Source organism: Streptomyces sp. XY431 (assembly GCF_001279805.1).
Classification (GTDB): Bacteria; Actinomycetota; Actinomycetes; order Streptomycetales; family Streptomycetaceae; genus Kitasatospora; species Kitasatospora purpeofusca.
On record NZ_LGDO01000482.1, the window covers coordinates 1 to 47,166 of the forward strand.

The 47,166-nt window shown below is 73.4% G+C and carries 42 protein-coding genes and 1 tRNA gene; 25 read left to right on the plus strand and 18 right to left on the minus strand.

The window, feature by feature from the left end; all coding sequences use genetic code 11:
* Window positions 1–182: 182 nt before the first annotated feature.
* Window positions 183–1,010 (plus strand): GntR family transcriptional regulator, encoded by an 828-nt coding sequence (locus ADK60_RS31230; RefSeq protein ID WP_052709022.1) that lies wholly within the window; start codon window positions 183–185, stop codon window positions 1,008–1,010.
* A 10-nt stretch (window positions 1,011–1,020) separates the two neighbouring features.
* Here ADK60_RS31230 and ADK60_RS31235 read toward each other — a convergent pair whose 3' ends face one another.
* Entirely contained in the window at window positions 1,021–1,668 is a 648-nt protein-coding gene (locus ADK60_RS31235; protein WP_053650377.1) for a TetR family transcriptional regulator, read from the minus strand.
* A gap of 281 nt (window positions 1,669–1,949) precedes the next feature.
* Between ADK60_RS31235 and ADK60_RS31240 the strand changes: the two genes are divergently transcribed.
* The 7 genes from ADK60_RS31240 (at window position 1,950) to ADK60_RS31270 (ending at window position 9,366) form a co-directional block, all read left to right on the plus strand.
* A complete protein-coding gene (locus ADK60_RS31240) occupies window positions 1,950–3,518 on the plus strand; it encodes an ABC transporter substrate-binding protein (protein ID WP_053650378.1) in 1,569 nt (522 codons plus the stop codon).
* Window positions 3,515–4,528 (plus strand): ABC transporter permease, encoded by a 1,014-nt coding sequence (locus tag ADK60_RS31245; protein ID WP_053650379.1) that lies wholly within the window; start codon window positions 3,515–3,517, stop codon window positions 4,526–4,528. Before ADK60_RS31240 ends, ADK60_RS31245 begins: the two co-directional genes overlap by 4 nt.
* Window positions 4,515–5,378 (plus strand): ABC transporter permease, encoded by an 864-nt coding sequence (locus ADK60_RS31250; protein WP_053650380.1) that lies wholly within the window; start codon window positions 4,515–4,517, stop codon window positions 5,376–5,378. The genes ADK60_RS31245 and ADK60_RS31250 overlap by 14 nt, the downstream gene beginning before the upstream one ends.
* Window positions 5,375–6,427, plus strand: coding sequence for an ABC transporter ATP-binding protein (locus tag ADK60_RS31255; protein ID WP_053650381.1), 1,053 nt, complete (start codon window positions 5,375–5,377; stop codon window positions 6,425–6,427). Before ADK60_RS31250 ends, ADK60_RS31255 begins: the two co-directional genes overlap by 4 nt.
* Window positions 6,424–7,458, plus strand: coding sequence for an ABC transporter ATP-binding protein (locus ADK60_RS31260; RefSeq protein ID WP_063783313.1), 1,035 nt, complete (start codon window positions 6,424–6,426; stop codon window positions 7,456–7,458). The genes ADK60_RS31255 and ADK60_RS31260 overlap by 4 nt, the downstream gene beginning before the upstream one ends.
* A 135-nt stretch (window positions 7,459–7,593) precedes the next feature.
* Complete coding sequence (locus tag ADK60_RS31265) at window positions 7,594–8,724, plus strand: PucR family transcriptional regulator (RefSeq protein WP_079008835.1); 1,131 nt, start codon at window positions 7,594–7,596, stop codon at window positions 8,722–8,724.
* 228 nt (window positions 8,725–8,952) lie between these two features.
* On the plus strand, window positions 8,953–9,366 hold the full coding sequence (locus ADK60_RS31270; RefSeq protein WP_159400668.1) for a hypothetical protein: 414 nt from the start codon (window positions 8,953–8,955) through the stop codon (window positions 9,364–9,366).
* A gap of 27 nt (window positions 9,367–9,393) precedes the next feature.
* Here the strand turns inward: ADK60_RS31270 and ADK60_RS31275 are convergent, their stop codons facing one another.
* Both ADK60_RS31275 and ADK60_RS31280 read right to left on the minus strand, forming a co-directional pair.
* Window positions 9,394–11,037 carry a 4Fe-4S binding protein gene (locus ADK60_RS31275; RefSeq protein ID WP_053650383.1) on the minus strand — a complete coding sequence of 548 codons (1,644 nt, stop codon included), beginning with the start codon at window positions 11,035–11,037 and terminating at the stop codon, window positions 9,394–9,396.
* A 74-nt stretch (window positions 11,038–11,111) separates the two neighbouring features.
* Window positions 11,112–12,050 carry an AurF N-oxygenase family protein gene (locus tag ADK60_RS31280; protein ID WP_053650384.1) on the minus strand — a complete coding sequence of 313 codons (939 nt, stop codon included), beginning with the start codon at window positions 12,048–12,050 and terminating at the stop codon, window positions 11,112–11,114.
* A gap of 253 nt (window positions 12,051–12,303) precedes the next feature.
* On the opposite strand from ADK60_RS31280, the gene ADK60_RS31285 reads away from it, so the two are divergent.
* Complete coding sequence (locus ADK60_RS31285) at window positions 12,304–14,883, plus strand: SpoIIE family protein phosphatase (protein WP_053650385.1); 2,580 nt, start codon at window positions 12,304–12,306, stop codon at window positions 14,881–14,883.
* A gap of 161 nt (window positions 14,884–15,044) precedes the next feature.
* A complete protein-coding gene (locus tag ADK60_RS31290) occupies window positions 15,045–15,281 on the plus strand; it encodes a chaplin (RefSeq protein ID WP_053650386.1) in 237 nt (78 codons plus the stop codon).
* Between the two features lie 78 nt (window positions 15,282–15,359).
* Here the strand turns inward: ADK60_RS31290 and ADK60_RS31295 are convergent, their stop codons facing one another.
* Window positions 15,360–16,709, minus strand: coding sequence for a glycoside hydrolase family 18 protein (locus ADK60_RS31295; protein WP_045939714.1), 1,350 nt, complete (start codon window positions 16,707–16,709; stop codon window positions 15,360–15,362).
* 270 nt (window positions 16,710–16,979) lie between these two features.
* Between ADK60_RS31295 and ADK60_RS31300 the strand changes: the two genes are divergently transcribed.
* From ADK60_RS31300 to ADK60_RS31325, 6 genes are all read left to right on the plus strand, one after another.
* Window positions 16,980–17,453, plus strand: a complete 474-nt coding sequence (locus tag ADK60_RS31300; protein ID WP_053650387.1) for a carboxymuconolactone decarboxylase family protein — start codon at window positions 16,980–16,982, stop codon at window positions 17,451–17,453.
* 98 nt (window positions 17,454–17,551) lie between these two features.
* Entirely contained in the window at window positions 17,552–18,472 is a 921-nt protein-coding gene (locus ADK60_RS31305) for an RNA polymerase sigma-70 factor (RefSeq protein ID WP_053650388.1), read from the plus strand.
* 270 nt (window positions 18,473–18,742) lie between these two features.
* Entirely contained in the window at window positions 18,743–19,150 is a 408-nt protein-coding gene (locus ADK60_RS31310; RefSeq protein WP_053650389.1) for a hypothetical protein, read from the plus strand.
* 135 nt (window positions 19,151–19,285) lie between these two features.
* A complete protein-coding gene (locus ADK60_RS31315) occupies window positions 19,286–19,846 on the plus strand; it encodes a hypothetical protein (RefSeq protein WP_053650390.1) in 561 nt (186 codons plus the stop codon).
* A 400-nt stretch (window positions 19,847–20,246) separates the two neighbouring features.
* The gene (locus ADK60_RS44025; protein ID WP_234371373.1) at window positions 20,247–20,954 is read left to right on the plus strand and encodes a hypothetical protein; all 708 of its coding nucleotides are present in this window, start codon (window positions 20,247–20,249) and stop codon (window positions 20,952–20,954) included.
* Window positions 20,955–21,110: 156 nt separating this feature from the next.
* Window positions 21,111–21,665, plus strand: a complete 555-nt coding sequence (locus ADK60_RS31325) for a hypothetical protein (RefSeq protein ID WP_159400669.1) — start codon at window positions 21,111–21,113, stop codon at window positions 21,663–21,665.
* Between the two features lie 155 nt (window positions 21,666–21,820).
* Here ADK60_RS31325 and ADK60_RS31330 read toward each other — a convergent pair.
* From ADK60_RS31330 to ADK60_RS47145, 4 genes are all read right to left on the minus strand, one after another.
* Window positions 21,821–21,904 (minus strand) — tRNA-Leu (locus tag ADK60_RS31330).
* A 43-nt stretch (window positions 21,905–21,947) separates the two neighbouring features.
* Entirely contained in the window at window positions 21,948–22,175 is a 228-nt protein-coding gene (locus tag ADK60_RS31335; protein ID WP_053650392.1) for a DUF397 domain-containing protein, read from the minus strand.
* 45 nt (window positions 22,176–22,220) lie between these two features.
* A complete protein-coding gene (locus tag ADK60_RS48230; protein WP_107094763.1) occupies window positions 22,221–22,361 on the minus strand; it encodes a DUF397 domain-containing protein in 141 nt (46 codons plus the stop codon).
* On the minus strand, window positions 22,318–23,274 hold the full coding sequence (locus ADK60_RS47145) for a helix-turn-helix domain-containing protein (RefSeq protein WP_063783319.1): 957 nt from the start codon (window positions 23,272–23,274) through the stop codon (window positions 22,318–22,320). The genes ADK60_RS48230 and ADK60_RS47145 overlap by 44 nt, the downstream gene beginning before the upstream one ends.
* Window positions 23,275–23,444: 170 nt before the next feature.
* On the opposite strand from ADK60_RS47145, the gene ADK60_RS41260 reads away from it, so the two are divergent.
* Window positions 23,445–23,918 (plus strand): ATP-binding protein, encoded by a 474-nt coding sequence (locus tag ADK60_RS41260; RefSeq protein ID WP_063783314.1) that lies wholly within the window; start codon window positions 23,445–23,447, stop codon window positions 23,916–23,918.
* A gap of 3 nt (window positions 23,919–23,921) precedes the next feature.
* Here the strand turns inward: ADK60_RS41260 and ADK60_RS31350 are convergent, their stop codons facing one another.
* The 3 genes from ADK60_RS31350 to ADK60_RS31360 form a co-directional block, all read right to left on the minus strand.
* A complete protein-coding gene (locus ADK60_RS31350) occupies window positions 23,922–24,422 on the minus strand; it encodes a cupin domain-containing protein (protein WP_045939719.1) in 501 nt (166 codons plus the stop codon).
* Between the two features lie 200 nt (window positions 24,423–24,622).
* Window positions 24,623–25,993 carry a glutamate--tRNA ligase gene (gene gltX, locus ADK60_RS31355; RefSeq protein ID WP_053650394.1) on the minus strand — a complete coding sequence of 457 codons (1,371 nt, stop codon included), beginning with the start codon at window positions 25,991–25,993 and terminating at the stop codon, window positions 24,623–24,625.
* 127 nt (window positions 25,994–26,120) lie between these two features.
* Complete coding sequence (locus tag ADK60_RS31360) at window positions 26,121–27,236, minus strand: FAD-dependent monooxygenase (RefSeq protein ID WP_053650395.1); 1,116 nt, start codon at window positions 27,234–27,236, stop codon at window positions 26,121–26,123.
* A 228-nt stretch (window positions 27,237–27,464) separates the two neighbouring features.
* Here ADK60_RS31360 and ADK60_RS31365 point away from each other — a divergent pair, with 228 nt between their 5' ends.
* Entirely contained in the window at window positions 27,465–28,427 is a 963-nt protein-coding gene (locus tag ADK60_RS31365) for a TetR/AcrR family transcriptional regulator C-terminal domain-containing protein (RefSeq protein ID WP_053650396.1), read from the plus strand.
* Here the strand turns inward: ADK60_RS31365 and ADK60_RS31370 are convergent.
* The 3 genes from ADK60_RS31370 to ADK60_RS31380 all read right to left on the minus strand — a co-directional run bounded on the left by ADK60_RS31370 (window position 28,424) and on the right by ADK60_RS31380 (window position 33,184).
* Window positions 28,424–29,011, minus strand: a complete 588-nt coding sequence (locus ADK60_RS31370) for an SLATT domain-containing protein (protein WP_053650397.1) — start codon at window positions 29,009–29,011, stop codon at window positions 28,424–28,426. The two genes, ADK60_RS31365 and ADK60_RS31370, sit on opposite strands and share 4 nt — an antisense overlap.
* 50 nt (window positions 29,012–29,061) lie before the next feature.
* A complete protein-coding gene (locus ADK60_RS31375; RefSeq protein WP_159400671.1) occupies window positions 29,062–32,139 on the minus strand; it encodes an HD domain-containing protein in 3,078 nt (1,025 codons plus the stop codon).
* A gap of 79 nt (window positions 32,140–32,218) precedes the next feature.
* Window positions 32,219–33,184: a GlxA family transcriptional regulator gene (locus ADK60_RS31380; RefSeq protein WP_053650399.1), complete on the minus strand. Its 966-nt coding sequence runs from the start codon at window positions 33,182–33,184 to the stop codon at window positions 32,219–32,221.
* Window positions 33,185–33,255: 71 nt separating this feature from the next.
* Between ADK60_RS31380 and ADK60_RS31385 the strand changes: the two genes are divergently transcribed.
* Entirely contained in the window at window positions 33,256–33,879 is a 624-nt protein-coding gene (locus ADK60_RS31385) for a cysteine hydrolase family protein (protein WP_053650400.1), read from the plus strand.
* Here the strand turns inward: ADK60_RS31385 and ADK60_RS31390 are convergent.
* Window positions 33,866–34,705: an SDR family oxidoreductase gene (locus ADK60_RS31390; RefSeq protein WP_053650401.1), complete on the minus strand. Its 840-nt coding sequence runs from the start codon at window positions 34,703–34,705 to the stop codon at window positions 33,866–33,868. The genes ADK60_RS31385 and ADK60_RS31390 overlap by 14 nt on opposite strands.
* Window positions 34,706–34,879: 174 nt before the next feature.
* Between ADK60_RS31390 and ADK60_RS31395 the strand changes: the two genes are divergently transcribed.
* A complete protein-coding gene (locus ADK60_RS31395) occupies window positions 34,880–35,794 on the plus strand; it encodes a sigma-70 family RNA polymerase sigma factor (RefSeq protein WP_053650408.1) in 915 nt (304 codons plus the stop codon).
* Between the two features lie 83 nt (window positions 35,795–35,877).
* On the opposite strand, the gene ADK60_RS31400 is transcribed toward ADK60_RS31395, so the two are convergent.
* The 3 genes from ADK60_RS31400 to ADK60_RS31410 all read right to left on the minus strand — a co-directional run bounded on the left by ADK60_RS31400 (window position 35,878) and on the right by ADK60_RS31410 (window position 38,692).
* A complete protein-coding gene (locus ADK60_RS31400; protein WP_053650402.1) occupies window positions 35,878–37,434 on the minus strand; it encodes a trypsin-like serine peptidase in 1,557 nt (518 codons plus the stop codon).
* 109 nt (window positions 37,435–37,543) lie between these two features.
* The gene (locus tag ADK60_RS31405) at window positions 37,544–38,068 is read right to left on the minus strand and encodes a DinB family protein (protein WP_078896368.1); all 525 of its coding nucleotides are present in this window, start codon (window positions 38,066–38,068) and stop codon (window positions 37,544–37,546) included.
* 45 nt (window positions 38,069–38,113) lie between these two features.
* Window positions 38,114–38,692, minus strand: coding sequence for a nucleosidase (locus ADK60_RS31410; protein ID WP_045939246.1), 579 nt, complete (start codon window positions 38,690–38,692; stop codon window positions 38,114–38,116).
* A 406-nt stretch (window positions 38,693–39,098) separates the two neighbouring features.
* On the opposite strand from ADK60_RS31410, the gene ADK60_RS31415 reads away from it, so the two are divergent.
* From ADK60_RS31415 to ADK60_RS31435, 5 genes are all read left to right on the plus strand, one after another.
* Window positions 39,099–40,460 carry a GlnX family signal transduction membrane protein gene (locus ADK60_RS31415; RefSeq protein WP_063783315.1) on the plus strand — a complete coding sequence of 454 codons (1,362 nt, stop codon included), beginning with the start codon at window positions 39,099–39,101 and terminating at the stop codon, window positions 40,458–40,460.
* A gap of 15 nt (window positions 40,461–40,475) precedes the next feature.
* Window positions 40,476–41,501: a glutamate ABC transporter substrate-binding protein gene (locus ADK60_RS31420; RefSeq protein ID WP_053650404.1), complete on the plus strand. Its 1,026-nt coding sequence runs from the start codon at window positions 40,476–40,478 to the stop codon at window positions 41,499–41,501.
* Between the two features lie 157 nt (window positions 41,502–41,658).
* Window positions 41,659–43,158 (plus strand): hypothetical protein, encoded by a 1,500-nt coding sequence (locus tag ADK60_RS31425; RefSeq protein ID WP_234371372.1) that lies wholly within the window; start codon window positions 41,659–41,661, stop codon window positions 43,156–43,158.
* Between the two features lie 5 nt (window positions 43,159–43,163).
* Window positions 43,164–45,857, plus strand: a complete 2,694-nt coding sequence (locus ADK60_RS31430; protein ID WP_053650405.1) for a serine/threonine-protein kinase — start codon at window positions 43,164–43,166, stop codon at window positions 45,855–45,857.
* A 3-nt stretch (window positions 45,858–45,860) separates the two neighbouring features.
* Window positions 45,861–47,166: PP2C family protein-serine/threonine phosphatase (locus ADK60_RS31435; protein ID WP_063783316.1), on the plus strand; the 1,306-nt coding region annotated here is incomplete at its 3' end.

Genomic DNA, 47,166 nt, shown 5'->3' on the forward strand with positions numbered 1-47,166 from the left:
CTCTCGGTGGGGGCGGTCTGGGGGAACAGGACGGGCAGAGGAAGGGGGAACGTCATGGTGGGCGAGACATCTAGACGTCTAGATGTCTACCTGGCGGATCGGGGCCGGGGCAAGCGGCGCCGGGGTGAACTTCCGGACAACCCCGGACGGAAGCCGCCCTCCGGCTCCGTAGGATCGGGCGCGTGGCAACGCACCGAAGCGACACCCCGCTGTACCGCCGGCTGGCCCGGCAGCTCCAGGAGCGCATCGACGCCGGGACGTACCCGGCGGGCTCCCGGCTGCCCAGCGAGCCGGAGCTGAGCGCCGACTTCGGCGTCAACCGGCTGACCGTCCGGCAGGCGGTGGCGGAGCTGGAGCGGGCCGCGGTGCTGGAGATCCGCCGGGGCGTGGGGACCTTCGTCCGCCCGCCGGCGGTACGGGTCTCGATCACCGTCGACCCCCGCAGCCAGCGGTTCGACCTCGGCAGCGTCCACCGCGCCCTGCCGCTGGACACCCCCCTGCCGGAGGGGGCGGCGGGCACCGTCGAGGGCGACGGCGAGTCCGTGGTGGCGGCGCCGGCCGTCGGCGGCTCGGCCGAGGACGACGAGGCGGCCCGGCAACTTGGCCGCAGCACCGGGGAGTTGTCCCGGGTGGACACGGTGATCCGGATCGGCGGCCGGCCCCGGGTGGCGAACAGCTACTGGGTGCCGACCCGGCCGCTGCCGGCCGAACTGCTGCGGCCGGGACGACCGGGGAACATGGTGCTCGCCCTGGCCGGGGCGGCCGGGGTGGAGCTGGAGTACGACTGGCGGGCGTTCGGCGCGATCGGCGCGGACCTCGCGGACGCCGAGCTGCTCGGGGTGCCGCCGGGCACCCCGCTGCTGGTCCGCGAGGGCGTCAGCTGCACGCCGGACGGCACGCCCGCGCTGTACCTGCGGCGGCGGATCGACGGCAGCAGCGCGCGGTTCGTGCTGCACTACCGCGAGCCCGGCGGAACGGACGGCGCGGGCGGGTCCGGGCCCGCCCGGTAGCGGGGCGCGCTCACCCCGCGGGCCCGGCCGAGGACGGGGCTTCCGGCTCCGGCCCCGCGAGCGGCCCGAGCAGCTGCCGGAACGCCACCGCCCAGTCCGCCAACGGCCGCCCCTCCTCGCCGTTGACCACGTGCCGCCGGGTCATCCCCGCCAGCAGCGCCGCCAGCGCCTGCGGCCGCAGGTCGGCGGCCACGTCCACACCCAGCCGGTCGGCCGCGATCGCCGCCGCCCGCTGCGAGAACGTGTCGATCATGATCAGCGCGAAGTCGTGCACACTGCGGATCCCGATGAACCGGCGCCGCAGCGCCCGGCGCCGCACGGTGTGCTCGGCCGATTCCTCCAACTGACCGTCGGTGGTGGCCCCGGCGTGCTCGAAGGCCTCCCAGATCCCGAGTCCGGGCGGCGCGGCGGCGAAGGCGTCCAGGACCGCGAGCCCGAAGTCCATGCCGAAGAGCAGGGCCTCCTTGCACTCGTAGTACCGGAAGAAGGTGCGGTGGGCGACGTCCGCACGCCGGCAGATCTGGTCCACCGTGGTGCTCTCGAAGCCCTGCTCCTCGAAGAGGTCGAGCCCCGCCGTACGGATCGCCTGCCGGGTCCGCGCGCGCTTGCGGTCGCGCAGTCCGGGCTCCGCCGCGGTGTCCGTCCGCTGCCCCTGCATCCTGCTCGCTCCTCGTCAACTGGTCTGCCGCTAGCGGCCGTAGTCGTACGGAATCACGCCCGGAGCGGCCGCTCAAGCCGAGCGCGAAGTCGTCGTCAGCTCGTCATGTGAAGTTTGCAGAACTGCCAATTGGCAGTTGTGCCACTTCCAAAAGCTGGGCTCCGGCGGCGACCGCTCCGGTCGGGACCGCCCACCTTCCCCTCACTTCCCCCCTCGCTTTCCCCTTCGCTCTCCCCTTCGCCCGGCCCCTCCCCCGCCCCCACCGAACCCCACGAGGAACCATGAAGCGGCACACGCACGTTCTGGCATCCGCGGTCTGCACGGCGGCCCTCGCCCTCACCGCCGTCGCCTGCTCCGCCTCCGACGACACCCTCTCCGGCGGCAGCGCGACCGGCTCCACGCCCAAGGACGACGGCCCCGCCGTCGACGGCGGCACCCTGCGCATCGGCCTCGACCGGCCGTTCACCAAGCTCGACCCGGCCGACAGCGGGCTCACCTCGATGCCGATGATGATCCTGGCCAACGCGCTCTACGACCCGCTGATGGCCAACGCCGACAACGGCGCCGTCCAGCCCCACCTGGCCAAGTCCTTCACCCCGAACGCCGACGCCACCGCCTGGACGCTGGAGCTGCCCGAGGGCGTCACCTTCAGCGACGGCAAGCCGCTGGACGCGCAGGCCGTCGTCGACCACGTCAACCGGCTCGCCAAGCCCGAGGCCAAGTGCGGCTGCGCCGTCGACGCCGCCACCATCGGCGCCATGACGGTGAACTCCCCGACCTCGGTCGGCTTCGCCCTCAAGGCCCCGAACGCCGCCTTCCCCAACCTGTTCACCCGCTCCCTCGGCTACATCTCCGAGGCGCCCGCCGGAGCCGACACCCCCGCCGTCGGCTCCGGCCCGTACACGGTGGAGAGCGTGCAGCCCGGCGTCTCCGCCACCCTGGTGCGCAACCCCGCCTACCGGGGCCCCAAGGGCCACGCCGACAAGCTCGTCTACAAGGTGCTGCCGGACACCGACAGCCGCTACCAGTCGCTGCGCTCCGGCGACGCCGACCTCGTCTGGACCGAGACCCCCGCGCAGTACAAGCAGGCCGCCGGCGACGGGCTGCGCGCCGCGACCGGCCCCGGCTCGACCTCCACCGTGCTGTTCAACACCAAGGCCGCCCCCTTCGACGACCCGAAGGTCCGCAAGGCGCTCCAGTACGCCGTGGACCGCGCCGCCGTCGAGCGGGTCGTCCACCTCGACCAGGGCAAGGTCGCGGACGGCCCGATCGGCTCCACCTCGCCCTACCGGGGCACCACCGGCACCGGCTACCCCGCGCACGACGCCGCCCGGGCCAAGGCCCTGCTCGCCGAGGCCGGCCACGCCGACCTCGCCTTCGACTACCTGGTCGACAGCCGGCCCGAGGCCCAGCAGCGGGCCACCGTGCTCCAGCAGATGTTCGCCGAGGCGGGCGTCCGGATGACCATCAAGCCGCTGGACCAGGCGGGCCTCGGCACCGCGATGTACCAGCGCCAGTTCCAGGTGATGGACTTCGTCACGAGCATGTTCGGCGACACCGACACCGCCCTGACCGGCCTCTTCCTGCCCGACTCCCCCTACAACTTCACCGGCTGGAACAACCCGAAGGCCGCACAGGCGATCACCGCCGGGCACGGCACCGTCGACCCGGCCCAGCGGGCCCGCGCCTACCAGGAGGCCGCGCAGGAGATCGTCGCCGACGCCCCGGTGCTCTTCCTGACCGAGAACCCGGTCGGCTTCCTGGCCTCCGCCAAGCTCGGCGGACTGCCCGACGTCTCCAAGCGGACCGTGGTCAGCGTCTCCCCCGCCGTGCTGTGGGTGAAGAAGTGACGCCTGCCCACGCACCTGCCCCGACCACACCGGCACCCGCCCTGGCGCCCGCTCTCCGGACCGCCGGGCGCGTCGCCGGGCGGTCCGGACGGGCCGCCTCGGTCCTGCTGCTGGTCACCCTCTCGGCCCTCGCCCTGCCCCACCTGATGCCCGGCTCCCCCGCCCTCGCCGCACTCGGCCCCACCGCCACGCCCGAACAGGTCGCCGCGTACGAGGCCCGGCTCGGCCTCGACGACAACGTGCTCGCCGCCGCCTGGCGCTGGCTCGGCGACGCCCTGCACGGCGACCTCGGCCACTCGCTGTCCACCGGCGCCGCCGTCACCGCCGAACTCTCCGACCGGATCCCGGTCACCCTCGAACTCTTCGTCGCCGCCCAGCTGGTGGCACTCGGCCTGGCCCTGCCGGTGGCCCTGTACTCGGCCTGGCGGCCGGGCGGCGCGGTCGACCGGATCGCCACCGCCGGCGCGTTCGTCTGGCTCGCCGTGCCCGGCTTCGTGCTCGGCCTGGTGCTGATCTGGCTCGCCGCCGTCCAACTGCGGATCCTGCCCGCCACCGGCTGGACGCCGTTCACCGAGGACCCGCTGGACAACCTGCGCCACCTGGTACTGCCCGCGCTCACCCTCGGCCTCACCGAGGCGGCCGTGTTCACCCGCACCCTGCGCGGCCAGCTGATCGACACCCTCGACCAGACCTACGTGGCCGCCGCCCGCAGCCGCGGCATGGGCACGGTGCGGCTGCTGCTGCGGCGCGCGCTGCGGCCCTCCTCGCTGCCGCTGGTCACCCTGGTCGGGATCGGCATCGGGATGTCGCTCGGCGGCTCCGTGCTGGTCGAGTCGCTGTTCGCGGTGCCGGGCGTCGGCACCCTGGCGGCCACCGCGATCGCCGGGCGCGACTTCCCGGTGGTGCAGGCCGTGGTGGTGGTCAGCGCCGTCGGCGTGGTGGCGGCCACCGTCGCCGTGGACCTGCTGTACCGCACCATCGACCCGAGGATCGCCGATGAGCGTCGCTGAGACCGCCCCCAACGCTCTGCCCGCCGCGGTCCGCCGCCGGACCGCCGTCCGCCGCCCGGCCCCCGGGGTGCTGGCCGCCGGGGCCTGGCTGGCGCTGGTCGCGCTCGCCGCCCTGCTGCTCCCGCTGCTGCCCGGGTTCGACCCGCTGCACGGCGACTTCGCCCACCCCGCCGCCGCCCCCGGCCCCGGCCACTGGCTGGGCACCGACGCCGCCGGGCGGGACGTCCTGCAACGGACCGTGGCCGGCGCCCGCGCCTCCTTCGCCGTCGCCGGGCTGACCATCACCGTCGGCCTGCTCGGCGGCGGGGCGCTCGGCCTGGCGGCGGGCTGGTTCCGGGGCCCGGTGGACAAGGTGATCGGCTTCGCCACCGACCTGCTGATGTCGGTGCCCTCGCTGATCCTGGTGATGATCACGGTCGCGCTGCGCGGCCCGAGCCTGACCGTGATCGGCAGCCTGATCGGCCTGTTCACCGTGCCGCACTTCACCCGGGTGGTGCGCGCCGTCGTCCTGTCGCTCAGCGAGCGCGGCTTCGTCCAGGCCGCCCGGATGATCGGCACCGCGCCGCTGCGCATCCTGCGCCGCGAGGTGGTCCCGCACGTCGCGCCGGTCGCGCTCACCTTCGCGTTCACCGCCACCACGGTCGCGATCGTCGCCGAGGGCTCGCTCAGCTTCCTCGGCTTCGGCCTGCGCCCGCCGGAGCCGTCCTGGGGCGGCATCATCGCCGAGGGCCGGACCACCCTCGGCAGCGCGCCGTGGATCTCGCTCGCCCCCGCGGCCGTACTCTGCCTGACCGTCCTCGCCCTCAACTACCTGGGCGAGCAGCTGCGTTCGAAGGGAGGCCGGGGATGACCGGCCCGGTCCTGGAAGTCCGCTCGCTGGACACCGCCCTGCACACCCCCGACGGCCGGACCCTGCACGTCCTGCACGGCATCGACCTCAGCATCGACGCCGGGGAGTGCCTCGGCGTGGTCGGCGAGTCCGGCTCCGGCAAGTCCGTGCTGGCCCGCACCGTGCTCGGCGTCCACCCCCGCACCACCCGGGCCACCGCCACCGGGCGGATCCTGCTCAACGGCGAGGACCTGCTCACCGCCGCCCCGCGCCGGCGCGCCGAACTCCTCGGCACCGGCGTGGCCATGGTCCACCAGGACCCGATGACCTCGCTCAACCCGGTGGTCCGGATCGCCGACCAGGTCACCGAGTCGCTCACCAACCGGCGCCGGATGCGGCGCCGGGACCGGCTGCGCACCGCCGCCGAACTGCTCGCCGCCGTCGACGTGCCCGACCCGGCCCGGCGCGCCCGCGCCTACCCGCACGAGCTGTCCGGCGGGCTGCGGCAGCGGGTCGGCATCGCCGCCGCCCTGGCCGGCTCCCCCGCCCTGCTGCTCGCCGACGAGCCCACCACCGCGCTCGACGTCACCGTCCAGCGCACCGTCCTCGACCTGCTCGACCGGCACCGCGGGACCCGCGGCCTCGCCACCCTGCTCATCACCCACGACATCGGCCTGCTGTACGGCCGGGCCCGGCGGATCGCCGTCATGTACGGCGGGCGGATCGTCGAGACGGGGCCCACCGAGGCCGTCACCGAGGCACCCGCCCACCCGTACACCGCCGCGCTGCTGCGCTCGGTACCGAGGGTCACCGGGCCGCTGCGCCGCGTCCTGCCCGCCGTGGCCGGCTCGCCGCCGGACCTCTCCCGACCGGCCGTCGGCTGCCCGTTCGCGCCGCGCTGCGAGCGCGCCGAGGCGGTCTGCTCGACGGAGGCGCCCCCGCTCCACCGGGCCGGCGACGGCCACACGGCCGCCTGCCACTTCCCGCTCGCACCGTCGGCCGTGTCCGCTTCGGCGGCCGGGTCCGGGTCCGGGTCCGTGTCCGTGCCGAAGGCCCAGGAGACCGTATGACCCCCCTCGTCCCCACCCCCGAACCCTCCCCCGTCGTGCTGCGGGCCACCGGGCTCTCGGTGGTCCACCGCACCCGCTCCGGCCCGCTGCACGCCGTCAGCGAGGTCGACCTGACCCTGCGCGAACGCCGCACCCTCGCCCTGGTCGGCGAGTCCGGCTCCGGCAAGAGCAGCATCGCCAAGGCCCTGCTCCGGCTGCCCCCGCCCACCGCCGGCACCGTCACCGTGGACGGCACCGACCTGGCCGCCCTCGCCCCCCGCGCGCTGCGGGCCCTGCGGCCCCGGCTGCAGATGGTGTTCCAGGACCCGGTCTCCTCGCTCAACCCGCGCCGCACCGTCCGCGACCTCGTCGCCGAACCGCTCGACGCCCACCCGGACCCGGCGGTGGACCGCGCCGCCGCGGTCGAACGCCAGCTGGAGGCGGTCGGGCTGCCGCTCGCCCTGTTCGGCGACCGCCGGCCCGCCCAGCTCTCCGGCGGCCAGGCGCAGCGGGTCGCCATCGCCCGGGCGCTGGCGGCCGAGCCCCGGGTCCTGATCGCCGACGAGGCCGTCTCCGCGCTCGACGTCTCGGCCCAGGCCACCGTGCTCAACCTGCTGCGCCGGCTCACCGAGGAACGGGGTCTGGCAAGCCTGTTCATCTCGCACGACCTCGGCGTGGTCCGCGCGGTCAGTGACGACGTCGCGGTGCTCCAGCTCGGCCGGCTCTGCGAGCAGGGCCCCACCGAGGAGGTGCTCGCCGCCCCCGCCCACCCCTACACGGCCGCGCTGCTCGCCGCCGTCCCCGAACCGGGGCGGCCGCTCGGCGACACCGGGCTGCTCCCCGCCGACCCGCCCTCGCCGCTCGACCCGCCGTCCGGCTGCCGGTTCCGCACCCGCTGCCCGTTCGCCGACGAGCGGTGCGCGCGGGAGGTGCCGGAGCTGCGCGAGGTGGCGCCGGGGCGGACCGTCGCCTGCCACCGGCCGCTGCTGCCGGTCGCCGGGACTGGCTCCTCCGCCCACGACGGAGAGGCTGCCGGACTGCTGACCCGATAACATGCCCGGGCTGGGTGGCCGGCCGACCGGCCCGCGGCCCGGCGGTCCGGCCGACCGGCGGAGAGGCCGATCGGCCGACCGGTCGGCCCGCCGGACGGCCGCACCACACCCACGGGCCGGGGCGGACACGACACCATGACGGCGGCCAACGGAACCGGCACCCCCGGCACCCCCGACATCCCCGGCAAGCTCGCCGGCCACTGCCTGTCCCTGTTCACCGAGGTCTCCCGCACCGGCCGCCTGCTCCGCCGCGCCGAACTGGAGCGGCTGCGCGACCTCGGCGAGCGCGCCGCCGAAGCCGGCCACGGACTGCGCGACCTCGTCGGCGTCTGCCTCGGCGCCACCCGCGCGTCCTGGCAGACCTTCCCCGGCCTCACCGCCGTCACCGCCGCCGAACTCCGGCGCACCGGCGACGCCGTGCTCGCCGCCACCCAGGCCGCGCTGGGCGCCGTCGCCGAGGGCCACGAACGCGCCCAGCGGATGGCCGTCCGCCAGGAGGAGGCCAACCGGCGGGAACTCGTCAACGACCTGCTGCACGGCCGCACCGACCTCGGCCGGCTCGCCGAACGCGCCGAACGCTTCGGCCTGCGGCTCGCCGCCGGCTACACCGTCGCCGTGGCCGTCGGCGCCGAGCCCTACCTGGAGGGCGCGCCCACGCCGCACCGGGTCCTGCGCGAACTGACCGGCCGCTACGACGACCGCACCCTGCTGCTGGCCGTCCGCGACGGGCGGCTGGTCTGCATCGCCTCCGACGGCGAACAGGCCGTCCTCACCGCCTTCACCGACCTCGCCCTGCGCCCCGGCCCCGGCTACCCGCCGGCCCTGCGGGTGGCCACCGGCCGCCGCTACGGCGGCACCGGCGGCATCGTCCGCAGCTACGAGGAGGCGCTCGCCACGCTGGAGTACGCGGAGCGGCTCGGCCTGCCCGCGGCCCGGCTGCGGGCCGAGGAACTGCTGGTCTTCCCGGTGCTGATGCGGGACCGGGAAGCCATGGCCGACCTGGTGCGGACCGTGCTCGGTCCGCTCACGGCCGCGCGCGGCGGCGCCCGTCCGCTGCTGGAGACCATCACCGTCCAGGCCGAGGCCGGGTACGTGAACGCGGAGACCGCCCGGCGGCTCGGACTGAGCGTGCGCGCCCTCGGCTACCGGCTGGAACGCATCCGCGACCTCACCGGCTACGACCCGGCGGAGGCCCTGCACCGGTACACCCTGGAGACCGCCGTGATGGGCGCACGACTGCTCGACTGGCCGGACCAGCCGTTGTGACTCCTTCCGTTCGGACGTTTCGCACGGCCCCGCGTTGCTTGCGTTTTCCGGATATTTTCAGGGTGTCAAAGCAGCGTCAAGATTGCCGGATCCTGGCAGTGTGCGGACGCCTGCACGCCTGACAGGATCACTGCGGCGCACGGGGGATCCGGCGCTGCAGGAAGAGTCTGGGGGGCGGGGCGGTTGCGGGGGAACTTCAGAGCCGCGCCTGGCTTCCCGACTCTGGTGGTGACCGCTGAGTACTGGATGCTGGCCCTGCTCAGCGGCCTTGGCGCCGACGTCGTGTCCGGGGGACACGACGTCGGCCACGCCACCAGGACCCGGAACGGGGGGTGCGGCGCCGATCCCCATGTCGACGCCGTGCCCGGGGTTCTTCCCGACGAGCTCCCCGGCGACCTGCTCGCTTCCGAACCCTTCCCCCTGGTCGGCCGCTCCTGCTTCGTCCTCCCGGGCGACGCCACCGCCACCGGCGGCTGGGCGGAAGTGACCACGGACGACGGCTCGCCGCTCCTCATCGCGGTCCGCACCCCGCCCGGCGACCCCACCGTCCCGGCCGGCCGCACCGCCCTCCTCCACGCCCACGACCCGGCCACCGACAGCTACCTGATCACGCCGCTGGACCTGAGCAGCCTCTTCAGCTGACGGGCAGTTCGGCGGCCCTTCCCCCCGTCAGCGGCGGGCCGCTGCCAGGAGGGCGGGGACGGTGGGGAGTTTGACGCGGGGGCGGCCGGTGGCTTCGCCGTGGGCGCGTTCGGCGCGGTCGATGGCGCGGAGCTGGCGCAGGCCGAGAGCGTCGGGGCGGCGGGTGCGGACCAGGCGGTCGAAGGTCCTGCGGTCGCCGGCCGGGTGGGGCAGGGTGCCCGCGACGGCGTCGTCCAGGAGGGCGTGCACGGTTTCCTCGGCGCAGGCGCGGTTGGCGCCGATGCCGCCGGAGGGGCCGCGCTTGGCCCAGCCGACGAGGTAGGTGCCGGGCAGCGGTCGGCCGGTCGCCGGGTCGAGGACGCGGCCGCCCCGGTGCGGGACGCTCGCGGTGGCCTCGTCGAAGGGCAGGCCGGGGAGCGGGACGCCGCGGTGGCCGATGGAGCGGACCACCAGGGCGGTGCGCAGGGGTTCGTCGTCGCCGGTCAGCCGGACGGCCTCGACCCGTTCGCCGCCCAGGAGTTCGACGGGCGCGGCGTGGAAGCGGAGTACGATCCGGCGGCCCGGCCGGGGCGGGGCGGCGCCGTCCAGGCGTTCCAGCGGGAGGCCGGCCAGCAGAGCCGCGGCGGAGCCCTCGGGTGCGGCGGCGAGGGCCGCGCGGACCTCGGGCCGGTCGTCCACGACGACCTCGACGCCCGGGAGCCGGGTGAGGGCGAGGAACTCCGGGGTGGTCCAGGCGGCGTGCTCGGGCCCGCGCCGGGCGGTCAGGACGACCTCGCGGAGCGGGCTGCGGCGCAGGGCGGCGAGGGCGTGGTCGGCGATGTCGGTGGCGGCGAGCCGGTCGGGGTCGGTGAGCAGGATCCGGGCGATGTCGATCGCGACATTGCCGTTGCCGATCACCACGGCCCGTTCGGCGCCGGGGCCGGTGCCGGCACCGAGGGCGACCGCGTCGCCCGGCACGGTGGGTTCGGCGTTGTACCAGCGGACGAAGGTGGTGGCGGGCAGGCTGCCGGGGAGGTCCTCGCCGGGCACGTCGAGCCGGCGGTCGGCGGCGGCCCCGACCGCGTACACCACCGCGTGGTGGTGGGCGGCGAGTTCGGCGTGGTCGAGGTCGGTGCCGACCTCGACGTTGAGGTGGACCCGCAGCCGGGGGTCGTGGAAGACGGAGGCGAAGCTCTCGGCGATCCGTTTGGTCGACTGGTGGTCGGGGGCGACCCCGTGCCGCAGCAGTCCGCCGGCCACGGGCAGCCGGTCGAGCATGGTGACCTCGGCGCCGGTGGTGCGCAGCAGGGCCTGCGCGGTGTAGCTCGCGGACGGCCCGGTGCCGACGACGGCGACCCGCAGCGGGCCGGTCCCGAGGTCGAGGCCGGTGGGCAGGCTGCGCGGGAAGACGGGCGCACCCCAGGCGTGGTCGGTGGGGTGGTCGCGGTACCAGTCGCGGTTGAGGTCTCCGTAGACGGCGTCGGGGCCCGCCAGCCGGTCGACCGGGAAGATCGCGTCGACCGGGCAGGCGTCGGCGCAGGCGCCGCAGTCGATGCAGGCGGCCGGGTCGATGTAGAGCAGGTCGGTGCGGCCGAAGTCGGGCTCGTCGGGGGTGGGGTGGATGCAGTTGACCGGGCAGACGGACACGCAGGAGGCGTCGTTGCAGCAGGTCCGGGTGATCGCGTAGGCCATGGCGGGGGTGGGGTTCCTCGCTGGGTGGGTTCGGCGTGCGGGGTACGGGGCGCGGGGTACGGGGCGTGCGGCGCTCAGAGCATGTGGATGCGGCGGTAGAGCTTGGTGGACGGGCCGGTGAGCAGGCCGTTCTCGGCGAGGAAGGCCATCAGGTGGCGGCTGCTGGTGCGCATCATGGCGCGGCGGTGTTCGCTGGCGCGGACCTCGGCGAGGGCCCGGGCGACGTCCAGGCCGGCGGCCTTGTACACGGACGGGTGAACCATGCTGGTGACGATGACGTAGGCGCCGGCGGCGATGCCGAAGGCGGCGTTGCGGCGGCGGAGGGTGCCGGCCCCGCGCAGCCGTTCGCGGATCTCCTGGCGGGCGAACTTCATGTGCCGGGACTCCTCGACCACATGGATCCGGGACGTCCCGCGGACGATGTCGAGGACGTTCTCGCCGCGCATCCAGTCGCGCTGCATGACGTCCAGCACCTCTTCGGCGACCAGGATGCCGCCGTAGGCGAGTTCGCCCCGGGCGAGGGCCTTGTAGGCGCGCCCGGCCTGGGCGACCAACTGGTTCGGCTTGTACTGGGGGACGCCCATCTTCTCGCAGGCCCGGGCGAACATGATCGAGTGGCGGCACTCGTCGGCGATCTCGGTGAGCGCGAAGCGGAACTCGGCGCTGGCCGGGTCCTTGAGGTACTGGTCGCGCAGCACCATCTGCTGAAGGATCATCTCGAACCAGATGCCGGTGGTCATGATCGAGCCGACCTCGTGGCGGGTGAGCACGACCCGCTGCTCCTCGGTCATCCCGGACCAGAGCGCGGTGCCGTAGAGGGTGCTCCACTCCGGGTTGAGCCCGTAGTGCCCGGGCTCCAGCGGGGCGTCCCAGTCGATCTCGGTGGCCGGGTCGTAGGAGAGGGTCGCGGCGGAGTCGAGCAGCCGCTTGGACACGTCGTCGTCGGCGGCGGTGTGGGTCCGTCCGTGGCCGCCTGGGGTGAGGGTGGGGGTGCGTTCCGCCGAGTGAGCCATGGCTGCCTCCGTCAGGTGCGTGGCCTGCGCGGGGACTCGCCACCGCGGCGTGCGTCCGCGCTTATTGACGGAGATTACAATAAGAGCGGACGCCCGAGAACCCCCCGTGCGCCGCCTCCTGTGCGACACCTCCTGTGCGACGGGGGCCGCCACCGGGGACCGGCGGGAACGGGCGGGAACTGGCGGGCTCGGCGGGCCGGAGGATGATGGAGAGATCGCGGCAGTGACCCCGCGCCGGAGAGGAGCGGACCGGATGAGCACGGCGGACGCCCTGCACCGCGGCCGATCCCCCTTCGTCGACAACGCCGTCGGAGCCCTGCTCGACGCCGACGGCCGCATCGTCCGCTGGACCCCCGAGGCGGCCCGGCTCCTGGGCCTCGACGCCCGGCAGGTCCACGGCCGGCCGGCGCGCGAACTGCTCGCCGACCCCGCGGGGTGGCCGGCGATGTCCGAGCTCACCGAGCGGCAGCGGGCCGAGGGCTGGTCCGGCGAGGCGGTGCTCCGCTCCGACCGGGGCGAACCGCTCGCGGTCGCCTTCCAGGTCCTGCCCCTGGACGCCCCGGCAGCCCCCGAGACCCCCGAGGCCCCGGACGACCCCGGCGCGGCCCGCTACCTGGTGCTCGCCGCCCCCGCCCCGCAGATCGCCCGCTGGCGCCAGGACCAGGCGTTCACCAGCGAGCTGTTCCTCCAGGACCGGGTCGGCCTGGCCGTCTTCGACGAGCGGCTGCGCCTCGTCCGCACCAACACCCATCTGCTCCCCTACAGCGGCCTCCCGCCGGACCTGCGCGGCCGCCGCCTCGGCGACTTCCTCCAGCCGCAGGACGCGGCCGCCGTCGAACGCGGACTGCGCGACGTGCTGCGCACCGGCCGGCCGGTGATCGGCGCGGAGGAGATCGTCCGCACCATCGAGGACCCGTCCGGCGGCGCGGTGATGGCCATCTCGGCGTTCCGGCTGCAGGCCCCGGACGGGCAGGTGATCGGGGTCACCGCGCTGTTCACCGACGTCACCGAACTGCACCGCTCGGGCGAACGGCTCGCCCTGCTGCACCGGGCCACGGCCGCCGTCGGCGGCTCGCTGTCGGTCGGCGGGACGGCGGAGGAGCTGGCCGCCGTCCTCGCGCCGCCCGCCGCCACCCCGACCGGCCCGGGCATCGCGCCCGCGCCCGTCCTGGGTCTCGCCGACCTCGCGGTGGTGGACGTCGCCGAGGCCGTGTTCACCGGCGCGGAGCCCGCTCCCGGGCGGGACGGCCGGGTACTGCTGCGCCGCGCCGCCGTCGCCGTGTCGGCCCCGCCCGGCGAGCCGGCGCAGGGGCCCGGCGGCCCGGTCGCCCCGCCACCGCCCCCGCCGGTCGGGGCGGCCGTCCACGCGCACCCCGACGAGCAGAGCGTGCACACCGACTTCCCCGCCTCGATGGCCGTCCCGCTCCGGGCCGGCGGCAGGCTGCTCGGCCGGGTGGCCGTCCACCGCGCCCCCAACCGGCCGCCGTACCTGCCGGCCGATCTGGAGCTGCTGCGCGAGATCGCCGACCGGGCGGCGCTCGCCCTGGACAACGCCCGCCGCTACGCCCGCGAGCACCGGGCCGCCGTCGGCCTCCAGCGCAGCCTGCTGCCGCCCTCGCAGGCCGAGACCACGGCCGCCTCCACCGCCAGCGTCTACCTGCCCACGGACACGGCGAGCGGGATCGGCGGCGACTGGTTCGACGTGATCCCGCTGTCCTCCGCCCGGGTGGCGCTGGTCGCGGGCGACGTGGTCGGGCACGGCCTCGCCGCCAGCGCCACCATGGGGCGGCTGCGGACGGCGGTGCGGACGCTGGCCGACCTCGACCTGGAGCCGGACGAACTGCTCGTCCACCTGGACGACCTGGTGGCCCAGCTGATGGTGGAGGCGGAGCGCCCGGACGAGGACCAAGACGAGAACGACGAGGACGGGGAGGCGGACGGCCCCGGCGCCGCCTCCCGGCCCCCGGTGGGCCACGGCCTGTGGCTGGACGGGACCGGGGACGGCACGGACGAGCAGCAGACCGTGCCGTTCGGCGCCACCTGCGTCTACGCGGTGTACGACCCGGTGTCGCGGCGCTGCGCGATGGCCTCCGCCGGGCATCCGCCGCCCGCCGTCGCGGCGCCGGACGGCCGGGTGACCTATGTGCCGCTCCGGCCCGGACCGCCGCTCGGTGTGACCGGCCTGCCGTTCGAGGTGACCGAGGTCGAGCTGGAGCCCGGCAGCCTGCTCGCGCTCTACACCGACGGACTGCTGCTGGGGTACGCGGACGACCTGGAGGAGGGCATGCACGCGCTGTCGCACCGGCTGGCCGCCGCGGCCTCCCCTCCGGAGGGTGCCGTCACCCCGGCCGGGGCCTCGCTGCGGCAGCTCGGCCGGGACCTGGTCGCCGACCTGCCGGCCCACCGCCTCACCGACGACGTCACCCTGCTGCTGGCCCGCACCCGCGCGGTACCGGCGGCGGACACCGCCGGCTGGACCCTGGAGGCGGACCCGTCGGCGGTCGCCGGGATCCGCGAGGCCGCCACCGCGCAGCTGCGGCAGTGGGGGCTGGAGGAGCTGGAGTTCACCACCGAGCTGGTGCTCAGCGAGCTGGTCACCAATGCCATCCGGTACGCGGGCGGCCCGGTCGGCGTCCGGCTGATCCGGGCCGAGCGCCTCACCTGCGAGGTGTCCGACCCCAGCGCCACCCAGCCCCGGATGCGCCGGGCCCGCCTCACCGACGAGGGCGGCCGGGGCCTCTACCTGGTCGCCCAGCTCACCACCCGCTGGGGCAGCCGCTACACCCGCCGGGGCAAGACCATCTGGGCCGAGCAGGAGCTCCCGCCGGGCTGACGCCGGGACCGGCCCGGCGCGGGCGACCGACGCCCGGGACCCGCCCGGCGCCACCGGCCGGCGCCGGGACACGCCCGCGTTCCGACCAATCCGGGGGGATCGCGGCTCTCCACCGGTGTGATTGGTGCTCTGATCTGCTGACTCATCCACCAAGGAGAGACATGCGTACTCGCACCGCCCTCGCCGCCGGCGTCCTGGCCGTGGCCGCCCTGCTGGCCGGCGCCGGCACCGCTTCCGCCGACTCCGTCGCCGAGGGTCTGGCCTTCGGTTCCCCGGGCGTGCTTTCCGGCAACCAGATCCAGATCCCGGTCCACATCCCGATCAACATCTGCGGCAACTCGATCGGCGTCATCAGCGCGCTGAGCCCGGCGTTCGGCAACACCTGCGTCAACGCCTGATCCACCGGCCGCACGCAGCACGACGCGGGCCCGTCCCTCCGGGGGACGGGCCCGCGTCCGTGTGCGCCGGGGGCGCGACTACCGGCGGCTCAGGCCCTTGTCGATCGCGGTGATCAGCTCGCCGTTCGGGGTGTCCCCGTCCAGCGACCAGATCATGGCCCCGCCGAGGCCCTCGCGGCGCACGTACTCGGCCTTGGTGCGCAGCACGGTGGCGTCGTCGTACGTCCAGAGCGTGGTGCCGTCGAACAGCCAGGCGTGGCCGTTGCGCTGACCCCGGTACAGCTTGTAGGTGCCGGAGTCGGCGAGCTTCTTCAGCGCCTTGTAGTCCTCGGTCCCGGCCGTCCAGGTCGCCGGGGCGGGCCCGGCGGCCGGCTGGCCGAGGCCGTTGCCGCCGCCCGTGACGCCCGTCCAGCCCTGGCCGTAGAAGGGCAGGCCGGTGACCAGCTTGCGGGCCGGGGCGCCGCGCCGCAGCCAGGCGTCGACGGTCCCGTCCAGGCTGAAGTCGTTGCGCGAGTACAGCGCCGACTGCTGGGCGGTGGTCTTCTCGCCGGAGACGTGGAAGTCGTAGCCCTGGAGGTTGACGAAGTCGAAGTCCCGGATGATCTTCGAGACCTCGAAGCCCGCGTCGATCTTGGCGGGCGCGGTGGGCACGTAGGCGCTCAGCTCGAAGTGCTTGCGGCCCTTCAGCGTCCGGGCGTAGGCGTCCACCTGGGTGCGGAACTCGTGGACCAGCTTGGTGAAGTTCTGCTTGTCCTCCGGGCGGATCCCGTTGCCGGGGGCGCCCTCGGAGCCCGGCCACTCCCAGTCGAGGTCGATGCCGTCGAAGATCCCGGCCGCGGCACCCGCGCCGCCCCGGGCGCCGTCCTTGGGGAGGTTGCCCTTGAGGTAGAGGTCGATGCAGGAGGAGACCAGCGCCTTGCGGCCCGCCTCGGTGCGGACGGCGTCCGAGAAGTACGCCGAACCGCTCCAACCGCCGAGCGAGATCATGACCTTGAGGTCGGGGTGCTTGGCCTTGAGCTCGCGCAGCTGGTTGAAGTTGCCCGCCAGGGCCTGCCCGTCGGTGTCGGCGGTGCCGTTCACCGCCTCCTCCGCGCCGACCGGGCGGACGTAGTCGGCCCACCCGTCGGAACCCGGGCCGCCGATCTGGCAGGTGCCGGCCGAACCGACGTTGCCGAAGGCGTAGTTGATGTGGCTCAGCTTGCCGGCGGTGCCGCTGGTCTCCAGGTCCTTGACGTGGAAGTTGCGGGCGTAGATGCCCCACTGGATGAAGTACCCGACCCGCTTGTAGGCGGCCCCGCCGTGGCGCGCGGAATCGGCCGCCCCGTCGAGGTCGGCGGCCGCGGCCGCCGGGGCGAGCGGGGCCAGCAGCGCCAGGACGGCGACGGTGGCGGCGCCGAAGGTCGAACGGGTGGAGAGTCGGTGACGCATGGTCGAGATCACCCCTAGTGCGGTGAGCCGCACGATCGTGGGAACGGTGGACGGCGCAGGGAGTCCGCAAGGGTGTGCCCGTACCGGGCGGCGACGACTCTCCACGCCAAGGTCTATACCTGTCAACGGACTTCGCAAAGGTTTTGCAAAACGGGCGGGAGCGGGCGAGCACCGAGCGAGTGGCGGGCGTCACACCGGGGCGTGTCACAGGACACGAGGCTGCCCCGTCTCCAGGGGTGAAGCACCGACCACCACGAAGGAGCACACCCCATGGACGCGCGACTGAACTTCTTCACCAACCCGACCGGCGCCAAGTTCATCAAGAGCCTGATGGCCCTGGGCAAGGAGCTCAAGGCCCTGCCGCTGCCCGCCGCCACCCAGGAGTTGGTGGCCCTGCGAGTGAGCCAGATCAACGGCTGCGCCGTCTGCATCGACATGCACACCAAGGACGCGGCGGCCGCCGGGGAGACCGCGGTGCGGACGAACCTGGTCGCGGCCTGGCGGGAGGCCACCGTCTACACCGAGGCCGAGCGGGCCGCCCTGGCCCTCGCCGAGGAGGGCACCCGGGTCGCGGACGGGGCCGGCGGCGTCCCCGACGAGGTCTGGGCGAAGGCCGCCGAGCACTATGACGAGGAGCAGTTGGCGGCCCTGGTGATGCTGATCTCGTTCATGAACCTCGCCAACCGGGCGAACATCATCACCCAGCAGCCGGCCGGCGACTACGTGGCCGGGCAGTTCCACTGACCGCCGCGGGTCCGCCGGCCCCGGGGTGGCGGGCCCGGCCCGGCGGGTCACCGGCATGATCGTTTCGACAGACTCCGTTCGAGGGGAAGGAAGCCGGCGTGAGCAAGGTCGAGGAGTTCGAGGAGCTGCGGCCGCTGCTGTTCTCGATCGCCTACCGGATCCTCGGCAGCGTGGGCGAGGCCGAGGACGCCGTCCAGGAAGCCTGGCTGCGCTTCGACGCCTCGCCGACCCGGCCCGACTCGGTGAAGGCCTTCCTGTCCACCACGGTCACCCGGATCTCGATCGACGTGCTGCGCCTGGCCCGGGTCCGGCGCGAGGCGTACGTGGGCCCGTGGTTCCCCGAGCCGCTGCTCACCGACCCCTACCAGGACCCGGCCCGGGCCGCCGAGCTGGCCGACTCGGTGTCGATGGCGGCGCTCCTGCTACTGGAACGGCTCAGCCCGCTGGAACGCGCCGCGTTCGTGCTGCACGAGGTGTTCGGCTACGGCTACAACGAGGTCGCCGAGTCGGTGGGCCGCTCCGAGGCGGCCTGCCGGCAGCTCGTGACACGCGCCCGGCGGCACATGCGGGAGGGGCGGCCGCGCTTCGAGGCCGAGCGCAAGGAGCGGGACGAACTCGCGGCGCGCTTCTTCGAGGCCCTGCGCGAGGGCGACATGGCCGGGCTGCAGGAACTGCTCGCGGCCGACGTGTCGATGGTCGGCGACGGCGGCGGCAAGACCCCGCAGCTCGCCCGGGCCGTCGCCGGTGCCGCGAACGTCGCGAGGCTGCTGGCCGCGATCGTCCCGCTGATGGCGCGGATCGACGTGACCTTCGAGGTCCACCAGGTCAACGGCCGGCCCGGCGCCGTCTTCCGCGACCGCGAGGGGCGGGTGCTGACCGTCCTGGTCCTCGACGTCCTGGACGGCCGGATCCAGGGCGTCCGCTCGGTGACCAACCCCGACAAGCTCACCCACCTCGGCCCGGTCGCCGACGCCTGGGCCGTCCACGAGCAGCTCAAGCACGCCCGCCGCGCCCACTGAGGCGGCGCCGGAGCAACAGACCGGACGCAACTCCGCCTTGGGGAGCGGGAATTACAGTAGCCGCCACCGCCCGCCGCTGTCGGTGACCAGCCTGGCCCAGCGGGCCGAGACTTCGGATTCGCGCCATCGAGGGACCGAATCCGGTACTCCTGCCGGGAGTTCGGGCCGACCAGGGGTGGAAGCGCGGGCCCGTGGAAGCATGTGCCATGTGCAGCGTGACATGACACAAGAGGGCTGCGGCTCCTCCTGTCCTCGAAGGAGAGAACTCTGATGAAGCGTTTCGTCGCGGTCCTCGCGGCCGGTGCCGCGCTGTCCGGGCTCGGCATCGCGGGGGCCGGCCAGGCCTCCGCCCGGCCCACCGGCACGACCACCTGCGGCTACGGCATCGGGGCCCAGGTCTGCCTGACGATCGACGGCCGCCTCGCGTCCGCCACCGGCTCGGCGTCGTCGACCGGAGGGCCCGCGCAGGTCGCCTCGTTCGTACTGGAACTCCGCACCACCGGCGGCTCGATCCTGGAGCGCGAGGACCTCGGCGCCGTCGTGCCGCCCGGCGGAATCACGGTCGGCCCGGTGGTGAGCACCGTCCCGTGCGGCACCGGGATCACCGCCACCTTCACCACCACCAGGACGGGCCGACCGCCGGCCACCGCCACGGTCACGGTGCCCGCCGTCTGCTGAACGCGCCCGCCGCGGGCACCCTCCGGCGGAAGCATCCACATCGGCGCGGACGACACGAGCACGGCCGGTCGGATCCTCGGATCCGACCGGCCGTGCTCCGCAATCGGCGGGGCCCCACCCTTCAGAGGAGCGAAAATGGACCCCGATCGGCTCCACATCTCCTATGCCATGCGGCAGTTCGCCGACGAGACGTGGACCGGGCGTGCGGAGCGGTGGACAGCGAAGTTCTACGTTCCCAACGAGAAGATCGGTACTGCCGAGATCACCCGTGTCATCCCGGGCGTCACACCGAACCCCCGTGCCGCCCTGGAGGACGACCCCGGCCTCCTCGACCGCATCCCCCGGGTGGTCTTCGGCGAGGACGGCAGCCTTGCCCCGGCAGTGTCCGCACTGAGTCCTGTGCTGCTGCTCCTGCTGGAGTCCGTCCGTGTCTCGGAACCGTGGCGCGGCAAGGGAGTCGGGATGCGCCTGACCGTCACCGCGCTGCGGCGCCTGGCTGTCCCCGGCACGGTGGCCGTGTGCTATCCGGCACCGATTCACGATCACGGACCGGACGAACCGTGCTCGTACGCGTCCGACGATCCGGAGGTGCGGCGGCCGGACGAGGAAGCGATGGAGAAGCTTCGGCGCGCGTGGGAGCGGCACGACTTCCGGCCCATCGGTGAGGGCGTGTACGCCCGGAGGATCGAACCGTGAGCGGCAGCCGGCCGACGGCGGCTTCCCGGGCCTGATGCCCTCCCCGGCCAAGGTAGATCAGTTCCCAGCAGTGGGCGGGTGAGTTGGCCGCCGTTGGGCCTCGTGGGTTGCCCTGTCGGTCGAGTGACGGAGATGGCCGGGCGCCAGGAGGCGGGACGACCGGGCCCTGACGGGCCTGGCCGTCGCGCACTTCGTTCCTTCTCCGGGTCAGTCGCTGTCTTCTTCAAGTCGACCTGAGTACGGGTACTCAGGTCAGCACCCGCTGGTGCTCTCGACAATGGGCCGGGCACCTGCCGAGAGATCGTGGCATGTGTTCATCCACCGGTGTGCGGTGGCCCCGACGACAGAGAAGGACGCGATGAGCTGGAAGAGGTGCAAGGAGGTGGCAGGAGTGCTGCTGATGCTGCCCTTGCTGGCGATCAGCAAAGCGAGCTCACGCGGACCGTCGGACAGGAAGCTGCGCAAGCACGCCACCTCACCCGAGGCAGAGTCCCGCAGGACGGTGGCGCAGGAGAGGATTCACGACCTCACCGCGCGACTGTCCGCCGTCGAGGGCCTGGAGCACGTGATGACCACCTTCACGGACTCCTGCAGCAGGCCGTATCACGCCTCGGTCTTCGAAGCACGGCCCACGGACGTGCTTCGGTGCGAAATGCGCTCTGTCTCCTACTTCGGGGTCCTGGGCGACATCACCGACGTCCTGGCCCGGATCCGCGAGGCCGACATCGCGGCCTGGGGGCCGCGGGACCGGCAAGGGCAGGACCTGCCGCACGCAAGAGGGACGATCACCTACGCGATCGACTACCACCGCAACCATGGACGGTTCCCCGATGGCGGCACGATGGCCACGCCGGTACTCGGAACCTCAGTGCTGGAGATCGATTGGGACCGGTTGGACTTCCCGCTCGTGAATCGGATCGAGGAGGCGGACCTGCCGGACCCGGAAGCCGCTGGTGGCGGAATCTACCGGCGCTGCTCGACCGTCCCACAGGCAGCAATGAGCGTGACGGAGGCCAGAGCCCACTACGGCACCGTCCTGAGGTTCGTCGCCAGCTCAACGAATACCTCTACGCGGGAGTACTACCACGCCGTTCCCCGAGGAAGCTGACCCACCGGCACCGTTCGTTCTGGTCCCCGTGATGCGGTCATTGGCGGCAGGGGCTCCGGATGTCCGGGTGTTCAGGTGTTCGGGTGCGTTCGATCATGGCCGGTTTCCGGGACGCGGGGCAGACGGGCGGGGCGGGGCTGCCTACGCTGGGCGACCATGCCTATCCCCGCCTCGGCGATGAGGCGTGTACGCCTCGTCGTCGCACTTACGTTGTTCCTCACCCTGCTGGGCTTCGGCCGGCAGGCCTTCGCCGCCGCGGATCCCCCGCCGCCGAGCTTCGCGATCACCGTCGACCGGTCGACCGTCGTCCCGGGCGAGGCCGCCGCGGTGTCCGTCACGTTCACCAACCGCGAGGCCACCCCCGTGAGTTTCCTCTTCGCGACGGTGACCGCCTCCGACACCGGCCCGGTGGGATCCACCGGGCTGGCCAGGGACTTCTCCGGCTGCGTCGGCGCCAGTTGGTGCGACACCTGGCAGACGTCCTACCTCCGCTACAACCTGACCGCGCCCGCGGTGCCCGTCGCGCCGGGGGACAGCCGGACCGTGACTCTGTCCTTCCGCTACGCCCCGGGCGTGGACTGCACGTTGGGCGCCGGCGTGCGCTTCTTCGTGTACTACTTCTACTACGAGCACGGCCAGGGCAGCTACCAGGGCGCCGAGGACTCCAGCCCGGCCGCCGCGACCAGGCTGGTGTGCCCGCCCGCCTCGTAGTGACGCCTGCCGGGTGCTCCGGGCCGCCCGTTCCGGGGGGACACCTCAGCAGCAGAGACGCCGATCGCCCCTCACGGTGCCGTGAGGGGCGATCGGTAGGTCCAGAAACTGGAACGGCCGGTCGGATCCGAGGATCCGACCGGCCGTTCGCTGTGTGCGCGAGGGGGGAGTTGAACCCCCACGCCCTTTCGGGCACTGGAACCTGAATCCAGCGCGTCTGCCTATTCCGCCACCCGCGCAACTGGGTGATGGGTAAATAGTAGCCCATACCCAGGGGTGGTTCTAACCAACCGGGAGCGACCCGTCCCGGAGGGCGGAGAGGAAGGAACCCCAGGCGGCGGCGGGGAAGAGGAGGACCGGCCCGGAGGGGTCCTTGGAGTCACGCACCGGGACGATGGCGGGGGAAGGGGACCCGAGGGCCACCTCGATGCACTCGCCGCCGTTGTTCCCGCTGTAGCTGCTCTTTCGCCAGGCGGTCGCCCTGACGTTCTCCATGCTGAACTCCTTCATCGCATCGATGATCAGGGCGCAGGCAGCCCATCCCCAAGGGCGGCCCTAGCCGAACGGGATCGCCCCGTCCCGGAGGGCGGAGACGAAGGAGGACCAGGCGGCGGAGGGGAAGAGGAGGACCGGCCCGGAGGGGTCCTTGGAGTCACGCACCGGAACGACGTCGGGGGATGGCAACACGAGGGCCACCTCGACGCACTCTCCCCCGTGGTCCGCGCTGTAGCTGCTCTTGCGCCAGGCGGTCGCCCTGAGATCGACGCTCTTCATGCCGGTACTCCTCCATCGCGTCGGCGATCAGCGCCCGAGAGTCGCTCACCGAGAGTACGTTCCCGCGCAGCAGATCATAGTCACGGCGATGCTCCGAGACGACCGACGGAGCATCGCTGAAGTGCCCGCGATAGAGGCTCTCCGAGTAGAGCCACTCGTTTCCATCAGGCATCTCCAGCAGGAACATTGAGGTGGCAGGGCGTCTAGTCGGCATGCAGCCGAAGGGCGCGATCTGGATGCAGATGTTGGAACGCTCGCCAACCTCCAGCAGGTGTTCCATCTGGCACCCCATCACTCCCGGACCGCCGACAACACTGCGGATCACGCTCTCGTCCAGCACGGCGATGTGCAGTGGACCATCGGATCCGAGCAGCCGCTTCTGCCGGCCCATGCGGGCTGTCACACGGTCATGGAGCAACACCGGATTGTCTCTGTCGGCCCCCATACGAAACAACGCATGCGCGTAGTCCGCGCACTGCAACAGGCCATTGACTCGCGCGTATTGATACACCCGGATCGCCAACGCCTCGGCCTCCAGATCCACATACTTCTGGAACCAGTCCGGATGCTCCACGTCGGCCTGCCAGTCCACCCGCTTCCAGAGCAGATAGAGCATCCCGCCCGTCTTCAGGATCTCGTCGCAGGCCATGACCGAATCGATGGGCATCGGCCGATGACCACCCTCGTACCGCGTCACCACGGTGCGGTCACAGTGCAGGAGCTTCCCCAACGCCTCCTGCGTGAGGCCCGCCTGCTCCCTGGCGAACCGCAACGCCTCCCCGAACAGCTTCGCCGGGCTCGCCGTCGGCCCCGCATCTGCCTTCCGATGTGACACGTCCGTCACCCCTCTTGTGCCATGGCCCGCTGCACCACGAATCGGCAGTCACCGTACCCAGAGACCGGCGATGATTGACACCGGAACGCAGTTATTCGCTTGCACAGCGTGAATATCGCGCCCCATTCGCGAGCCTGTTCCACTCCCCCCTCTCCCCCGGAGGCTTCGCCATGCCCTCTCTCCGTACCGTCCGCCGGCCCCGCGAGTTCGCCGCCCGGCTCCCCTCGCAGGACGACTCCGCCCCCCTCGCCCGGTCGTTCCTCCGCGCCTACCTCGCGGGCCTGCCCCGCGGCGAACGCTATTCCGACATCGGCGAGTTGCTGCTCGGCGAACTCGTCACCAACGCCGTCCGGCACTCCGACGCGCCACCGGACCGCCTGGTCGAGGTCCGGTTCGCCGTCGTCGCCGACCGGCTGCGGCTCGAAGTGCACGACGCGGGCAGCGGGTTGCCCGCCCTGCGCCCTTCCCCCGGTCCCGAGGAGGAGTGCGGACGCGGCCTCCTCCTCGTGGACGAACTTGCCGAGCGCTGGGGCTGTTGCCCCCGCGCCGGCGGGATCGGCAAGTTCGTCTGGGTGCTGATCTCCCCCGCCCCGGGGTTCACCGAGTTGGTCTTCGGCCGGTCGCCGAGACTCGTCACGGTCTGAGCGTCACTTCCCGGCCGCGGCCTCCAGGGTGGCGCGCCACAGCGGGCTGTCGACATAGTGGTTGTCGTAGAGCTCCGAGGAGTCCTTGATCTCCTGCGGGCTGGCCTCGCCCCGCATCACCCGGCCGAGCAGGCGCAGGTAGTCGAAGCGCGGCATGCCCGGGGTGAAGACGAACAGCACGTCGGCCTCGGAACCGGGAGCGGCCGCGAAGGCGTGCGGGGTGTGCGGCGGGACAAGCAGGAAGTCGCCGCTCTCCAGGGTCTCGACCTTCTCGTCCAGCAGGACCTGGAGCTTGCCGCCGATGACGAAGAACAGCTCGGAGGCCCGGGTGTGGAAGTGCGCCGGGGCGCCGACCGCACCCTTGGCGAAGGTGGACCGGTAGCTGGTGACCGGGCTGCCGTCGGTGCCGTGGTCGGCGAGCAGGGTCATCACGCTGCTCGGGTCGCTGGTGGTCTCGGCGGTGGCGGCGCGGGTCAGGATGGGCTTGATCGGGCTGGCGTTCATGGTGGGTTCTCCCCGTCTCGGGCGGCTCCGGCTCCCCTGCCGTCGCCTTGTGATGATCACTCTATTGACCGGATCGACCGGCCGAGGGGTGCATTCCAGCACCGGAATCATGGGTCAATTGCACCGCGGAGAAGCCCCCGGAAACGGCGACGGGCCGCACCCCCGACCTGGGGTGCGGCCCGTACGGAACGGCTCCGGCGTCAGCCGGCCAGACGTTCCGCCGCAGCGTCCAGGCGGGCCAGGGTCCGCTCGCGGCCCAGCACCTCCAGCGACTCGAACAGCGGCAGACCCACGGTGCGGCCGGTGACCGCGACCCGGATCGGCGCCTGCGCCTTGCCCAGCTTCAGCCCGTGCTCGGCCGCGACGGCCTCCAGCTCGGCCTTCAGCGCCTCGGCCTTCCAGTCGGCCACGGCCAGCTTCTCGCGGGCGGTGCGCAGCAGGGCCAGCGCGCCGTCCTTGTCCTTCATGGCCTTCGCCCAGGACTGCTCGTGCTCCACCGGCTCCGCCAGGAACAGGAAGTCGACCTGCTCGACGATCTCGCCCAGCACCGCGATCCGGGACTGCGCCAGCGGGGCGAGCTCGGCGAACGCCTTCGCGTCGAACGCCTCGGCCGGCCACGGCGCGCGGTCGGCCGCCAGGTACGGCGCGCAGGCGGCGATGAACGCGTCCACCGTCAGGGCGCGGATGTACTCGCCGTTGAACGAGCGCAGCTTCGCCACGTCGAAGAAGGCCGAGCCGGCGTTCACCTCGGAGATGCTGAACAGCTGCTCCAGCTCGGCGTAGGGCCGGATCTCGACGTCGTCCTTCGGGCCCCAGCCCAGCAGCATCAGGTAGTTCACCATCGCCTCGGGCAGGTAGCCCTCGGCCAGGTAGTCCTCCAGCGCCACCTTGTCGCGGCGCTTGGAGAGCTTCTGCCGCTTCTCGTTGACGATCACCGGCAGGTGCGCCCAGACCGGCGGGGTGGCGCCGAGGGCCTCCCACAGCAGCTGCTGCTTCGGGGTGTTGGAGAGGTGCTCCTCGCCGCGGATGACCTCCGTGACGCCCTGCTCCAGGTCGTCGACCACGTTGGCGAGCAGGAACACCGGACTGCCGTCGCCGCGGGCGACGACGAAGTCCTCGATGGCGGAGTTCGGGAAGGCCGGCTCGCCGCGGATGAGGTCGACCACGACGGTGGCGCCCTCGTCCGGGGTGCGGAAGCGCAGCGCCCGGCCCTCGGCGTACTCCAGGCCCCGCTCGCGGCAGAAGCCGTCGTAGCCGGTCTGGGCGGAGCCGGTGCGCTCGGCGGTCTGCTCGCGGGTGCAGTCGCAGTAGTAGGCGCGGCCGGCCGCGTACAGCTTCTCGGCGGCGGCGCGGTGGGTACCGGCGTTGGCGGACTGGAAGTACGGGCCCTCGAAGGCCGGGTCGCCCTCGTGGATGCCGATCGCGGCGAGGGCACTGATGATGCCGTCGGTCCACTCGGGCTTGTTGCGCGCTGCGTCGGTGTCCTCGATCCGCAGGACGAAGACACCGCCCTGCTGTCGTGCCGTCGCCCAGTTGTACAGCGCCGAGCGGGCACCGCCGACGTGGAACATGCCGGTGGGGCTCGGAGCGAAACGGACGCGGACGGGACGGGAAACCTCGGTCATGGAACCAAAGGGTATCGGGCCGGGGGCCGGTCCCCGTCACGTGCACCCCGCCCCGGGGCCTGTCGGCGTCCGGCTACGCGGCGTCCAGGACGATCGCGTTCTTCGCGCGCTCGACGGACTCCTCGGCCGCCGGGCCACCGGGGTTCTCGGTGGCGAGGGCCTGGTTGAGGGTGACGAAGGGGCGCATCCGGCGCTCGTAGCGCTCGTAGGCCGCGCGGTGGCCGGCGCCGCTGTCCCGGGCCCGGCCGAGTTCCTCGGCGAGGACGTACGCGCCGACCAGGGCCAGGCTGGTGCCCTGCCCGGAGAGCGGCGAGGCGCAGTAGCCCGCGTCGCCGAGCAGCACGGTGCGGCCGACCGACCAGGAGTCCAGGTGGATCTGCGCCATCACGTCCGCGTAGAAGTCGGTCGAGCGGTGCAGGGCGTCCAGCAGCCGGGTCCGCTCCCAGGGCAGCGTGGAGATCCGCTCGGCGACCGTCTTCCGGGCCGCCTCGGGGTCGCGCTCGACGGGCGTGTCGCTCGCCCAGCCGAAGACGATCCTCAGCTCGGTGTTGTCGCGCACCGGGTAGATGCCGTAGCCGGCGTCGCCGTCGCGCTGCCAGACCTGCCAGTCCTCCAGGCCGAGGAAGTTGTCGGCGGCGAAGATCGCCACATGGGTGCCGAGCGGGCTGAGGCAGTCCGCCTCCGGGCCGAAGGCCAGCCGGCGCACCCGGGAGTGGAGGCCGTCGGCGCCCACCACCAGGTCGAAGGTGCGCGGCTGCCCGTGCGCGAAGGTGGCGTGCACCCCGTGCGCGTCCTCGTGGAGCGAGGTGATGCTGTCGCCGTGGACGAACTCGACGCCCGCCGGGGTGTGGCCGTAGAGGATCTCCATCAGGTCGCCGCGCAGCAGTTCGACGTCCCCGTTGTCGAGCCGGCCGCTGCTGTAGGTGGTCTCCTCCGAGCGGTGCAGCTCGGTGCCGTCGGCGCCGAGCACGGACATGCCGCGCATCCGGGTGCGGACGGCCCGGACCTGCTCGGTGAGGCCGGTCCGCTCGATCACGTCGAGGGCGACGCCCCGGATGTCGACGGCCTGGCCGCCGGAGCGCAGGCCGGGGGCCAGCTCGACGACGGTCGGGGCGAAGCCCCGGCGGGCCAGCCAGTGGGCGAGGACGGTGCCGGCGATGCCGCCGCCGGAGACGAGGACGTTCTGCATGGTTGCTCCCCTGGTTCGTTGTGCTCGGTACGGCGCCGTCCGCCGTGAACGCTCTGAACGTACGCTGTACATACAGAGCTTCGCAAGCCTCGAAATCGCAGGTCAGAGCTGTTTCTGAGCTAGGACAGCAGGCGCTCCGGGGCTGATTCCCCTGGTAGCGTCTGCGCTAGTACAGGCCTGGCGCGGCCGCCAAGAATTTTCCGAACATCCGAACAGGAGGGCGCCGCCGTGGCACCCGAGACGGACCCGCCGTTCCGCCGCATCGCCGCCGACCTCCGCCGCCGGATCGCCAGCGGCGAACTCGCCCCCGGCGCGCGCGTCCCCTCGAACCGGCGGCTCGCCCAGGACTGGGGCGTCGCCCTCGCCACCGCGACCAAGGCGCTCACCGTGCTCCGCTCGGAGGGCCTGGTCGAGGCCCGGGCCCGGGTCGGCACCGTGGTCGCCGCCGCCGTTCCCGCTGCCCCCGCCGCCGCCTCCGCCTCCGCCTCTCCGACCCAACCAGCCTCTCCCGAAGGCGAGTTGAGCCGCGAGCGGCTGATCGCGGCCGCCCTGGAGATCGCCGACGCGGAAGGGCTCGCCGCCCTGTCCATGCGCGCCGTCGCGGCCCGGCTCGGAGCCGCCCCGATGTCCACCTACCGCTACGTCACCAGCAAGGACGAACTCGTCCTGCTCGCCGCCGACGCCGCCTTCGGCGAGGCCGGCTACCCCGCCGACCCGCCCGCCGGCTGGCGCCCCCGGCTCGAACTCGGCGCCCGCACCCTGTGGTCGCTGTTCCGCCGCCACCCCTGGCTCGCCGAACTCGGCTCCGTCACCCGGCCGTTGCTGCTGCCCAACCTGCTCACCCACGCCGAATGGGCCCTCGCCGCCCTCGACGGCCACGGCCTCCCGGCCGCCACCGTCCTCGACATCCACGTGCTGTTCTACAGCTACATCGAGGGCCTCGCCGCCAACCTCGAACGCGAGGCCCGGGCCCAGGCCGCCACCGGCCTCACCGGCGACCAGTGGACCGACACCCGCTTCGCCACCTTCGACACCCGCACCGCCGCGGCCCGCTTCCCGGTCTTCACCCGCCTGACGGCCGAACTGGACGAGGGCTACGACCTCGACCTCGACACCCTCTTCGAATCCGGCCTCACCACCCTCCTCGACGGCCTCGCCCCGCGGATCGAGGGCGCGCCGGCGGACCGTTAGCGCGACGGCTGGGAGGGCAGCGACGGCACCGAGCCGGACTCCAACTGCACCAGGTGGCTCTGGAATTCGGAGACCCAGACCATGGTCTCGTTCTCCACCACCAGCGCGAAGTCGTCCACGAACGCCGCCAGCTCCTGCACCGCCTCGGCGAACTCGGCCTGCACCGGATTGGCCGCGACCCGTGCCTCGATCCTCGGCCAGCGGGCCTGGAACCGGACCAACTGCCGGTTGAGCACCATCGCCGTCGACACGTACCGCATCCAGGCCGACGAGTAGCCGCACACCTTGTCCATCGCCACGAAGCTCGCGCCGATCCCGATCAGCCCGTACCCCCAGATCGACTCCTGCGCCCACCCCATCCCGACCGCCACCACCGGTGAGACGGTCCCGCCGGCGATGCTCAGCACCGCCGCCAGCCGGAGGAAGCGCGACCAGCGGGCCTTGGAGACCTTCTCCTCGGTGTACCAGTTGATCGACTCGACCGCGTAGGCCTCGACCCACAGGAACAGCTCCCGCAGCCCGGCGCGCAGGTCGGTCGAGTGCGACATGTCGGGGAGCTGCACGGCCCGCAGGTCGCCTGTCATGGTGACGCGCGACTGAAGCCGCTCAGCCTCCCCACCCCCGGTCGTCACCATCAGTAGCCCCTGTGGCCGCGCTGCCACTTCCTGGTGTCGAAAAACTCCATCGCACTCTCCTCCGAGCGGCAGATCGCGGTGAATGCCGGCCAGTCGATCACGTCGATCAACCCGAGAGATTCCAATTGGTCCTGCAACTCGGCGACCGAGGAAGGCTTCGTGGAGGCAAACCTCGGCATCGCCAGGTTATTGATCATCCGCTTGGAAATCAGCCAGCAGAGCATGGCCAGGCCGGTCCTCGCCCGCACCCCCACAGCGGCCTTCAGCTCATCCACCATCTCCTGCCAGGGGTGGCCAGGCAGGAGATACGCCATATCCCCCATGATGAACCCTCTCATCGCCTTCTCGAATCCCGTCTCATCCACATCACCAATCGGGATCCTGACCATTTTTGTCGCCCGGCCGTACCGCTCGATCTCACGATCGAGAACCTCCAGACCTGTACCTTCCAGGTCGGGCGAAGTCCACCGTGGGAGAGCACCCTTCTGCACCCACCGGGCACTGCACGTGCGATTCGCGACATCGCCCACGACCCGACCGATCTCCCAGTCGGCCAAGAACATTTTGTCGATCTCCTCGGCCCTGCCGAGCCGCGTGCAGAGGACCGGTTTCCTGTCCGCGCCCTGGTCCTCCACCTGCCCTCCGAGGAGAGCGACGATCGACCCGCGAGTCCCTCCGGGCAACTCCCGGAGAAGGTGTTCCACGTGCTCGGTGACGGCACTCTCCACGGTCTCGATCTCCGTGAAGCCGAGCAGCTCGTCCGCCGTGATCCGCTTCCTGGCACCTCCCTCCTCGACGAGGAAGAAGGGAATACGTCGCACTGCCTCACCGAGCATCGCCGGCGAGACCGGAGTGTTGTTCCCCCTCAACGGACTCGCGATGTAGGACGCCTCCTGCGTCGCCCAAGTGATCGAGTGTCCACGTTCCTTCAGCGCTTCGATCTCGCCGATCACATGGCCGCAGTATGCCTCGTAACAGGCACGAATGAACTCGTCCCGTTCCGGCGTGGAATCCAGGGCCGATCGGGCGGCATTCGTACGCGGCGAGTTGGCCCCGAAGGTATTGGCCAGAGCCGCAATGGGACCGGACCCTCGGAATCCAGGTGTCACTCCCTCCACCCGGACCCCGGCCACGCAGACACCTGTGACAGGATTCTCCAGCGAGCGCGCGATCGATGGGCGGAGTCGCAGGTCGACGGGACTGAACGTCCACTCCCTGAAGTACTCGCTCCACTGGAGGGCGTAGGCGATCGAAGCATTGCCGATCCTACGCTCGACGATCTTGAGTTTTCCTTCCTCCAGGTCCCGCGCACTCGCCGAATTCGATTTCACCATCGAATCCGTCAGCGCCTCACCGACCGTGGCGTATCCGATCCCCTGCTCGGAGCCGCCGTCCTCCCGGACGGTCACCTTGCACTCGGGCAGGACCACGAAGTGTCGGGCGGTCCTCGTCACGCTCCTCAGTTCGGCGCTCGGCCTGAGCGTCAGCCGCACGATCGTCCCGTGCGGCCGGATCCGCTCGGGAACGTCCTGGTTCTTGTCGAGGGTGCGGACCAGGTACTGGCCGTGAACGGAGCGCAGTGAAAGCTGCCGGGCCTTCTCCTCCTCCGGGTGACAGGTGGTGATCTCCACCTGGTCGGCCACCATGAACGTGGAGAGCACGCCGATACCGAAGCGGCTGATCGGGTTGAAGTCGGGATTCCGCTTCCGGAACTCCGGCTCCTGGTAGCGGCTCGACCCCGCCCGCAGGAGGTTGTTCTCGATCACGCCCTGCGTCATTCCGGTGCCGTTGTCGCAGATCTCCAACACCCGCTGCGCGCTGTCCCAATGGACTTCGACCCTGCCGAGTTCCGGCGAGCGCGTGCCGTACTGGAGCCGAACCGCATCGATCGAGTTCTGGAGGAGTTCCCGAAGGACGACGTTGGTGTCGTTGTAGAGCGTGTGTCCGGTGAGGAGGTCGAGAATCTTCTGGCGGTCGATGGTGAAGCGGAAGGGCTCCTTGAGGAAGCCCCGCGCCACCACGCGGTCCGTGTCGATGACCCGCCACGGGAATTCATACTTCGATCCCAGCTTGTCGTTGGACCTCTGGGCCCACTCGAAACTCAGCTGCAACTGGTCAGCGGCGTACTTCAGGTAGGACGTAAGGGCGAAGTACCCGTTCGAGTCGGTGAACGTGGCATAGACCTGGATGGTGTCCCGCGACGCATGGTCGGACGGGACGCCGTCCCGGTCCACGCCCTTCTTGGCCACGACCGCCTTGACCGCGGCCTGTTTCGCCCACTCGTTCTGGCTGATCGGATCCGCCGGATTGAAGACCCGGAAGGCGACCGAGGGAGTGCGGTCGCTCGTGATGTGGAGGAGGTCGACCGTCCGGAGCAGGATCGCCGCGAACTGCACGTTTGCCCGCTCGCGCTCGGAGGATCCGTAGTACCAGTCGACGGGGTACTTGCTGACGTCGTAGAGATCGTCGAGATGGTGGCTTTCACACACCTTGGCCAGGTCGTCCCGGAACACCGGGTCGACCTGGCGCAGGAGGTTCCCCATCTCCTTGACGACCGCGTCCGCCGCTCCGAGGTTCGGCGTGTGATCACCCACGATCCACTTCCGCACCCGGGCGGCGTGGTGGTGGCGCACGAACTCCTGGTAGAGGAAGCGCTCGCGGCCTTCCTCGCTCAGGACGTTGAGCCGCGCCAGGTAGTCCCTGCTGTCCGAGTCCGAGGCCTGTAGGCACTCCGCCTTGAACTGCGGGAACTCCGACTCCTCACGGCGCTCGTACTCGTTCTTGGTAACCAGCATGCCGAGGTCGTGGAAGTAGACCGCGAGCACGATCAGCAGCCAGTCCGCCGGCGTCATCGCCGCGCGGGTCTCCGCCGTGACCAACCAATCGAGCTTGCCGAGCATCGCATCGATGTGTGTGATGTCGTGCTTGGTGTATTCGTCGAAGAAGCCGAAGCTGCCGATCTTCCCGAGGAGCTCCTGGAGGTCCTTCCTGGTCTGCGCCAGGCTGAGCCCGCCGAAGGCAGGAAGGTCACAGGCCGCGCTCGCGTACCGCTCGGCGTCCGACGGAAACTCGCTCAAATCCAACTCCCAGGGCGCTCCGATCGCTGCATGCTAGCGCTAAGTGATCGGCCCTGTTCGGAGTTTGACGAACCGTGAGTCAGCCCGCGTCCCGCCCCCGGAACGTCCTGCGGTACTCCCGCGGCGGCACGCCCAGGCGGGTGGTGAACGGCGGGCGCAGGGAGACCGCCGAGCCGAAGCCGCAGTGGACGGCGACCGCGTCCACCGGGAGGTCGGTGTCCTCCAGGAGGCGCTGGGCGGTGAGGATGCGCTGATCGAGCAGCCAGCGCAGCGGGGTGGTGCCGGTCGCGGCGGCGAAGCGGCGGGCGAAGGTGCGTTCGGACATCAGGGCGAGGGCGGCCATCCGGCGGACGGTCCAGGGGGTGTCGAGGGCGGCGAGGACCTCGGTGCGGACGCGGGCGAGCGGGTCGTCCCCGGCGGGCGCGGGCTCCGGGACCGGGGAGGGGATGAACTGGGCCTGGCCGCCGGAGCGGAAGGGCGCGGTGACCATGGCGCGGGCGATCGACGCGGCCGCCCGTTCGCCGTGCGCCGCGCGGACCAGGTGCAGGCAGAGGTCGATGCCGGCCGCCACCCCGGCGGACGTCCACAGCCGGCCCTCGCCGGTGAACAGCACCTCGGGCCGGACGTCCACCGCCGGGAAGCGCTCCGCCAGGCGGTCGGCGAGGGCCCAGTGGGTGGTGGCGGTGCGGCCGTCCAGCAGGCCGGCCTCGGCGAGGACGAAGGCGCCCGCGCAGAGGGAGGCGATGGTGACGCCGCGCCCGTGGGCGGCGCGCAGCGCGGCGTGCACGGCCGGGTCGCGCGGCTCGTCCGGACGCTCCACGCCCGGCACCACCACCAGGTCGCAGGCGGCCAGCGCGTCCAGCCCGAAGTCCGGGACGCGTTCCAGCCCGCCGCCGAGCCGCACCCGGGCGCCGTCCGGGCCGCAGACCCGCAGCTCGAAGTCGGGGATGCCGGGAAGGCCCGACCGTTCGGCCCAGACCTCGCCGATCACCGCGTAGTCGAACGGCCGCACCCCGTCGAAGACCAGACACCCCACCGTGCGCATGGCAGGATCGTATCGATGGGTGGCTCCACCGCCGCTCACGGGTGGGCCCGGGCCCGCCGCAGCATGGACGCATGACGAACACCAGCGCCTTCGACGCCCCGCTCACCATCGACACCGACGCCGTCCTGGTCGTCATCGACGTCCAGAAGGGCTTCGAGGACACCGCGTTCTGGGGCGAGCGCGACAACCCCGGGGCCGAGCAGCGGATCGGCGAACTGATCGACGTGTGGCAGGCCACCGGGCGGCCGATCGTGGTCGTCCAGCACGCCTCCACCACCGGCCCGCTCGAACCGGGCACCCCCGGCTACGAGTTGAAGGACTTCGTGGCGGCGGTCGAGCCCGCGCTGCACATCACCAAGACGGTGAACAGCGCCTTCTACGGCACCCCGGACCTGCACGCCTGGCTCCAGGAGCGGGGCGCCCGGCAGGTGGTGGTCACCGGGATCATCACCAATGTGTGCAACGAGACCACCGCCCGGATGGCGGGCAACCTCGGCTACGACACGGTCTTCCCGATCGACGCCATGCACGCCTTCGACATGACCGGCCCGGACGGCGCGACCCTCCCGGCCGCCGAACTCGCCCGGGCCACCGCGACGGTGCTGCACGCGATGCGGTTCGCCAAGGTGGTGCCGACCGCGGCGGTGGCCACGGCGGCGAAGACCGGCGCGCCCGCCGCCGTCAGCTGGTCCTGACCCGGGCGGCGGCGCCCGCCACCGCGCCCGCCGGGAAGGTCTCGGCGAGGAAGGCCTCCCAGGTGCGGGTGCCCCGGTCGGCGCCGGGCCGGGCGAGGTTGACGCCCTCCCGGTAGCAGCGGCCCACCTTGCCGGGCACCCGCAGCGGCACCATCGGGCGGCGCTTGCCCGCGGCCGCGAGGTAGTCGCGGGTGAGGTCGCCGAGCGTGCGGACGGCCGGACCGGCGAGGTCGGGGACGAGCCCGGCGGGCGCGGCCAGGGCCAGTTCGACCAGCCGCTCGGCGACGTCCCGCGCGTCGACCGGCTCCCAGCGCATGCCGCCGAGCCCGGGGACGAGCGGCAGCTTGCCCATCGCGGCCGCCGTCTTCGCCGTCAGGTCGTGGAACTGGGCAGCGCGCAGTGTGGTGTACGGGATGCCCGAGCCGACGACGGCCCGCTCGGCGGCGTACTTGGCCCGGAAGTAGCCGAGCGGCACCAGGTCGGCGCCGATCACCGAGATGTAGACCAGGTGCTTCACCCCGGCCCGCTGGGCGGCGGCGACCAGGTTGCGGGTGGTGGCCTCGTCGTTCTTGGCGTCGCCGGCCAGGTGCAGGACCACCTCGACCCCGGCGAGGGCGGCGTCCATGCCCTTCCCGACGGCACCCTTCCCGTCGGCGCCGGTGAGCAGGTCGCCGGCCACGTACTCGACGCCGTCGGCAGCCGGGCGGGGGTTGCGGGTGAGCACCCGGACCTCGCGGCCGGCCGCCCGCAGCAGCGGTACGACGTGACGGCCGAGGGTGCCGGTGCCGCCGGTCACGAGAACGGGGGCGTGGGTCGGGAGAGTCATGATCGTCACTCCTTGGACGAACGGAGGCCGCGCTTCCGGCGGACCCGCTAGGTTTCGTGCTTCCGGAGCTATGACCCACGGCGACAAAGGAATGTGACACGGGTGGACGAGAATTTTCTGGCGGCGGACCCGGCGGAGGACGCCGGGGCCGCGAGGGGCGCCGGGTCGGGGGACGTGGACTCGTTCGAGGCGCACCGGCCGCACCTGCGGGCCGTCGCCTACCGGATGCTCGGCTCGATCGCCGAGGCGGAGGACGCCGTCCAGGACACCTGGCTGCGCTACGACCGCACCGACACCTCCGAGGTGGAGAACCTCGGTGGCTGGCTGACCACGGTGATCGGACGGATCTGCCTCAACCAGCTGCGCTCGCGGGCCCAGCGGCGCGAGGAGTCCTTCGAGTCCCGGGTCGCGGCCGGCGGCGGGGGCGGCGACGTCGAGCCGTCGCGGATCCCGGACCCGCTGCTCAGGCGGGCGGACGCGCCGGACCCCGAGCAGGAGGTGCTGCTGGCCGACTCGGTCGGACTGGCGCTGATGGTGGTCATGGAGTCGCTCTCGCCCGCCGAGCGGGTGTCCTTCGTATTGCACGACATGTTCGCGGTGCCGTTCGAGGAGATCGCCCCGCTGGTCGAGAAGACGGCGGCGGCCACCCGGCAGCTGGCCAGCCGGGCCCGGCGCAAGGTGCAGGGCCGGGCGCCCGCGCCGGACCGGGACCTGGCCCGCCAGCGGATGGCCGTCGACGCGTTCTTCGCCGCCACCCGCACCGGGGACCTCGACGCGCTGCTCGCGGTGCTGGACCCGGACGTGGTGCTGCGCGCCGACGGGGCCGCCGCCGGGCGGGAGCAGCGGCGTCCGGTGGTGCTCAACGGGGCCCGGACGGTCGCGGGCCAGGCGGTCATGTTCCGCGGCCTGTCGCCGTACGCGCGGCCGGCGCTGATCAACGGCGCGGCGGGGGTCGTGGTGATCGGGGCGAACGGCCGGCCGATGTCGATCATGGCGTTCACCGTGGTGGGCGGCGTGATCGTGGCGATCGACGTGCTCACCGACCCGGACCGGCTGGCCGCGCTGGACCTCACGGCGTTCGCCGACTGAGCCACCGCGCGGCAGGGGGCGTGAACGCGGCCGCCCCCGCACACCGAGGTGTGCGGGGGCGGCCGTCGTGCGTCCGGCGGGCGTCAGCCCTTCTTGGAGATGAAGTCGAACGCACCGGCGGCGACGTCGTCCAGGTACGGGCCGGCCTGGAACTTCGGGTCACCGGTGTGCTGGCCGACCGAGACATTGCTGACCAGCGCCGGCTGGCCGTCCTTGGCCGCCAGCCAGCCACCGCCGCTGGAACCGCCGGTCATGGTGCAGCCGATGGCGAGCATCGGCGGGCGGGTCGGGTCGTAGGACAGCCGGGTCGGCTTGCCGCTCTCGCAGCGGTTGAGCTCCATGCCGTCGAACGGCGGGGCCGCCGGGTAGCCGTACTCGGTGATGTTGAGCTGCTCGCGCGGGGCGTTGAACCAGACCGGCACGGCGCCGCCGACCGTCTCCTCCAGCGACTTGCCGCCCTCACCGGGCTGCACCCGGATGATCGCGAAGTCGTACTGGGTGGCCGGCGAACCGCCGTCCCCGCCCTCGGCCTTCCACTGCGGCGAGGTGACCGCCTGGGTGGCGTTCCAGATGCCGAGCGGCGCGTACTGCGCCTCCTCGGCCTGCTTGCCGCCGCTCAGCGCGCCGTTGCTGTTGAACGCCGGGATGAAGGAGATGTTGCTGAAGTACTTGCCGCCCTTGCCCTGGTGGATGCAGTGGCCGGCCGTCCAGACCAGGTTGCTCTTGCCGGGGTGGGCCGGGTCGGCGACCACCGTGGCGGAGCACTGGTAGTGGCTCAGCCCGGCGGCGGCCTCGGCACCGCTGCCCGGCGCGTCCGCGAACAGCTTCCCGTGCACGGCGAGCTTGGTGTACGGGTGCGGGAGCGGCTGGGCGTTGACGGTCTTCGGCAGCGGGTCGTTGCCGTTGTCGGCCGGCTGCGCGGGCTGGGCCGGCTGGGCCGGCGGCTGGGCGGGCTGCGCCGGGGCCTGCGAGGGCTGGGCGGGCGGCTGCGCGGGCTTGGCCGGCGGCTGCGACGGCTGGGCCGGGGCCTGGGTGGGCTGGGCCGGCGGGGCCGGGGCCTGCGAGGCCGGCTGCTGGGTGTTCGACGGCTTCGGCGCCGCGGGCGGCGGGGTCGGGTGGCCCGGCTGGGTGGGCTGGCCGGCCGGCGGCTTGCCGGACGGCGTGGCCGGGGCGGTCGGCGCACCGGGCGGCGTCGGCTGCCCGGGCTTGGCCGGCGACTGTGAGGGCTGGGCGGGCTGCGAGGGCTGAGCCGGGGCCTGGGTGGGCTGGGCCGGTGCGGCCGGCGGGGCCGCCGGCGGGGCGGCGGGCGGCGGGAGCGGCTCGTTGGGCTTGGCCTTGAGCAGCTTGTCCAGCGTCCAGAAGCCCTTGGCGGCGGCCGGGAGGGCGTAGTCCTTCGCCCACTTCTCCCAGTCCTCGAACTTCCACTTCTTCAGGTCTTCGAGGTTGGCCGGCAGCCCGATGTTCGGCGCCGCACCTGCACCCGCACCCGCTCCCGCCGTGACGGCGGTGTCGGCCGAGCTGTTGTCCGGGCCGCAGGCCGCGGTGGTGAGCAGCGTCAGCGCGAGCGCCGAGGCGCCGAGCGCCGTCCTGGCGGCGTGCGCGGTGCGACGGCGCCCGCTGTTTCTGTCAGAAAATGACATGAATTTGTGTTCCCCCTGTGTGAAAAACACCCGGCGCCGCCGGAGCGGCACCGGGTACTGCGCGGGGGAGTATTCCACTCTCCGTCAGGGCGGCGGCCACCCGCCCCCGTCAGCGGCCGACCGAACCGTCCAGCAACTCCCGCAGGATGTCGGCGTGACCGGCGTGCCGGCCGGTCTCCTCGATCATGTGGACGAGCAGCCAACGCATCGACGGCGCCTCGGCGTTGGGCCGCAGCGAGCGCACGCCGGGCAGGTCCGGCCGGTCCGCCGCCGACACGATCACCTCGTTGGCCCGGGCGATCGCCTCCCGGTACGCGGCCACCGACCCGGCCACCGTCTCGTCGCCGGGCGAGGGCGCGTCGTCGTCCCACAGTTCGACGTCGTCGCCCCGGTAGGCCCAGAGGAACCAGTTGAGTTCGACGGCGGTGAGGTGGCGCACCAGCCAGAGCAGGCTCGTCCCGGAGGCGACGCCGGGCCGACGGGCGTCCTCGTCGGACAGTCCGTCGGTCTTGGCGATCACACAGGTGCGCAGGTAGTCGAGGAAGGTGAGCAGCGTGGTGTGCTCGTCGGCGTTCAGCCCCGGCGGCCGGAGGTCGGCCTGCACGGGCGCGGGGGCGTCGGTGTTCTCAGTCACCCGGCCACCCTAGGGTGCGCCTTCCGGACCGCGTCTGCCGGACCGTCACCAGCCCTGGGCGTGCAGCCAGTCGGCCAGGTGGCGGGCGCAGTCGTCGACCGACTCCCGCCAGGAGTGGGCGGCGCCGTCGCCCGCCTCGTCGCTGACGTGCTTGACCAGGCGGACCGGCAGGCCGGCCCGGTGGGCGACCGTGGCGACGGCGTAGCCCTCCATGTCCACCAGGTCCGCGTGCTCGGCGAGGCGGTCGCGGGCGGCCGGGTCGGAGACGAAGAGGTCGCCGGTGGCCAGGACCGGCCCGTCGCCGCCCTTGCCGACGACCAGCGGCGCGCCGTAGGTGCGGCCGGTGAGGGCGTACAGGGTGGGGGTGTCCAGGTCGTGCTGGATCACCTGGGTGACGGTGTGGGTGCCCTCCCAGCCGGGGCGCAGGGCGCCGGCGGTGCCGAGGTTCACCACCTCGGAGGGGTGCCGCCCGCCGGCGAGGACGGTGGCCAGCGCGGCCGCGGCGTTGACCTTGCCGATGCCGGTGAGCAGCACCGGAAGGCGGTCGCCGAGGTGGGCGGCCTCCTCCCGGACGGCGACGACAAGCAGCGGACGGTCGGCGGAGATCGTTCCCAGAAGGCGCATGGCGCCATCGTACGAAGGACCGTGCGCCGGGGCCGACCGGCACCGTTCGCGCCCGGGGAGCGCGTCCCACCGGCGCACACCGCCGCGGACACCCCGGCGCGGACCCGACTCCCGCACAAACGGACCCCGATCCTCCGGTCAACTCGGGAACCGCGTAGGGTGCGTGCCGCGTCGACCCGTTCGCCGCACGGCCCGAGGGGGGACCCGGGCCCGGCGGGCGAAGCAGGGACGGACAGCTCAAGATCCGCGCAACTCGGGTGTGGCCGCGGGGAGTGACGGCCATACTGCTGGCAACGGCCGGGCCCCCGAGACGGGGGGCGGGCCACAGGGGAGGGGGTGGCTGGTGGCGACACCGGTACGCACGGAGGGGCCGGGCGCGCACACGCCGCGACGGCCCGCGGGTACGGTGCCGGCCCAGCGACGGGCCGGCGGCACGGGGGCGGTGGTCCTGCCGACCGGGCCGCTCGCCCGGCTGGGGCGGGCCACCCGGACGGCGCCGGGCCGGCTGCGGCTGGCCGGAGCGCTGCTCGCGGTGCTGACCCTGGCGTTCGGCGCACTGACCGCCGTCCAGGTGAACTCCCGGGCCGCGGCCGCGCAGCGGGTGGTCGACAACAGCCAGCCGCTGAGCCAGGCGGCCGCCGACATCAACCGCTCGCTGGCCGACGCGGACGCCACCGCCGCCACCGGCTTCCTGCTGGCGGGCGCCGAACCGCGGGCCGTGCGGGAACGCTACGAGCAGGACCTCAGGACGGCCTCCCAGCTGATCTCCGAGTCCGCCTCCCGCACCCCCGGCGCGTCGCCGCTGCGGGAGGTGCTCTCCAAGCTGAACCAGCAGGTGCCGGTGTACGCGGGGCTGGTGGAGACCGCCCGGGCCAACAACCGGCAGGGCTACCCGCTCGGCGGTGCCTACCAGCGGTACGCCTCCGAGCAGATGCGCACCGTGCTGCTGCCGGCCGCCGCGCAGTTCTCGGCCGCCGAGAACGCGCTGCTGGCCGAGGACATGAAGGCCGCCCGGGCCACCCCGTGGGCCGGGTACGCGCTGGGCCTGCTGGCACTGACCGGACTGGTCTGGGTGCAGATGGCGCTGTTCCGGCGGACCAACCGGGTGTTCAACATCGGGCTGGTGGCCGCCACCGCCGCCGTCCTGGCCGCGGTGCTGTGGCTGACGGTGGCCGCGACCGGCGCCGCCTCGGCGCTGGCGCGCGGCGAACGCGAGGGCGGAGCACCGCTGCGGGCGCTCAACTCGGCCCGGGTGGACGTGCTGACGGCCCGCCTGGCGGAGAACCTCCACTACGTGGCGCGCGGCTCCAGCGGCGTCTACGCCGACCTGTGGTCGAAGACCACGGAGCACCTGTTCACCTCCGACCCCGGGCGCGGCACCGGGCCCGGCACCCTGGTGCAGGCCCAGTCGCTGGCACCACCGGCGGCCGGGGCCAAGCTCGCCCAGGCCATGGCCGACTACCAGCGGTGGCGCGAGCGGCACACCGCCGCGAGCAGGCTGGAGAACGACGGCGACTACCAGGCCGCGCTGGACGCCACCGTGACCGCCCGGGAGGCGGACGCGCCCAACACGGCCGAGGCCGCGTTCGCCGCCGCCGACCGGCAGCTCGCCGACGCGGCGGTGCTGGAGGAGGGCGAGTTCCGGGACGCCGCGCTGGGCGTCGACAAGGATCTGCGCACCGCGGCCGCCGCGATCGCGGTGCTGGGCCTGCTGGCCGCGGCCGCGGCCCTGCGCGGCCTCGGCCGCCGACTGGCCGAGTACCGGTAGAGGGGGGACGGAAGCATGGTCACCAACACGAACGCGGACACGAGCACGAACACCGGTCGGAACCGGGGCCCGGGCCGGGCGGCCGCGCTGCGCGGGGCCCGGACGGCGGCGGCGCTGGCACTGCTGGCGAGCGGCGCCCTGGTCCTGGGCGCGGGCGGGCCGCGGGAGTCCTCCCCCGCGGCCGGCGCACCGCGCCAGGTACCGCTGGCGGCGCAGCAGGAGCAGGCCGGGCAGTCGGAGCAGAGCGGGCAGGCCGACTGCGACCTGTACCGCAGCGTCCCGGCGAGCAGCGAGGACGGCCCGGCGGTGAAGGCGATCAAGGCCAAGCGCAGCCTGGTCGTCGGCATCGACCTGAACAGCTACCGGTGGGGCTCGCGCAACCCCAACACCGGCCAGGTGGAGGGCTTCGACATCGACCTCGCCCGGGCGATCGGCACCGCGATCATGGGCGATCCGGAGAAGGTCGTCCTGAAGGCGGTGCCGACCGCCGACCGGATCAAGTTCATCCAGGAGGGCCGGGTCGACATCATCGTCCGGACCATGTCGATCACCTGCGAGCGGTTGGAGCAGGTGGCCTTCTCCCGCCCCTACTTCACCACCAGCCAGCGGGTCCTGGTGCCGAGGTCCTCCCCCGCGAAGACCATGGACGAGGCGCTGAACGGCGCCACCGCCTGCGCCGCCTCCGGCTCCTCGGCCGAGGAGGAGCTGAAGACCCGTCCGGTGAAGCAGCTCGTCACCGTGCAGAACCACCTCGACTGCCTGGTGCTGATGCAGCTGGGCAAGGTCGACGCCACCATGACGGACGACGGGCTCGCGGCCAGCCAGGCCGCGCAGGACCAGACCGTCCGGGTGCTCGACGGCGAGGTCCGGCCGGGCGTGATGGGCATCGCGATGCTGAAGACCAGCACCGATCTGACGGCCCGGGTGAACCAGGTGCTCAACGACTACTACACCGGCGGCAGCTGGCGGCGGGCGTACGACACCTGGCTGAAGCCCTACCTGCTGGACGACGCCGACCGGCACTGGCCGACGCCCCGGTGACGGGAGCGGCGGGCCGCGCTGACGGTTCCTTGACGACCGGGCCCGGCCCGGCGGCAGGGGCGCGCGCTAGGGTCGGGGCGGATTCCCCGGGCGCCGGAACCGGCCGCCCGGGAACCACGGAGCACCGAACACAGCAGGCGAGGGAGGGGAGGGAACGATGGCGGCTTCGGCCGGCCCGGCACTGAGCCGGGAGGAGGTGGACCGCGCGCTGGCGCGCCTCGGCGCGGAACGCGACGCGGTCGAGTCCGCGCTGCTCTCGCTCCAGGACCACCCGGGCCTGCGCCTGCTCGACGGCGCCGGACTGACCGGGCGGACCCAGGAGCGCTGGTCCGTCGTCGGGCAGGGCCTGCCGCTGCTCTGGGCGCTGTTCGACCGCTACTCGGAGGCTCTGGCCTCGGCCCGCGCGGTGCGGGCCCGCAAGGCCAGGCCGGGCGGGCCCGAACTCGCCGAGCTCAGTGAGCTGCTGACCGGCGACGCGGTAACCGTGCCCGGCGGCGCTCCGGACGGCCCGCAGCGGCTCGGCGCGCCCGCCCGGCTGGTCGAGCGGGTCAGCCTGGACGAGCTCATGGAGCGGATGAACTCCTGGTACGCCACCGTGCTGGAGGTGGTCTCGGCGGCCGACGCGGTCTGGACGGCGCTGCCGGCCCGGATCGATCTGCTGATCGCCGAACTGCGCCGGGTGCAGACCCTGGCGGCCTCGCTCGGCGTGCGCTCCGGGACCCACCCGCTCGGCGACGACCTGGAGGCGCTGGACGCCGACCTGCAGGGGCTGCGGACCGAGGTCCGCGCCGACCCGCTCGCCCTCTGGCGGCCCGCCAGGGTCCCGGCCCAGCGCGGCACGGTGCCGGACGGCGGCGCCCCGGGCCTCCCCTCCGGAGTGGTGGACACCGAGCGCTTCGACCGGGCCGGGCGGGCGCTGGACGGCGTCCGGCAGGAGCTGGAGAACCTGCTGCGGCTGCGCGACGACGCCGAGGAGCGGCTGCAGGGCGTCGGCGACCTGCTCCAGCGGGCCGACGCCACCCTGGCCGAGGCCCGGCGGGCGCGCGGCGAGGTGCTGGCGAAGATCGCCGCCACCGAGGTGCCGGCCGTCCCCGGACCGGCCTCGGCGCTGCGGGAACGGATCGTGCTGGCGCTGGACCTGCGGCAGAACGGGCAGTGGTACCGGCTGGCGCCGCTGCTCGACGCGCTGGAGGACGCCGCCGCCAAGGAGCTGGCCCGGGCCCGGCAGTCGCTCACCGAGGTGACCCAGCCGCTGGCCGTCCGGGCCGAACTGCGCGGGCGCCTGGACGCGTACAAGGCGATGGCGGCCCGGCTCCGGGTGGCCGAGGACCCGGAGGTGCTGGAGCGCTACGAGAAGGCGCGCTGGCTGCTGTGGAGCGCGCCGTGCGACCTGCGGGCGGCGGCCGGCGCGGTGGCCCGGTTCCAGCAGGCGCTGCGACCGGCGCCGGGCGAGCCCGGGGCGGGCGCGGGCACGGCGGAGCCGGGCGGGTCGGGGTACGACGGCACCGGGTACAGCGGTGCCGGGTACGCCGCGGCCGGGTACGGCGGCGCGGTGCAGGACGGGATCGAACGGTACGGGATCGGGCAGGGCGGGGCGGCGGCCGGCGGGGAGCCGGCCGACGGACAGGCTGTCGACGGACGGGTACAGGGGGGCTGACGGTGATGGGCGAGACGTGCGTACGACCGGAGTGCGGCACCGGGACGATCGACGCGGACGGTTACTGCGACGAGTGCGGTCTCGCCCCGGCGAGCAGCACCTCGACGCGGACGGGCACCGGGTCGGCGCCTGCGGGCACCGGATCGAGCCGGACCGGGACCGGGACCGGTCCGGCGACGGGCACCGGTCCGGTGACGGGGGCCCGCGGCGGGACGGCCGCGGGCCGGAGGTCCGTCGCCGGACCGGGTGACCCCTGCCCGCGCGACTGCGCCGGGACGATCGACCCCGACGGCTACTGCGACGAGTGCGGCCTCGGCGCCGCCTCGGCCCCCCTGACCGGCGGCGGCCTCGACAGCGGCCAGGCCCGCAGCTCCTCCGTCCGCAGCTCCTCGGTCCGCAGTTCCTCGGTCCGCAGCGGTTCGGCCCGTTCGCTGTCCGGCCGCTCCCGCTCGCACCGCTCCACCCGCACCGGCAGCAGCCGCTCGGTCTCGGTGCGCAGCAGCCGCGGCAGCAGCTCCGCCGGCCGGCACCGGCTGGGTGCCGGCCTGGTGACGGTGCCGACCGTCCCGGCCGCCGATCCGTCGCTGGCGGTCCTGGAGAACCCGGAGGTGCCGGAGCGCAAGCGGTTCTGCTCCAAGTGCGACACCCCGGTGGGCCGGGACCGCAACGGCCGGCCCGGCCGCCCGGACGGCTTCTGCACCAAGTGCGGCACCCCGTACTCGTTCACCCCCAAGCTGCGCCGCGGCGACCTGGTCGGCGGGCAGTACGAGGTGGTCGGCTGCCTGGCGCACGGCGGGCTCGGCTGGATCTACCTGGCGGTCGACCGGCGGGTCAACGACAAGTGGGTCGTGCTCAAGGGCCTGCTGGACACCGGGGACGAGGACGCCCTGGCGGTGGCCGTCGCCGAGCGCCGCTTCCTCGCCGAGGTGGACCACCCGAACATCGTCCGCATCATCAACTTCGTCGAGCACCCGGACCTGCGGACCGGCGCCACCGACGGCTACATCGTGATGGAGTACGTCGGCGGCAAGTCCCTGAAGGACATCGCCAACGAGCGCCGCCTCCCGGACGGCCGGCGCGACCCGCTGCCGGTCGAGCAGGCGATCGCGTACGGGCTGGAGGCGCTGCCCGCGCTGGGCTACCTGCACTCCCGGGGCCTGGTGTACTGCGACTTCAAGATCGACAACGTGCTGCAGAGCGGCGACGCGCTCAAGATCATCGACATGGGCGCCGTCCGCCGCCTCGACGACGACGGCCCGATCTACGGCACCATCGGCTACCAGGCGCCCGAGATCGCCACCGACGGCCCCTCCCCCGCCTCCGACCTCTACACGGTGGCCCGCACCCTGGCCGTGCTCAGCTTCGACTTCCAGGGCTACTCCACCACCTACCGGGACACCCTGCCCGGCCCCGAGTCGGTCCCGGTCTTCGCCGCCTACGAGTCCTACTACCGCCTGCTGGTCCGCGCCACCGACCCGGACCCGGCCCGCCGGTTCGGCTCCGCCGAGGAGATGGCCGACCAGCTCACCGGCGTGCTGCGCGAGGTGCTCGCGCTCCAGGACGGCCGGGCCCGGCCCGCGCAGTCCACTCTGTTCGGCCCCGAACTCCGGGTCGTCGACACCGAGCTGGTGGCCACCACGGTGCGCCCCGGCGAACTGCGGCTGACCGCCGTCGACCCGGCCGCCGCCGCGCTCGCGCTGCCCGTCCCCCGGGTCGACCCGGCCGACCCGAACGCCGGCTTCCTCGCCACCCTGCTGGCCGCCGACCCCACCGAGGCGCTCACCGCGCTGGACGGCGCCCCCACCGACTCGGTCGAACGGCGGCTGCGGGCCCTGCGCGCCCTGCTCGAACTCGGCCGGCCGCACCAGTCCGCCGAGGCGCTGGCCGCACTGGAGAAGGACCACCCGGACGACTGGCGGGTGGTCTGGTACCGGGGCCTGGCCTCCCTGGTCACCGCCGCCGAAGCCGATGCCGGAGCCGGAGCCGGTGCGGGCACTGCCGCGGGCGCCGGAGCCGGTGCAGGTGCAGGTGCCGGTGCCCCCGACGGAACCTCGGCCCGCGAACGGGCCCTGCGCGCCGCCGCCGAGGCCTTCGACGCCGTCTACGACGCCTTCCCCGGCGAGGCCGCCCCCAAGCTGGCCCTCGCCGTCTGCGCCGAACTCCTCGGCGACGGCGGCGACGCGGCCGAGTTCTACCGCCTGGTGTGGAGCACCGACCAGAGCTACCTGAGCGCCGCCTTCGGGCTGGCCCGGGTCCGGCTCGCCGAGGACGACCGGGCCGGCGCCGTCGCCGCCCTGGAGACCGTCCCGGCCACCTCCAGCCAGTACACCGCCGCCCGGATCGCCGCCGTCCGGGCCCGGCTGCGCGAGCGGCCCACCACCGACCCGCTCGGCGCCGACCTCGGCGCGAGCTCCGAGCAGCTGACCGCACTGCGCCTGGACGACCGCCGCCGCGAGGAACTCGCCGTCGAGGTACTCGGCGCGGCGCTCGGCTGGGTCACCGCCGGTTCCCCCGGGGGGACCGGTGCGGGCCCGGCAACGGGCGAGGTCAGCGTGCTGGGACGGCCCGCGGTGGAAAGGGAACTGCGGTTCGCCCTGGAGCAGTCCTACCGGGTACTCGCCCGGTTGGCCGACCGGGCCGAGACCAGGATCGAGATGGTGGAACGGGCCAACCGGGCCCGTCCCAGGACGTGGGTGTAACTGATGCCGCAGCAGACCGTGTGCCAGAGCTGTGCCGAGCCGATGGACCCGGAGGACGTCTTCTGCGGGTCCTGCGGGGCCGGCCGGGACGGCCGTCCCGCCCCCGGCGCGATGCCGGCCGGCTGGTCCGCCGCCCGGCCCGGCGGCGGGGAGGACCACCCGCCGACCCTGCCCAACACCCCCTCCGTGCCCGCCCAGGCCGACCGGAGCGCGGTCGCCTGCGCGCACTGCGGACTCCACCAGGTGACCCCCGACGGCTACTGCGAGGCCTGCGGCCGCGCCCAGCCGCGCCCCCGCGACCACATGGAGAAGGCGCTGGCCGGCGTCGCCGGCGTCAGCGACCGGGGCCTGCGGCACCACCGCAACGAGGACTCCTTCACCATCGCCGCCTCCTCGCTGCCCGGCGGCGAACCGGTCGTGGTGGCCGTGGTCTGCGACGGCGTCTCCTCCTCCGACCGGCCCGACCAGGCCTCCGAGACCGCGGTCGACGCCGCCTCCGAGTCGCTGCTCAGCTCGCTGGAGGCGGGCACCGACCCGACCCGGGCGATGCGCCGGGCGATCGCCGACGCGGCCGACGCGGTGGCCGCCCTCGCCACCGACGGCACCCGGCCGCTCCGGCCCGACGTCAACGCCCCGGCCTGCACCTACGTCAGCGCGATCGCGTCCGGCGGCCGGATCACCATCGGCTGGGTCGGCGACACCCGGGCCTACTGGATCCCCGACGACCGGGTCGCCGCCGAACCGTTCCGGCTCACCCAGGACGACTCCTGGGCGGCCCGGATGGTCGAGGCCGGGCTGATGGGCGAGGCCGAGGCGTACGCGGACCCGCGCGCCCACGCCATCACCGGCTGGCTCGGCGCGGACGCCGAGGAGGTCGTGCCGCACACCCTCGACTTCACCCCGCACGTGCCCGGCGTGCTGCTGGTCTGCACCGACGGCCTGTGGAACTACGCCGAGGCCGCCACCGACCTGGCGTACTACGTCCGGCCGGACGCCCGGACCGAACCGCTGGCCGCCGCGCAGTCGCTGGTGAAGTTCGCCGTCGCGGCCGGCGGGCACGACAACATCACCGTCGCCGTGCTGCCGATCGACCCGCCCCCGGCGGCGGACACCGGGGAGGACGCCCGGACCGCGACCGCGCTGGACCTGCCGGTGATCACCGCGACCGGTGCGGCGTTCGGGAGCGACGCGGCGGACGAGGAGGAGGACCACGCGCCGACCCTGCCGGACATCCCGGTGATCGGCTCGGCCGCCGCCCCGCTGCCCCCGGTCCCGCCGCCGCCCGCCGTGCCGCCCCGCCCGCCCGTGC

Bases quoted from the DNA above. Each gene is read 5' to 3' on its own strand.
- ADK60_RS31235 (WP_053650377.1), bottom strand. From the start codon at position 1,668: ATGCAGGGGCAGCGGACGGACACCGCGGCGGAGCCCGGACTGCGCGAC.
- ADK60_RS31240 (WP_053650378.1), top strand. From the start codon at position 1,950: ATGAAGCGGCACACGCACGTTCTGGCATCCGCGGTCTGCACGGCGGCC.
- ADK60_RS31250 (WP_053650380.1), top strand. From the start codon at position 4,515: ATGAGCGTCGCTGAGACCGCCCCCAACGCTCTGCCCGCCGCGGTCCGC.
- ADK60_RS31255 (WP_053650381.1), top strand. From the start codon at position 5,375: ATGACCGGCCCGGTCCTGGAAGTCCGCTCGCTGGACACCGCCCTGCAC.
- ADK60_RS31260 (WP_063783313.1), top strand. From the start codon at position 6,424: ATGACCCCCCTCGTCCCCACCCCCGAACCCTCCCCCGTCGTGCTGCGG.
- ADK60_RS31265 (WP_079008835.1), top strand. From the start codon at position 7,594: ATGACGGCGGCCAACGGAACCGGCACCCCCGGCACCCCCGACATCCCC.
- ADK60_RS31275 (WP_053650383.1), bottom strand. From the start codon at position 11,037: ATGGCCTACGCGATCACCCGGACCTGCTGCAACGACGCCTCCTGCGTG.
- ADK60_RS31280 (WP_053650384.1), bottom strand. From the start codon at position 12,050: ATGGCTCACTCGGCGGAACGCACCCCCACCCTCACCCCAGGCGGCCAC.
- ADK60_RS31285 (WP_053650385.1), top strand. From the start codon at position 12,304: ATGAGCACGGCGGACGCCCTGCACCGCGGCCGATCCCCCTTCGTCGAC.
- ADK60_RS31290 (WP_053650386.1), top strand. From the start codon at position 15,045: ATGCGTACTCGCACCGCCCTCGCCGCCGGCGTCCTGGCCGTGGCCGCC.
- ADK60_RS31295 (WP_045939714.1), bottom strand. From the start codon at position 16,709: ATGCGTCACCGACTCTCCACCCGTTCGACCTTCGGCGCCGCCACCGTC.
- ADK60_RS31300 (WP_053650387.1), top strand. From the start codon at position 16,980: ATGGACGCGCGACTGAACTTCTTCACCAACCCGACCGGCGCCAAGTTC.
- ADK60_RS31310 (WP_053650389.1), top strand. From the start codon at position 18,743: ATGAAGCGTTTCGTCGCGGTCCTCGCGGCCGGTGCCGCGCTGTCCGGG.
- ADK60_RS31315 (WP_053650390.1), top strand. From the start codon at position 19,286: ATGGACCCCGATCGGCTCCACATCTCCTATGCCATGCGGCAGTTCGCC.
- ADK60_RS44025 (WP_234371373.1), top strand. From the start codon at position 20,247: ATGCTGCCCTTGCTGGCGATCAGCAAAGCGAGCTCACGCGGACCGTCG.
- ADK60_RS31325 (WP_159400669.1), top strand. From the start codon at position 21,111: ATGCCTATCCCCGCCTCGGCGATGAGGCGTGTACGCCTCGTCGTCGCA.
- ADK60_RS31335 (WP_053650392.1), bottom strand. From the start codon at position 22,175: ATGAAGGAGTTCAGCATGGAGAACGTCAGGGCGACCGCCTGGCGAAAG.
- ADK60_RS41260 (WP_063783314.1), top strand. From the start codon at position 23,445: ATGCCCTCTCTCCGTACCGTCCGCCGGCCCCGCGAGTTCGCCGCCCGG.
- ADK60_RS31350 (WP_045939719.1), bottom strand. From the start codon at position 24,422: ATGAACGCCAGCCCGATCAAGCCCATCCTGACCCGCGCCGCCACCGCC.
- gltX (WP_053650394.1), bottom strand. From the start codon at position 25,993: ATGTTCCACGTCGGCGGTGCCCGCTCGGCGCTGTACAACTGGGCGACG.
- ADK60_RS31360 (WP_053650395.1), bottom strand. From the start codon at position 27,236: ATGCAGAACGTCCTCGTCTCCGGCGGCGGCATCGCCGGCACCGTCCTC.
- ADK60_RS31370 (WP_053650397.1), bottom strand. From the start codon at position 29,011: ATGACAGGCGACCTGCGGGCCGTGCAGCTCCCCGACATGTCGCACTCG.
- ADK60_RS31380 (WP_053650399.1), bottom strand. From the start codon at position 33,184: ATGCGCACGGTGGGGTGTCTGGTCTTCGACGGGGTGCGGCCGTTCGAC.
- ADK60_RS31385 (WP_053650400.1), top strand. From the start codon at position 33,256: ATGACGAACACCAGCGCCTTCGACGCCCCGCTCACCATCGACACCGAC.
- ADK60_RS31390 (WP_053650401.1), bottom strand. From the start codon at position 34,705: ATGACTCTCCCGACCCACGCCCCCGTTCTCGTGACCGGCGGCACCGGC.
- ADK60_RS31400 (WP_053650402.1), bottom strand. From the start codon at position 37,434: ATGTCATTTTCTGACAGAAACAGCGGGCGCCGTCGCACCGCGCACGCC.
- ADK60_RS31410 (WP_045939246.1), bottom strand. From the start codon at position 38,692: ATGCGCCTTCTGGGAACGATCTCCGCCGACCGTCCGCTGCTTGTCGTC.
- ADK60_RS31420 (WP_053650404.1), top strand. From the start codon at position 40,476: ATGGTCACCAACACGAACGCGGACACGAGCACGAACACCGGTCGGAAC.
- ADK60_RS31425 (WP_234371372.1), top strand. From the start codon at position 41,659: ATGGCGGCTTCGGCCGGCCCGGCACTGAGCCGGGAGGAGGTGGACCGC.
- ADK60_RS31430 (WP_053650405.1), top strand. From the start codon at position 43,164: ATGGGCGAGACGTGCGTACGACCGGAGTGCGGCACCGGGACGATCGAC.